Source organism: Paraburkholderia sediminicola, from assembly GCF_902859805.1.
Classification (GTDB): domain Bacteria; phylum Pseudomonadota; class Gammaproteobacteria; order Burkholderiales; family Burkholderiaceae; genus Paraburkholderia; species Paraburkholderia sediminicola.
In genome coordinates this window covers 624488-682158 of the sequence record NZ_CADIKC010000003.1, presented here as the reverse complement: position 1 = coordinate 682158, position 57671 = coordinate 624488, and the positions used below count along the sequence as shown (strand labels likewise).

The 57671-nt window shown below is 63.1% G+C and carries 47 protein-coding genes (1 of these 47 cut by a window edge); 24 read left to right on the top strand and 23 right to left on the bottom strand.

Features of this window, described 5'->3' with window-relative positions; all coding sequences use genetic code 11:
* From R8871_RS15510 to R8871_RS15495, 4 genes are all read right to left on the bottom strand, one after another.
* On the bottom strand, positions 1-216 hold the 5' portion of the coding sequence (locus tag R8871_RS15510; protein ID WP_175051224.1) for a tetratricopeptide repeat protein. Its footprint begins 1260 nt before the window's first position; the window shows 216 of its 1476 coding nt (coding positions 1-216); it begins with the start codon at positions 214-216; its stop codon lies off the left edge, out of view.
* 45 nt (positions 217-261) lie between these two features.
* Positions 262-1362 carry a chorismate synthase gene (aroC, locus tag R8871_RS15505; protein ID WP_175051223.1) on the bottom strand — a complete coding sequence of 367 codons (1101 nt, stop codon included), beginning with the start codon at positions 1360-1362 and terminating at the stop codon, positions 262-264.
* A 70-nt stretch (positions 1363-1432) separates the two neighbouring features.
* The gene (locus R8871_RS15500; protein ID WP_175051222.1) at positions 1433-3370 is read right to left on the bottom strand and encodes an MFS transporter; all 1938 of its coding nucleotides are present in this window, start codon (positions 3368-3370) and stop codon (positions 1433-1435) included.
* A 141-nt stretch (positions 3371-3511) separates the two neighbouring features.
* Complete coding sequence (locus R8871_RS15495) at positions 3512-3976, bottom strand: CBS domain-containing protein (RefSeq protein ID WP_054042287.1); 465 nt, start codon at positions 3974-3976, stop codon at positions 3512-3514.
* Between the two features lie 250 nt (positions 3977-4226).
* On the opposite strand from R8871_RS15495, the gene R8871_RS15490 reads away from it, so the two are divergent.
* The 3 genes from R8871_RS15490 to R8871_RS15480 all read left to right on the top strand — a co-directional run bounded on the left by R8871_RS15490 (position 4227) and on the right by R8871_RS15480 (position 7019).
* Positions 4227-5657 carry an O-acetylhomoserine aminocarboxypropyltransferase gene (locus R8871_RS15490; RefSeq protein WP_175051221.1) on the top strand — a complete coding sequence of 477 codons (1431 nt, stop codon included), beginning with the start codon at positions 4227-4229 and terminating at the stop codon, positions 5655-5657.
* Entirely contained in the window at positions 5654-6499 is an 846-nt protein-coding gene (locus R8871_RS15485) for an alpha/beta fold hydrolase (RefSeq protein ID WP_175051220.1), read from the top strand. The genes R8871_RS15490 and R8871_RS15485 overlap by 4 nt, the downstream gene beginning before the upstream one ends.
* 199 nt (positions 6500-6698) lie before the next feature.
* A complete protein-coding gene (locus R8871_RS15480; protein WP_093643326.1) occupies positions 6699-7019 on the top strand; it encodes an Mpo1-like protein in 321 nt (106 codons plus the stop codon).
* Between the two features lie 39 nt (positions 7020-7058).
* On the opposite strand, the gene R8871_RS15475 is transcribed toward R8871_RS15480, so the two are convergent.
* A complete protein-coding gene (locus R8871_RS15475) occupies positions 7059-8372 on the bottom strand; it encodes a YihY family inner membrane protein (RefSeq protein WP_175051219.1) in 1314 nt (437 codons plus the stop codon).
* A 120-nt stretch (positions 8373-8492) separates the two neighbouring features.
* On the opposite strand from R8871_RS15475, the gene wrbA reads away from it, so the two are divergent.
* From wrbA to R8871_RS15450, 5 genes are all read left to right on the top strand, one after another.
* Positions 8493-9095 carry an NAD(P)H:quinone oxidoreductase gene (wrbA, locus tag R8871_RS15470; RefSeq protein ID WP_115780521.1) on the top strand — a complete coding sequence of 201 codons (603 nt, stop codon included), beginning with the start codon at positions 8493-8495 and terminating at the stop codon, positions 9093-9095.
* Positions 9092-9544, top strand: a complete 453-nt coding sequence (locus tag R8871_RS15465) for a DUF2069 domain-containing protein (RefSeq protein WP_246287578.1) — start codon at positions 9092-9094, stop codon at positions 9542-9544. Before wrbA ends, R8871_RS15465 begins: the two co-directional genes overlap by 4 nt.
* 89 nt (positions 9545-9633) lie before the next feature.
* On the top strand, positions 9634-11052 hold the full coding sequence (locus tag R8871_RS15460; RefSeq protein ID WP_175051218.1) for an FAD-binding oxidoreductase: 1419 nt from the start codon (positions 9634-9636) through the stop codon (positions 11050-11052).
* A gap of 55 nt (positions 11053-11107) precedes the next feature.
* Positions 11108-11914: a metallophosphoesterase gene (locus tag R8871_RS15455; protein WP_175051217.1), complete on the top strand. Its 807-nt coding sequence runs from the start codon at positions 11108-11110 to the stop codon at positions 11912-11914.
* Between the two features lie 122 nt (positions 11915-12036).
* Positions 12037-12756, top strand: a complete 720-nt coding sequence (locus R8871_RS15450; RefSeq protein ID WP_175051216.1) for an SOS response-associated peptidase — start codon at positions 12037-12039, stop codon at positions 12754-12756.
* A 135-nt stretch (positions 12757-12891) separates the two neighbouring features.
* Here R8871_RS15450 and R8871_RS15445 read toward each other — a convergent pair whose 3' ends face one another.
* Together R8871_RS15445 and R8871_RS15440 are read right to left on the bottom strand one after the other, a co-directional pair.
* On the bottom strand, positions 12892-13050 hold the full coding sequence (locus R8871_RS15445) for a hypothetical protein (protein WP_175051215.1): 159 nt from the start codon (positions 13048-13050) through the stop codon (positions 12892-12894).
* A 228-nt stretch (positions 13051-13278) separates the two neighbouring features.
* A complete protein-coding gene (locus tag R8871_RS15440; RefSeq protein WP_175051214.1) occupies positions 13279-14217 on the bottom strand; it encodes a LysR family transcriptional regulator in 939 nt (312 codons plus the stop codon).
* A gap of 155 nt (positions 14218-14372) precedes the next feature.
* On the opposite strand from R8871_RS15440, the gene R8871_RS15435 reads away from it, so the two are divergent.
* Genes R8871_RS15435 through R8871_RS15420 form a run of 4 tightly spaced genes read left to right on the top strand, consistent with a single transcriptional unit; the run spans position 14373 to position 19302 of the window.
* Positions 14373-16016, top strand: coding sequence for an efflux transporter outer membrane subunit (locus R8871_RS15435; RefSeq protein ID WP_175051213.1), 1644 nt, complete (start codon positions 14373-14375; stop codon positions 16014-16016).
* Between the two features lie 11 nt (positions 16017-16027).
* A complete protein-coding gene (locus R8871_RS15430; RefSeq protein ID WP_175051212.1) occupies positions 16028-18238 on the top strand; it encodes an FUSC family protein in 2211 nt (736 codons plus the stop codon).
* A complete protein-coding gene (locus R8871_RS15425; protein WP_175051211.1) occupies positions 18228-18428 on the top strand; it encodes a DUF1656 domain-containing protein in 201 nt (66 codons plus the stop codon). Before R8871_RS15430 ends, R8871_RS15425 begins: the two co-directional genes overlap by 11 nt.
* A gap of 13 nt (positions 18429-18441) precedes the next feature.
* The gene (locus tag R8871_RS15420) at positions 18442-19302 is read left to right on the top strand and encodes an efflux RND transporter periplasmic adaptor subunit (RefSeq protein WP_175051210.1); all 861 of its coding nucleotides are present in this window, start codon (positions 18442-18444) and stop codon (positions 19300-19302) included.
* 428 nt (positions 19303-19730) lie between these two features.
* Here the strand turns inward: R8871_RS15420 and R8871_RS15415 are convergent, their stop codons facing one another.
* Positions 19731-21410, bottom strand: a complete 1680-nt coding sequence (locus R8871_RS15415; RefSeq protein ID WP_175051209.1) for a methyl-accepting chemotaxis protein — start codon at positions 21408-21410, stop codon at positions 19731-19733.
* A 508-nt stretch (positions 21411-21918) separates the two neighbouring features.
* Here R8871_RS15415 and R8871_RS15410 point away from each other — a divergent pair.
* A complete protein-coding gene (locus tag R8871_RS15410; RefSeq protein ID WP_175051208.1) occupies positions 21919-23184 on the top strand; it encodes an MFS transporter in 1266 nt (421 codons plus the stop codon).
* A 200-nt stretch (positions 23185-23384) separates the two neighbouring features.
* Positions 23385-25274: a propionate--CoA ligase gene (locus R8871_RS15405; protein WP_175051207.1), complete on the top strand. Its 1890-nt coding sequence runs from the start codon at positions 23385-23387 to the stop codon at positions 25272-25274.
* Positions 25275-25277: 3 nt separating this feature from the next.
* On the opposite strand, the gene R8871_RS15400 is transcribed toward R8871_RS15405, so the two are convergent.
* On the bottom strand, positions 25278-26069 hold the full coding sequence (locus R8871_RS15400; protein WP_175051323.1) for a 5'-methylthioadenosine/adenosylhomocysteine nucleosidase: 792 nt from the start codon (positions 26067-26069) through the stop codon (positions 25278-25280).
* A gap of 110 nt (positions 26070-26179) precedes the next feature.
* Positions 26180-28531, bottom strand: a complete 2352-nt coding sequence (locus R8871_RS15395) for a UvrD-helicase domain-containing protein (RefSeq protein WP_175051206.1) — start codon at positions 28529-28531, stop codon at positions 26180-26182.
* 1031 nt (positions 28532-29562) lie between these two features.
* Between R8871_RS15395 and R8871_RS15390 the strand changes: the two genes are divergently transcribed.
* Both R8871_RS15390 and galU read left to right on the top strand, forming a co-directional pair.
* Positions 29563-32442: a valine--tRNA ligase gene (locus tag R8871_RS15390; RefSeq protein ID WP_175051205.1), complete on the top strand. Its 2880-nt coding sequence runs from the start codon at positions 29563-29565 to the stop codon at positions 32440-32442.
* Between the two features lie 72 nt (positions 32443-32514).
* On the top strand, positions 32515-33396 hold the full coding sequence (galU, locus tag R8871_RS15385; RefSeq protein ID WP_054042256.1) for a UTP--glucose-1-phosphate uridylyltransferase GalU: 882 nt from the start codon (positions 32515-32517) through the stop codon (positions 33394-33396).
* 134 nt (positions 33397-33530) lie between these two features.
* On the opposite strand, the gene R8871_RS15380 is transcribed toward galU, so the two are convergent.
* The 4 genes from R8871_RS15380 to R8871_RS15365 all read right to left on the bottom strand — a co-directional run bounded on the left by R8871_RS15380 (position 33531) and on the right by R8871_RS15365 (position 36834).
* A complete protein-coding gene (locus tag R8871_RS15380) occupies positions 33531-33758 on the bottom strand; it encodes a sulfurtransferase TusA family protein (RefSeq protein ID WP_025600552.1) in 228 nt (75 codons plus the stop codon).
* A 145-nt stretch (positions 33759-33903) separates the two neighbouring features.
* Positions 33904-34944: a Gfo/Idh/MocA family oxidoreductase gene (locus R8871_RS15375; RefSeq protein WP_175051204.1), complete on the bottom strand. Its 1041-nt coding sequence runs from the start codon at positions 34942-34944 to the stop codon at positions 33904-33906.
* Positions 34944-35960 (bottom strand): inositol 2-dehydrogenase, encoded by a 1017-nt coding sequence (gene iolG, locus R8871_RS15370; protein WP_175051203.1) that lies wholly within the window; start codon positions 35958-35960, stop codon positions 34944-34946. Before iolG ends, R8871_RS15375 begins: the two co-directional genes overlap by 1 nt.
* Positions 35953-36834, bottom strand: a complete 882-nt coding sequence (locus R8871_RS15365; protein WP_175051202.1) for a MurR/RpiR family transcriptional regulator — start codon at positions 36832-36834, stop codon at positions 35953-35955. Before R8871_RS15365 ends, iolG begins: the two co-directional genes overlap by 8 nt.
* Positions 36835-37111: 277 nt before the next feature.
* Here R8871_RS15365 and R8871_RS15360 point away from each other — a divergent pair, with 277 nt between their 5' ends.
* The 8 genes from R8871_RS15360 to R8871_RS15325 all read left to right on the top strand — a co-directional run bounded on the left by R8871_RS15360 (position 37112) and on the right by R8871_RS15325 (position 46914).
* Complete coding sequence (locus tag R8871_RS15360) at positions 37112-38158, top strand: sugar ABC transporter substrate-binding protein (protein ID WP_054042251.1); 1047 nt, start codon at positions 37112-37114, stop codon at positions 38156-38158.
* 191 nt (positions 38159-38349) lie between these two features.
* Positions 38350-39525: an ABC transporter permease gene (locus R8871_RS15355; RefSeq protein ID WP_175051201.1), complete on the top strand. Its 1176-nt coding sequence runs from the start codon at positions 38350-38352 to the stop codon at positions 39523-39525.
* Between the two features lie 13 nt (positions 39526-39538).
* The gene (locus tag R8871_RS15350) at positions 39539-40363 is read left to right on the top strand and encodes an ATP-binding cassette domain-containing protein (protein WP_175051200.1); all 825 of its coding nucleotides are present in this window, start codon (positions 39539-39541) and stop codon (positions 40361-40363) included.
* A gap of 66 nt (positions 40364-40429) precedes the next feature.
* Complete coding sequence (locus tag R8871_RS15345; protein ID WP_175051199.1) at positions 40430-42508, top strand: bifunctional 5-dehydro-2-deoxygluconokinase/5-dehydro-2-deoxyphosphogluconate aldolase; 2079 nt, start codon at positions 40430-40432, stop codon at positions 42506-42508.
* Positions 42505-44478 (top strand): 3D-(3,5/4)-trihydroxycyclohexane-1,2-dione acylhydrolase (decyclizing), encoded by a 1974-nt coding sequence (iolD, locus tag R8871_RS15340; RefSeq protein ID WP_175051198.1) that lies wholly within the window; start codon positions 42505-42507, stop codon positions 44476-44478. The genes R8871_RS15345 and iolD overlap by 4 nt, the downstream gene beginning before the upstream one ends.
* A gap of 10 nt (positions 44479-44488) precedes the next feature.
* The gene (gene iolE / locus R8871_RS15335; RefSeq protein ID WP_175051197.1) at positions 44489-45415 is read left to right on the top strand and encodes a myo-inosose-2 dehydratase; all 927 of its coding nucleotides are present in this window, start codon (positions 44489-44491) and stop codon (positions 45413-45415) included.
* Positions 45412-46212 (top strand): 5-deoxy-glucuronate isomerase, encoded by an 801-nt coding sequence (iolB, locus tag R8871_RS15330; RefSeq protein WP_175051196.1) that lies wholly within the window; start codon positions 45412-45414, stop codon positions 46210-46212. Before iolE ends, iolB begins: the two co-directional genes overlap by 4 nt.
* A 420-nt stretch (positions 46213-46632) precedes the next feature.
* Positions 46633-46914 (top strand): hypothetical protein, encoded by a 282-nt coding sequence (locus R8871_RS15325; RefSeq protein WP_175051195.1) that lies wholly within the window; start codon positions 46633-46635, stop codon positions 46912-46914.
* A 312-nt stretch (positions 46915-47226) separates the two neighbouring features.
* Here R8871_RS15325 and R8871_RS15320 read toward each other — a convergent pair whose 3' ends face one another.
* From R8871_RS15320 to R8871_RS15280, 9 genes are all read right to left on the bottom strand, one after another.
* Positions 47227-49581, bottom strand: coding sequence for a hypothetical protein (locus R8871_RS15320; protein ID WP_175051322.1), 2355 nt, complete (start codon positions 49579-49581; stop codon positions 47227-47229).
* Positions 49582-50186: 605 nt separating this feature from the next.
* Positions 50187-50900 (bottom strand): ABC transporter ATP-binding protein, encoded by a 714-nt coding sequence (locus R8871_RS15315; RefSeq protein ID WP_175051194.1) that lies wholly within the window; start codon positions 50898-50900, stop codon positions 50187-50189.
* Positions 50897-51649: an ABC transporter ATP-binding protein gene (locus tag R8871_RS15310; protein WP_175051193.1), complete on the bottom strand. Its 753-nt coding sequence runs from the start codon at positions 51647-51649 to the stop codon at positions 50897-50899. Before R8871_RS15310 ends, R8871_RS15315 begins: the two co-directional genes overlap by 4 nt.
* Positions 51646-52935: a branched-chain amino acid ABC transporter permease gene (locus R8871_RS15305; RefSeq protein ID WP_175051192.1), complete on the bottom strand. Its 1290-nt coding sequence runs from the start codon at positions 52933-52935 to the stop codon at positions 51646-51648. Before R8871_RS15305 ends, R8871_RS15310 begins: the two co-directional genes overlap by 4 nt.
* The gene (locus R8871_RS15300; protein WP_175051191.1) at positions 52928-53866 is read right to left on the bottom strand and encodes a branched-chain amino acid ABC transporter permease; all 939 of its coding nucleotides are present in this window, start codon (positions 53864-53866) and stop codon (positions 52928-52930) included. Before R8871_RS15300 ends, R8871_RS15305 begins: the two co-directional genes overlap by 8 nt.
* Before the next feature lie 4 nt (positions 53867-53870).
* Positions 53871-54320, bottom strand: coding sequence for an acyl-CoA thioesterase (locus R8871_RS15295; RefSeq protein WP_175051190.1), 450 nt, complete (start codon positions 54318-54320; stop codon positions 53871-53873).
* A gap of 3 nt (positions 54321-54323) precedes the next feature.
* Positions 54324-54854, bottom strand: coding sequence for an NUDIX domain-containing protein (locus R8871_RS15290; protein ID WP_175051189.1), 531 nt, complete (start codon positions 54852-54854; stop codon positions 54324-54326).
* A gap of 175 nt (positions 54855-55029) precedes the next feature.
* Positions 55030-56061, bottom strand: coding sequence for a threonine aldolase family protein (locus tag R8871_RS15285; RefSeq protein WP_175051188.1), 1032 nt, complete (start codon positions 56059-56061; stop codon positions 55030-55032).
* A 240-nt stretch (positions 56062-56301) separates the two neighbouring features.
* Positions 56302-57579, bottom strand: coding sequence for a YbfB/YjiJ family MFS transporter (locus R8871_RS15280; RefSeq protein WP_175051187.1), 1278 nt, complete (start codon positions 57577-57579; stop codon positions 56302-56304).
* Positions 57580-57671 lie beyond the last annotated feature (92 nt).

Genomic DNA, 57671 nt, shown 5'->3' with positions numbered 1-57671 from the left:
GGTGTGAAGCAGCGTAGGTTCGCAGGAGGGATCGAGCTGGTAAGCGCGCACTAGCGCCGCGAGCGCCTCGCGCCGAAGGGACTTGTCGCGGCCAGCGCGTTCCAGCAACAAACGTCCGAATGCAAGGCAGTCCGCGAAGCCTGCGTGCGGCGCGGCGGCACGTGCGCGCAGGTCTGCGAGTTGGCTATCTGCCGGCTCGATATTCGTATCTGTCATTGAGACGAGGCCGCACGCAATACGAGGACGCTCAGAGAGCGCCCCTTACGGCGCGCTCGCCGCGATCTTCGGCGTGCTGACGGCGACGTCGCCGCATTGCGCGCGGTGGCGCAACGCATGGTCGATCAGCACCAGCGCAAGCATGGATTCGGCGATCGGCGTGGCGCGGATGCCGACGCACGGGTCATGACGCCCGAACGTTTCGACAACAACGGGCTGCCCCGCCTTGTCGATTGAGCGGCGCGGCGTGCGGATGCTCGAAGTCGGCTTGATCGCGATCGACACCGTGATGTCCTGCCCTGTCGAAATACCACCGAGCACACCACCCGCGTGATTGCCGACAAAGCCTTCCGGCGTCAATTCGTCGCCGTGCACCGAACCGCGTTGCGCGACGCTGGCAAAGCCCGCGCCGATCTCGACGCCCTTCACCGCGTTGATGCCCATCATGGCGTGCGCGATGTCCGCGTCGAGCCTGTCGAACAGCGGCTCGCCAAGCCCAACCGGCACACCGGAAGCCACGACGTTAATGCGTGCGCCGATCGAGTCGCCGTCTTTACGCAAAGCGTCCATATACGCTTCCAGCTCCGGCACGATCTCCGCATTCGGCACGAAGAACGGGTTCTCACGCACATGCGCCCAGTCGACGAACGGCACGTCGATCTCTCCGAGCGCCGCCATGTAGCCGCGGATCTCAGTACCGAATTTTTCACGCAGCCATTTCTTCGCAACCGCGCCGGCCGCTACCGTGGGTGCGGTCAGACGGGCCGACGAACGGCCGCCGCCGCGATAGTCGCGAATGCCGTATTTCTGCCAGTAGGTATAGTCGGCGTGACCAGGACGGAAGGTGTCGGCGATGTTGCCGTAGTCTTTGCTGCGCTGGTCTGTATTGCGGATCAGCAGCGCGATCGGCGCGCCGGTAGTCTGGCCTTCGAACACGCCCGACAGGATCTCGACCTTGTCTTCTTCCTGGCGCTGCGTGACATGGCGCGACGTGCCGGGTTTGCGGCGATCGAGTTCAAGCTGGATGTCGGCTTCGCCAAGCGCCATGCCCGGCGGGCAGCCGTCGATCACGCAGCCGATAGCGGGGCCGTGCGATTCGCCGAAGGTCGTGACAGTAAAAAGCGTACCGAGCGTGTTGCCGGACATGGGCGTCGTCCAAAGAAATGCGGGGAAAGCACCATTATGCCAGCCCTGCAGGGGCTGAGTCCCGGCCGCCCTACTTCCGCGCCCCGCGCAACTCGGTGACAATCTGCTGCAGCACCTCGGGCGTCGCCTCATCCGGATCGATCGGCTCACCCACCGCCAGCGTCAGCCGGCTCATCACGCCCTTCTGGATCGGTCGCGGCAAGCGCGCGTCGTTGGCGCGCGAAAACACGCTCCCCCACAGCCCGCGCAGCGCCATCGGTATCACCGGCGCCGGTGTGCGGCGGATGATCTCGGTCACACCGTGGCGAAACGGATTCATCTCGCCGGTCTTCGTCAGCTTGCCTTCCGGGAAAATGCAAACCAGCTCGCCCTCGGCGAGCGCCTCTGCACAGCGCTCATAGGCGCGCGTCAACAGCTCCGGGTCCTGATGGGCGGGCGCGATCGGAATCGCCTTCGCATGGCGGAATACCCAGCCGGCGAACGGCGATTTGAAGATCTGATGGTCCATGACGAAGCGGATCGGCCGCGGGCTCTCGGCCATGATGACGATCGCATCGACGAAGCTCACGTGGTTGCACACCAGCACGGCCGCGCCCTCTTCCGGAATCCGTTCGGCGTGCACGAGGCGAATCCGGTAGAACGTATGCACCAGCACCCAGGCGATAAAGCGCAGCAAAAACTCTGGCACGAGCGAATAAATGTACGTCGCGACGACAATGTTCAGCAGCGCGGTGACGAGGAAAATTGCCGGAATACTGAAGCCCGCCGCGGTCAGCCCCATCGCCATCAATGCCGAGACGATCATGAACAGCGAATTCAGAATATTGTTCGCGGCGATGATGCGTGCGCGGTGGGTCGGCTGGCTGCGACTCTGGATCAGCGCGTAAAGCGGCACGCTATAGAAGCCGCCGAACATGGCCAGCAGGAACAGATCGGCCAGCACACGCCAATGGGCAGGCCGCACGAGGAATTCGCCGACGCTCAGCAGATGCCCGGCGGCCGGCAACGCATGGCTCGCGAAGAACAGATCGATCGCGAACACGCTCATGCCAATCGAGCCGAGCGGCACGAGGCCGATTTCGATGCGCCGCTTCGAGAGCTTTTCGCACATCAGCGAACCGAGGCCGATGCCGATCGAGAAGGTGCCGAGCAGCACGGTCACCACGTCCGGGTCGGCGGACAGCACGTTTTTCGCAAAGCTGAAAAACGAAGACAGAAAAGTCGCGCCGACGAACCACAGCCAGGAAATCCCTAGCAGACTCAGAAACACCGTCCGGTTTTCGCGCGCGAGTTTCAGGTTGCGCCACGTCTCGCTGACCGGATTCCAGTTGATGCGCAGATCGGGCTGCGGCGCCGCTGTGACAGGCACGAAGTTCGACACCAGCCGCCCCACCAGCGCAATCCCGACACAGGCGCAGGCCAGCACCACCGCGCCATGCTCGACGAAACCCGCACCCACGCCGCCGACGATCGTACCGATCAGAATCGCGACGAAGGTGCCCATCTCGACCATGCCGTTACCGCCGACCAGTTCCGACTTCGACAGATGCTGCGGCAGATACGAATACTTGACCGGTCCGAATACGGTCGAATGGACGCCCATCAGAAACGTGCACAGATACAGCAACGGCGCGCTATGCAGCCAGAAACCCGTGCCGCCGATCAGCATCACGACGATCTCGAAGCTCTTGACGAAGCGCGTGAGCATCGCCTTGTCGTACTTGTCCGCGATCTGGCCGGAAGTGGCCGACAGCAGCACGAACGGCAGAATGAAGATCGCCGAGATCAGGAACGCCGCCGTTTTCGGATCGACGCCGGAAAAGCGCGCCGCCTGATACGTGACGAGCGACGTGAAGCCGATCTTGAACACGTTGTCGTTCATCGCGCCGAGAAACTGGGTCCAGAAAAACGGCGCGAAGCGGCGCTGGCTGAGCAGGCGGAACTGGGACTCGTGCCTCTCGTGGGAGCGGGCGGCACGGCGGGCGGCAGGTATCGGACGATCGCTCATGAGGGTCTGAGAACAGGCTAATAGAGCAGCAAAGGGGAAAGGGCCGGGCACAAAAAAAGCGCACGCTTTCGCGCGCGCCTTGATCGCATTTTCATACTCACGGCAACGGCGCGAGCGCCGCGGTGAGCCACCGCGCGTGAGTTAACGCGGCGCCGGTTGTTGATCCTGCGGTTCTTCCGGCCAGTCGCGGATATAGGCCTTGAGCATGCGGTTTTCGAAGCCCTGCTCTTCGACCACCGCCTTTGCGACGTCGTAGAACGAGATCACGCCCATCAGCGTGCGGCTTTCCAGCACCGGCAAATAGCGCACGTGATGCTCGAGCATCATGCGGCGAACCTCGTTGACATCCGTTTCGGGCGTGCAGGTGAGCGGATGGTCGTCCATCAGCTTGCGGATCGTGGACGTACCGAGGCTGCCGCCGTGCTTGCTCAAGGTCAGGATAATTTCGCGAAACGTCAGCATGCCGACGAGGTCGCCGTATTCCATCACGACCAGCGAGCCGATGTCGTGCTCGGCCATGGTATTGACTGCGTCGTGCAGCGTGGTATCCGGCGTGACCGTGAAAAGGGTGTTGCCTTTGACTTTAAGAATGTCGCTGACTCGCATGTTCTGTCTCCGTGATACCCGCTAAGCTGATATTGCCTGAATGACTTTCGATCCTAGCGGAAAGGTCCATAAAAGGAAAGCGGCCCGCCCACCAAGGCGCAACGGGCGTTTGCAAGGTCAGCCCGGCGCCGTTCAGCGCGCCCACATTGGCCGACCCGCGGGAAAACCGCGCTTGAAGCGATCCATGCCGGTGATAGGATGGCCGCCACTTTCACCTTTCGCGAGGCCGTCCGTGGCCTCGCCGTCCAGGATGTCCGCCAACCGTTTCGATACGCTTGCGCTGCACGCCGGCGCCGCGCCCGACCCCACCACCGGCGCGCGCGCCACGCCCATTTACCAGACTACCTCGTTTTCGTTCCGCGACTCTGACCACGCCGCGGCGCTCTTCAATATGGAGCGCGCCGGCCACGTCTATTCGCGCATCTCGAATCCGACCGTGGCCGTTTTCGAAGAGCGCGTTGCCGCGCTGGAAAACGGCGCGGGTGCGATCGGCACGGCCAGCGGCCAGGCCGCGCTGCATCTGGCGATCGCCACCTTGATGGGCGCCGGCTCCCATATCGTCGCCTCGAGCGCGCTGTACGGCGGCTCGCACAACCTGCTCCACTACACACTGCGGCGCTTCGGCATCGAGACGACCTTCGTCAAACCCGGTGACATCGACGCGTGGCGCGCCGCGCTGCGCCCGAACACGCGCCTGCTGTTTGGCGAGACGCTCGGCAACCCGGGCCTCGACGTGCTCGATATCGCCGCGGTAGCGCAACTCGCGCATGAGCACCGCGTGCCGCTGCTGGTCGATTCGACCTTCACGACGCCCTATCTGCTCAAGCCGTTCGAGCATGGCGCCGACTTCGTCTATCACTCGGCGACCAAATTCCTCGGCGGCCACGGCACCACGATCGGCGGCGTACTCGTGGACGGCGGCACGTTCGACTTCAACGCGTCCGGCCGTTTCCCCGAATTTACCGAGCCGTACGAAGGCTTTCACGGCATGGTGTTCGCCGAGGAAAGCACGGTCGCGCCGTTCCTCCTGCGCGCACGTCGCGAGGGCTTACGCGATTTCGGCGCGTGTCTGCATCCCCAAGCCGCCTGGCAACTGCTGCAAGGCATCGAGACGCTGCCGCTGCGCATGGAACGGCACGTCGCGAATACGCGCAAAGTGGTCGAATTCCTGAGCGCACACCCTGCCGTCGAAGCCGTCGCCTACCCGGAGCTGCCGTCGCATCCGGACCATGCGCTCGCGAAGCGTCTGTTGCCGCGCGGCGCGGGTGCGGTGTTCAGCTTCAATCTGCGCGGCGACCGCGCCGCCGGTCGCAGCTTCATTGAAGCGCTTTCGCTGTTCTCGCATCTCGCGAACGTCGGCGACGCGCGCTCGCTGGTCATCCATCCCGCATCGACTACGCACTTCCGCATGGACGCTGCCGCGCTCGCCGCAGCCGGCATCGCCGAAGGCACGATCCGCCTGTCGATCGGCCTTGAGGACCCCGACGATCTGATCGACGACCTCAAACGCGCGCTGAAAGCCGCGCAGAAAGCGGGTGGAACGACCGCGCCTGGGAGTGGAACATCCAGTCCGTCCAGCACGGCAAAAACCAGCCCCGTCAGCTCATCCGCCGCTCCGGCCAACGGCGCCTCATCCGCCTCGCCTGCCGATGCTGCCAAACCCCGCCCGGAGTCCGCATGATCCTCACCGTTCAAGGCAAGCCCGCCTACGCGTACACCGGCGGCAAACCCTTCGATTCCAGCCTGCCGACCGCGGTGTTCATCCACGGCGCCGAGCATGACCATAGCGTGTGGGCGTTGCAAACGCGTTACTTCGCGCATCACGGCTTCAGCGTACTGGCGGTCGATTTACCCGGTCACTGCCGCAGCGCCGGCCCGGCGCTGACCACCGTGACCGCAATGGCCGACTGGCTGGCCGCCCTGCTCGACGCCGCAGGTGTGCAACGCATCTTCGTGGCCGGCCACAGCATGGGCTCGCTGATCGCCCTCGACTTCGCCGGCCGCTATCCGGAACGCGCGACGCATCTGGCGCTGCTCGCCACCGCCGTGCCGATGGCTGTCTCCGACGCCTTGCTCGACGCCGCCCTGCATCGCGAGCCCGATGCAATCGGCATGGTCAATCAATGGTCGCATTCCACGCTCGCCGCCAAACCGTCGTGCCCCGGCCCGGGCTTCTGGCTGCATGGCATGAACCAGCGGTTGATGGAACGCGTCTCGGCAAGCGGCGAGCCGCAGCTGTTCCACACCGATTTCACCGCCTGCAATAGCTACGCGGACGGCCTCACACGCGCCACGGAAGTGCGTTGCCCGACGCGCCTGATCGTGGGCCGGCGCGATGCGATGACGCCGCCGCGTGCAGCCAAGGCGCTCGCTGCCGCGCTCGCCCAAGCCGGCGTACCGGTCGACACCGTCACGCTCGACGCCGGCCATGCCTTGATGACCGAACAGCCCGACGCCACGCTCGACGCGCTGTTCAGCTTCGCCTCGAAAGCCACAGGCGCGGTTGCAACCGGCGTTCGATAGTCGCTGCGAGTCGTCACGATAACCGGGCAGGCTGAGGCGCGCCATCGGCCGAATGGCCTGGTTGCGCGCACGGTCCGATAGCCGCACAATGGGTCAAGCCTGTCCTGTTTCGAGCGCGTTCCAAGCATGTCCGCGCGCGGCGAAGCAACCTGGGAGCGACGGGCACGGAATCGAGTAGCGTCGACATTCGGAGGCCGTGATGGCTCAAACCGCGCACACCGATCACTTCGCGAGTTTCGCGGAGTTCTACCCGTACTACCTGAGCGAGCATCGCAACACGGTATCGCGGCGGCTGCATTTCGTGGGTTCGCTCGGCGTGATCGGCTGCCTCGCCATGGCGCTCGCCACCGGTGACTGGCTATGGCTGCCGGCAGCCGTGATCTGCGGATATGGCTTTGCCTGGGTCGGGCATTTCTTCTTCGAGAAGAACCGGCCGGCGACCTTCCGGCATCCGTTTTATAGCCTGATGGGCGATTGGGTGATGTTCAAGGACATCTGCGTGGGGAAAATTTCGCTGTAGGTTTGCCGCCGCTTCGGGCGGCCTGCTTATGTAGCCTGCTTATGCGGCTTGATGCGGCATTGAAGAAGTACCCTGCTCACTTTCCTGCGCGCGCGCTGCCCGAGCGGCAGCACGCGCCGCCAGCAGCACGGCGAGCGTCACTTTCAGCTTGTCGTTTTCCAGCGCCGCCAGAAGTGTCTGGCCATCCACGCGCGTAGAGTTCAGTTCAAGCTGATATTCGAGTTCCGCGCGGTCGATCACGAACAGGTCGAACAAACGCTCGACCGTGATCTGCGCCGGATTTGCCAGCAGCAGGAAGTGCGGACGCGTGTCGTCGTCCTGCAAGCGCGCGATCCACTCGATCTCCTCGAGTTTTAGCAGCAGCCTGACCGTGGTATCCATGTCGCGGCGAAGCATTCGCGAGATCTCCGGCATCGTGTAGCCGCGCTTACCCGCATCGCGTGCTTCCGAAAGCCGCGCGAGCAGTTCAAGCGAATCGAACAGGTCGCTGCCCTCGAAAGTCGGCCGGTGAAACTGGCCGATGCGGATTGCCGGCAACGCCGATGCGATCATCGCGCCGGCCAGCGCAATGAACCAGCACAGGTACATCCACAGCAGGAAGAGCGGCACAGCGGCAAACGCGCCGTACACGGCAGTGTAGGTGGGAATTCGGCGCACGTAGTAGCCAAAGCCGCGCTTGGCGAGTTCGAAGGCGATCGCGGCAGTAATCCCGCCGATCACCGCGTCGCGCCACTCCACCCGGCAGTTCGGCAGAAATACGTAAAGCATCGTGAAGGCGAGCGCCGTCAACGGCAGCGCGGCGCCGGTCAGCGCCCAGTCGATCACCGACGGAATATGCTGGACGGCCGTGACCGCCATGGACCGGGTGAACAGATAGGAAGAAATCGACAGGCTCACGCCGATCAGAATCGGGCCGAGCGTAATGATTGCCCAGTAGACAAGGATGCGCTGCGCAATCGGCCGCGCCTTGCGCACCCGCCAGATCACGTTGAAGGCGGATTCCACGGTCATCATCGTCATCACGGCGGTGACGAACAGAAAAATCATGCCGATGGTCGTGAGGCCCTTGGCCTTCGACGCGAACTGATTCAGATAATCGAAAATCTGACTGTTGAGCTGTGCAGGCATCAGATGGTCGGCGAGGAAAATCTGCAGCGACATCTGAAACGAGCTGAAAATCGGAAACGCCGTGAACAGCGCAAACGCGACCGTGGCGAGCGGTACGAGCGAGAGCATGGTGGTGAACGTGAGGCTGCCGGCCACCTGCGGAATGCGGTCTTCGCTACTGCGCTTCGCCGCAAACTGCGCTAGCCGTTTAAGCGTGTCGAGATCGAAACGCACCCTGGACAACAAACCCACCTCCTTGCTTCATAAAACGGTGTTTCAGGACCGTGCCCGAGGCCTGGCCGAATGGCTATGGATGGCCTGTGCAGCGGACCCAGCCCCTATAATACCCGTTCACCGATGAGGCCTATGAAAGACATTCTCGTGCTCTATTACAGCCGTCACGGCGCCACGCGCGAGCTCGCGCTGGCGATCGCGCACGGCGTCGACAGCGTCCCCGGCATGCAGGCGCGCGTGCGCACCGTGCCGGCGGTTTCCACCGTCTGCGAAGCAACCCAGCCGGACATTCCCGCTGAAGGGCCACCCTACGTCGAACTGCGCGACCTCGAAGAATGCGCCGGTCTCGCGCTCGGTTCGCCCACCCGCTTCGGCAATATGGCGGCGTCGCTGAAATATTTTCTCGACGGCACCACGCCGCAGTGGCTGTCGGGCGCGTTGTCCGGCAAACCGGCCTGCGTGTTCACGTCCACCGGCAGCTTGCACGGCGGCCAGGAGTCCACGCTGCTATCCATGATGCTGCCGCTTCTGCATCACGGCATGCTGATCGTCGGCATTCCGTACACGGAGAGCGCGCTCTCCACTACGCAAACTGGCGGCACGCCCTACGGTGCGTCGCACTTCGCGCGCGCGGGCACGGCCGAACAAGGCATCTCCGCCGACGAAAAAACGCTTGCGATTGCCCTCGGCGCCCGCGTTGCCCGCACGGCGGCCTCCATGAGCGAGCGGCCGTGAACGGAACCGCCCTGCCCGTGCAGCAAAAACGCGCCGCCGCTTTCGGCGCGAGCGCCGCCCTGCTCGCGCTGATCGTTTTGTCAGTCGCGTGGGAATGGTGGCTCGCGCCGCTGCGTCCGGGCGGCTCGGCGCTGGTGCTCAAAGCCGTGCCGCTGCTGCTCGCCCTGCCCGGCGTGTGGCGGCACCGGCTTTACACGCTGCAATGGGCGTCGATGCTGATCCTGCTGTATTTTGCCGAGGGCATCGTGCGCGGCTGGAGCGACCGTGGCCTGAGCGCACGCCTCGGCTGGCTCGAAGCCGCGCTCGCCGTGGTTTTCTTCGTCTGCACGCTCGCGTATGTCGCCCCGTTCAAGCGCGCGGCAAAACGGGCAGCGAAACTGGCTACAAAACAGGCGGCACAAGAGAACGCACAGCAGAACACCGGGCAGGCCGAGGAAAGTACACGATGAGAACAGCGCTTTTCACGTCGTTTTTCGCGTCGCTTTTCACACTGACTCCCGCGTAATCCATCCGCCGCCGAACACCCTGACCGACCAACATGACTCAAGCCGCCTTCCTCACCGCTTGCCGCAACGCCATCGGCGCCACGCAGGTGCTGACCGACCCGCACGACACTGCCCCCTATCTCACCGACTGGCGCCGCCGCTACACTGGCGCAGCCTGCGCGGTGCTCTGCCCGGCCACGCCTGACGAAGTCGCTGCACTCGTCAAACTTGCCGTCGAGCATCGCATCGCGCTGGTGCCGCAAGGCGGCAACACCGGTCTGGCCGGCGGCGCCACGCCGGATGCAAGCGGCGCGCAGGCGGTCATCAGTCTGCGGCGCCTGAATCGCGTGCGCGACATCGATCCGCACAACAACACGATCACCGTCGAAGCCGGCGTCATCCTCGCCGAAGTACAGAGGCACGCCGCAGAAGCCGGCCGTCTGTTTCCCCTGAGCCTCGCCGCAGAGGGCAGTTGCACGATCGGCGGCAATCTCGCCACCAACGCGGGCGGCACCGGCGTACTGCGCTACGGCAACACACGCGAGCTGTGTCTGGGTCTCGAAGTGGTGACCGCACAAGGCGAACTGTGGGACGGCCTGCGAGGCCTGCGCAAGGACAACACCGGTTACGACCTGCGCGATCTGTTCATCGGCGCGGAAGGCACGCTCGGCATCATCACCGCGGCCGTGCTCAAGCTGCATCCGCAGCCGGCCGCGCGCGTCACGGCGCTCGCCGCGCTCGCGTCGCCGCATGCGGCGCTCGATTTCCTCTCGCTCACCCAACGCGTCGCCGGACCGCTGCTGACCGGCTTCGAACTGATGTCGGATTTCTGTCTGCGGCTGGTGGGCCGGCACTTTGAGCAGATGCGCTACCCGTTCGCCGAACCGCATGCGCAAGTCGTGCTACTGGAGCTGTCGGACAGCGAGAGCGAGGAACACGCGCGTGGGCTATTCGAGCGCCTGATGGAAACCGCGCTCGAAGAAGGCCTGGTCGAAGACGCGGTGGTCGCGGAAAACCTCACGCAATCGCGGGCATTCTGGAATCTGCGTGAACACATCCCGCTCGCGCAGGCTGAGGAAGGCCTGAACATCAAGCACGATATCGCGGTGCCGATTTCACGCATCGGCCACTTCATCGAGGAAACCGACGCGGCAATCGCGCAAGCCGTGCCGGGCGTGCGCATGGTCACGTTCGGTCATCTCGGCGACGGCAATCTGCATTACAACGTGCAAGCGCCCGAAGGCGTCGACGCAAAAGCGTTTCTCAAGACCTGGCAAAGCCCGATCAACCAGCTCGTCTACGACAGCGTGCACAGGCATCGTGGCAGCATCAGCGCGGAACACGGTCTCGGCCAGTTGAAGATCGACGAGGCGATGCATTACAAGCAGGACATCGAGGTGCAATTGATGCGCGCCGTCAAACACGCGCTGGACCCGCTGAACCTGATGAATCCGGGCAAGGTGCTACGCTAAGGTTTGTAGAAAGCCTTCGCCATCGGGTGCAAGGCCCATTGCAGGAGTCGCTGTCGTGAAGATTCGAGTGCTGTCCGATCTGCATCTGGAGAACGATGAGCCCGAACTGATCCCGCATGCAGAAGCGGATCTGATCGTGCTGGCCGGCGACATCCACAATCACGCGGCCGGTCCGCGCTGGGCCGCGCAGACTTTCGACGGCGCCGTGCCGGTGGTCTACGTACCCGGCAATCACGAGTACTACGACGGCGAATTCGGCGCGCTCGACACGGCGCTGTACGACGCAGCGGCCCAGGTCGACAACGTGCATGTGCTGAACAATGCCGCGCTGGTCGACCCGCAAGGCCGCTGGCGCGTGCTCGGCACCACCTTGTGGACCGACTTCGCGTTATATGGCGCGGATCCGGACACGCTCGCCGAGTCCATCGACGCGTCGCGCCGCGCGATGCTCGACTTCCGCGGCCTGATCCAGATGAACTGGCCGCACGACACGCAGGACTCGCCCCGCGACTTCACCCCTGACGATTCCCTCGCGCTGCACCGGCGGGCGCGCGCCTGGCTCGAAAGCGAGCTGGCGAAGCCGTTCGACGGCAAGACGATCGTCGTCACCCATCACGCGCCGCATCGGCTGAGTCTGGCCGAGCGCTACGCAGAGGACCGCGTCTCAGCCGGTTTCGTCAATCATTTGCCGAACCTGGTGCGCTCGCCCATTGCACTGTGGATTCACGGGCATACGCATACGCCGTTCGATTACACCGTGAATGGCACGCGCGTGGTCTGCAATCCGCGCGGCTATTTCGACCGGCGCACCCGCCAGTGGGAAAATCCTCAGTTCGCGTGGGATAAAGTCGTCGAGATATAGCGTCGGCTTGGGGCCGATCTGGGTAGCGCGGCCTGGCGCCACGCACTACGCTGTTGTTGTCGTTGGATTCGGGTCTTCGACTCGGCCAAGCCCGCCAGCCCGGTTATCTCCGGAGGTCGCTCATGTGTGGTCGAATCAGCCAGTACCGCGATCCGCATCTGTACGCACGGCAGCTCGGCCTAGCCGATCCGCTCATGCTATTCGACGAGGCCGATCGCCGCCCAGGCTACAACCTCGCGCCGGGGACTCACCCGCTCGCGATTTACCCCGACCAGACGCTGCACGCGATCCACTGGGGTTATTGCCCGGACTGGGCACGCGAGCAGCATCTTCCGCAGACAATCAACGCGCGCGCCGAAACCGCGCCGCATACGCGCTACTTCAAAGATCTGTGGAAAACCGGGCGGGTATTGGTGCCGGCGGACGGCTGGTTCGAATGGCGCATGGAAGCGGCGCCCGTAACATCGCACGGGGATAACGCGGCGCAAGCCGACGCGACGGTCCGCCAACCCTACTTCGTGCACCTGAAAAGCGACGCACCGATGTACCTCGCGGCGCTATCGAGCGTACGCGGCACGGAACCGCAAACGGAAGGCATGGGACTGGTAATCGTGACGGCCACCGCCGACAAGGGTCTGATCGACGTGCACGGCCGACGCCCATTGGTGTTCGCGCCGGAGGCGGCGCGCAGATGGCTGGATCCGGCCCTGCAGTTCGACGAACTCGAACAACTCGCTCGCAGTGCCTGCCTGCCCGCTGCGCGGTTCCGCTGGCACCGGGTGAGCCCGGAGGTGGACCGCACGCTCAATGACGAGCCGGGTCTGATTGAAGCGCTGCACTGAACGTGCGGAGCGCGGATAGAAATTGATCGGCTGCTGAAGTGCAACGGCGCGACAACGCACGCGCAGGCCACACCGAAAAACTACAACAGCAAGCTAAATTGCCGCGCGCCCAGTAACCCGGCGCGCCGGCCAGCTTCAACGATCGCGCTGCTGCCCTTGCAGATCAGGGCGTTCGACCTTGATCGGCACCAGTTGCGGCTGCTGGTCACGCAGGCGGCGCAGCAGATCGCGCGATGCGGCGATTCCGATCAGTCCCAGCATGACGGCCACGCCGATCATCAGATGCGTATCCATGAATCCCTCTTCCTTCGATTGTTGCGATTGTTGCGGTTCTTGCGATTTGCCGAACAGCGGCTAATTGAACGCGTCCGGCTGAATGCGGCAGCGCATGAACCACACGTTAGCAAATCGACCCGGGCGCAGAAGTAAGGAAATGTTGCGACGCGGCACTTATGTAACAGTCTGTCACGCCACCGCCGCCTGGAACCGTCAACAATGGTCAACCGCCCGCGTGGCCCCGCTTCAGCTGCGTGCGAACTGGCGCAACTCTTCCTGGTCGACGGCCAGCGTGACGGGCAGTTCGTCGCGCAAAAATTCAACCCAGGTCCGAATTTTCGCGTCCAGATACTGCCGGGACGGATACAGCGCATACAGATTCATTTCCTGCGACGTGTATTCGGGCAACAGCCAGACGAGATCGCCGCTGCGCAGACCGCTAATCGCCGAGTAGATCGGAATCAGTCCGACCCCCATGCCGCTGCTCACCGCGACCGCCATCGCTTCGGCGACATTCACCTGAAAAGTGGTCGGGCCGAGGTTGATGGTTTCTTCGCCGTTAGGGCCGTCGAAGATCCATTTGTCGGTCGGAAACACCGGCGTCACCATTTGCAGACAGGTGTGGCGCGCGAGATCGGCGGGCGTTTGGGGCACGCCGTGCCGCTCCAGATAAGCCGGCGACGCGCACGCGATGCTGAACGCGCTGCCCAGTCGCTGCGACACCAGCCCCGAATCCGACAGGCCGGTTGCCAGTGTCAGCGACACGTCGAAACCTTCGTCGAGCAGATCGGGCATGCGCTGCGCGAGCGTCAACTCGATGCTCACGTCCGGGTAGCGTTGCTGATAGCGGCCCACCGCCGGCACCACGTAGTGCTGGCCGAAGCTCGTCATTGCGTGGACTTTGAGCTTGCCGGACGGGCGCGCGTGCGCGTCGCCGGCCTCTGCTTCCGCCTGATCCACATACGCGAGGATCTGTTCGCAACGCTGCAGATAGCGCTCGCCCGCCTCGGTCAGCGCGATACGGCGCGTAGTGCGGTTCAACAGACGCGTGCGCAGGTGCGCTTCCAGGTCTGAAACTGCGCGCGACGCGTACGCCGTGGTCGTGTTCAGGTGTTGCGCGGCACCCGTGAAACTGCCCGCTTCGACGACGCGGACAAATACGCGCATGTTTTGAAGCGTATCCATACTTTTTCCTGTTGATCCGCCGCGATTGTTACACGATTCGCAAAGGCGATTATCTCATATCGCGTAAAAATCCCTTGCATCTTTACCGGTTATTCCCCAATCAATCGAAAAATATAATGACGCACATGCTTCTATAGCCAATTTTGGAGGAAATCGTGCAGTCTCCGGTACAGAAAGGGGTCGCCGCAGCCGCGGTTCTTACGATCCTATTAACAATCGCCGGCTGTGCCAGTACCGGAGGCATCGCGCCGCAGGACCACGGAACGGAGCCCTCCTCGCTCGACGTGGGCAACGCCATCCGCGCCGCCAACGCGGACGCCCAATGGCCTGCCGCCGACTGGTGGCGCGCCTATAACGACCCGCAGCTCAATGAGTGGATCGAAGCCGCGCAGACGGGCAACCCGAGTCTCGCCGCCGCCCAGGCGCGTGTGCGCGAAGCCGTGTCGATGGCGGGTGTCGCCCGTTCGGCGTTGTCGCCGCAAGTGAACGGCAGCCTGTCGATCCAGCGTCAGAAATGGGCCGACAACCTCTACTACGGCCCGGGCCCGCTCGCAGGCCAGCAGTCGTGGAACAACACCGGCACGCTGGGTCTCTCGTACAACCTCGATCTCTGGGGCAAGGACAAGAACGCCGCCGAGCGCGCGCTCGACGCCGCCCACGCCAGCGCGGCGGACTTCCGCGCCGCCCAGCTCGAACTGGAAGGCAACGTGGTGCGCACGTATATCGAACTTTCGATGAACTACGCGTTGCTCGACATCGCCAAATCCACGCTGCAGCAACAGCAGCAGATCGTCGACCTGGCGAACCGGCGTCTGAAAGGCGGTATCGGCACCCAGCTCGAAGTGAGCCAGGCCGAAACGCCGATGCCGGAATACGAACGCCAGATCGATGAGATCGAGGAAAAGATCGCCCTCGGCCGCAATCAATTGGCCGCACTGGCCGGCAAGGGTCCGGGCGCGGGTGATGCGATCCAGCGTCCGACGCTCTCGCTCGACAATTCACCCGCCGCTCTGCCGAGCGCGCTGCCCGCGGATCTGATCGGCCATCGGCCGGACGTGGTTGCGGCGCGCTGGACGGTTGCGGCGCAAGCGCGCGGCATCGACGTCGCCAAGGCCAGCTTCTATCCGGACATCAACCTGCTGGCGTCGATCGGCGGCTATGCGGCAATGGGCCCGCTGTTCCAGTTCCTGAAGGACCCGTCGCATAGCTGGAGCGCGGGTCCGGCGCTGTCGCTGCCGATCCTCGACGGCGGGCGTCTGCGCTCGCAACTCGGCGCGGCGTCGGCCGGGTACGACGAGGCGGTCGATCGCTATAACCAGTCGATCGTCGGCGCGCTGAAGGACATCTCCGATCAGGTGATCCGCATCCGTTCGCTCGCGACCCAGGCGCAAGACGCCGACCGTTCGGTCGCAGCGGCGCGCAAGAACTACGACCTCGCGCGCGAAGGCTATCGGCGCGGCTTGACCGACTATCTGAACGTGCTGATCGCGCAAAGCCAGTTGCTGCGCGCGCAGGAAGGCGTCGCGAAGATTCAGGCGGAGCGGCTCGCCGCGCATGCGTCGCTGGTCACCGCTTTGGGTGGTGGACTCGACGAGTCGGCCAACGGTCCGCAGGCGAACGAGACGCTGCCGGCGCATGGGAAGGGCAACGCCGCGGCAGCTGGTTCGAACACCGCGGCCAAACCCGCGGACGCGCCGGCGCAAAAAGGCACCGCCAGTCACGCGGATAACGCCGCGGCAAGCACGAACCACGCTTCCGCCAGCGTTAACGCCAGCGCCAGCGCCAGCGCGGCTGAGTGAAGTAGCCGACCATGTCAGCCTCCCCTTCTCCCGCCTCGCGCTCGTCATCGTTCGCCGCGCTCTACTCAGCCGCCGCCGACTGGGCGCGCACCGACGGTCTCACGTGGGTCTACCTGTTCAAAGCGCTGGCCGCCTGCTTCCTCGCGCTCGGCATCGCGATGAAACTCGACCTGCCGCAGCCGCGCACCGCGATGACCACCGTATTCATCGTGATGCAGCCGCAAAGCGGGATGGTGTTCGCGAAGAGTTTCTACCGGATCTGCGGCACGCTGGTCGGCCTCGTCGTGATGCTCGCGTTGATCGGTCTGTTCGCGCAGCAGCCGGAACTGTTTATCGTCACGACCGCGATCTGGGTCGGCATCTGCACTGCGGGCGCCGCGCGTAACCGCAACTTCAAGTCGTACGGTTTCGTGCTGGCTGGCTACACCGCCGCACTGATCGGCATTCCCGCTTCACAGCATCCGGATGGCGCATTTCTCAGCGCGCTCACGCGGGTGGCCGAAGTGGTGGTCGGCATCATCTGCGCGGGCGCCGTCAGTGGCCTCGTGTTTCCGCAGTTCGCCGGCTTGCAGATGCGCAGCACCGTGCGCGCGCGTTTCTCGGCATTCGTCGAGTATGTGTCGGCCTCGTTAGCCGGTCGCAACGATCGCGCGCAGATCGAAGCGACCAATGCGAGCTTTGTCGCCGATATCGTCGGTTTCGAAGCCGCGCGCAGTGTCGCCGTGTTTGAAGGTCCCGATTCGCGGATGCGCGGCGGCCGTCTCGCGCGTCTGAACAGCGAGTTCATGACCGCCTCAACGCGCTTTCACGCGCTGCACCAGTTGATGAACCGGCTGCGCGATTCGCAGACGAGCGGCGCGATGGTCGCGGTCGAAGCCCTCGAGCCGTACTTCAAGGAAATCGCCCCGTTGCTCGCGAAATCCGGCGAACCGGTATTGAGCGCCACGGATGCCGCCCACGCGGCCGCGCAACTCGACGCGTACAAAGCGGAACTGCCGAGGCGGGTGCGCGAGACGCGCGCCGCACTGGAAACACAGCCGGACGCACCGCTGCTCGACTTCGACACCGGCGCCGAACTGCTGTATCGCTTCATCGACGACCTGCACGCATACGCGGCCACCTACGCATCGCTTGCCGTCGACACGCACGAGCGCGAGCGCTGGATCGAGCGTTACGAACCGAAGACGAATGGCATTGCAGCGGGCGTCGCCGGCTTGCGCGCGGCCATCGTCATGATCGTGCTCGGCGTGTTCTGGATCGCGACCGCGTGGCCAAGCGGCTCGACCTTGACGCTGAACGCCGCCGCGGTCTGCGCGCTGGCGTCAGCATCGCCGAATCCGAAGCGCACCGCGTTCCAGATGGCCGCCGGCACGCTGGTCGCTTCAGTGATGGGGATGATCGCGGTGTACGGCGTGTATCCGCATATCGACGGTTTTCCGCTGCTGTGCGCCGCGCTCACGCCGTTCCTGCTGCTCGGCGTATTCATGACGACACGGCCCGCACTGGCCGGCTACGGCGTCGGCTACTGCATCTTCTTCTGCTTCCTCGCCGGCCCAGACAACCTGATTCATTACGACCCGAGCGGCACCATTAACGATGCGATTGCGCTGGTGCTGTCGATGCTGGTGTGCGCGGTTGCCTTTGCCGTGCTGCTGCCGCCCTCGACACCCTGGTTGCGCAACCGCCTGCTGGTGGATTTGCGCCGCCAGGTGGCGCTGGCGAGCCGCGTTGGCATGCGCCGGGTGCGTTCTCGCTTCGAAAGCGGCGCACGCGATCTGATGTCCCAGATCAACTCGCTCGCGCAGAACGAACCCGAGGTGAAACGCGACACCTTGCGCTGGCTCTTCTCGGTGCTCGAAGTAGGCAACGCGATGATCGACTTGCGCGACGAAGTGGCGGCGCTGCCGCGCGACGCACGCTACGCGAAGTCGATGCCGTGGCGCGTCGCATTGCGTGCGATGCGTGATGCGGTGACCGCGCTGTTCGAGCGGCCGCGTGAGGACCGCTTCGACCGCGCGCTCGCCGCCACCACCGATGCGATTGCCGCCGTTCAACTGATGCTCGCCACCTTCACGCCGCCGCGTGAGGATCGGCATCGGCTGCAACGCATTCTGAGTCAACTGCATTTCATTCGTACCGCGCTGCTCGATCCGCAATCGCCGCTTGAACCGCTGATGAGCGGACGTGCCGACGCGTCAGAAGGAGTTCGTCATGCCACGTGATATCGCCGTTTTCGACGCCTACGTGCCGGCCATTGTGCTGCTGTTTGTCGCGGGCGCCGTGCTTACCTGGATGCTGGACCGCGTAATCGCCTATACGGGCCTGTATCGCGTGGTGTGGCATCCGTCCTTGTTCCGGGCCAGCTTGCTCGTATGTGTGTGCGGCGTGCTGGGTCTCGCCGTTTATCGTTGATCAGAGTCGAAACATGACCATCCGAAATGTTGTGGGCTTCGTCGCGACAGCCGTTATTTTTATCGTCGCGATTTTGATTGGGCGCGTGTTGTGGGTTCATTACATGGATGAGCCGTGGACACGTGATGGGCGCGTGCGCGCTGAAATTGTGAATGTGGCGCCTGATGTTTCTGGCGCTGTTGTGGATTTGCCTGTTAAGGATAATCAGCTGGTCAAGAAGGGGGATCTGTTGATGCAGGTCGATCCTTCGCATTATCAGATTGCTGTCGAGCAGGCTGAGGCTGCTGTTGCTGCGCGCAAGGCGGAGCTGCAGATGAAGCGGGATGATGCGCAGCGGCGGGCGGATATGGATGCTTTGGTTGTCTCGAAAGAGAGCCGTGAGAATGCGACTCATACTGCTTCGGCTGCTGAGGCTTCTTATCAGCAGGCTTTGGCCGCGCTTGATGCTGCCAAGTTGAATCTGGAGCGCACTCGGGTTGTTGCGCCGGTTGATGGGTATGTCACTAACCTGAATGTATTTCGCGGGGATTATGCTACTGCTGGGTCAGCTAAGCTCGCGATTGTTGATAGTCATTCTTTTTGGGTTTATGGGTACTTTGAAGAAACCAAGTTGCCGCATGTGCGTATCGGCGATAAGGTTGAAGTTCGGTTGATGAGTGGAGGCACGCTGCAGGGGCATGTGGAGAGTATTTCTCGCGGGATTTACGATCGGGATAATCCCGAAAGCCGTGAGCTGCTTGCTGATGTTAATCCGACCTTTAATTGGGTGAGGTTGGCGCAGCGCGTACCCGTGCGGGTGAAGATTGATTCTGTGCCTGATGGGGTTGTGTTGGCTGCTGGGATTACTTGTACTGTTGTTGTTCAGCCAAGCTGAAGGTTTTTGCCTTCGCGGTGCTTTTTTCTTGTTCTGGGGTTGGTGCCTTTCCTTGCTCTAGCTTTCGTGCCTTTCCTTGCATTGTTAGTGGTCTATTAGTGTTGCCCCTGTGCGGGGCGGCACTTACTTTCTTTGCCGCCGCAAAGAAAGATAAGCAAAGAAAGCGGCTTAAACCGCTAATGCTAAGTGGGCGCCGTGGTTTTTTACGGGTAGTGGTGCGACTGGAATCTGTGTTCTCGCACATTCCGCGTTAGTGACAAAGGGCTCATCCGCTCCCACTCCGCACTGCGTGCGTCGCGGATGGGGCTGCATGGGAAACCATGGGCTTCGGTTTTGCGCAGCGGGAGCCGTCGGCTTCGCCTCGGCGGCGTTGTGCGCGCCGAGGCGGTGGTTCGGTCTCGTTTCTTTGGTCGCGGTGCTTTAGCGTTTTATAGCCTGAACTTTCCGACCATCTGCTTCAGGCCGCGCGCCTGGTCATCCAGTGATCTGGCGGCTGCTGTTGCCTGCTCCACCAGTGCGGCGTTCTGCTGTGTGCCGGAATCCATTTGCGTGACGGCGAGATTGATCTCCTCGATTCCCGCGCTCTGCTCTGATGACGCCGCCGAAATCTCGCCCATGATGTCGGTTACGCGCTTCACTGCCTTCACCACTTCGTCCATCGTTTGTCCGGCATCCTGTGCCAACGTCGAGCCGTTGCTCACCCGCTCCACCGATGTGCTGATCAAACCCTTGATCTCCTTCGCGGCAGCCGCGCTGCGTTGGGCAAGGTTGCGCACTTCTGCGGCGACTACCGAAAATCCTCGGCCTTCTTCGCCGGCTCGGGCGGCTTCCACCGCCGCGTTCAACGCGAGAATGTTGGTCTGGAACGCAATCCCCTCAATCACGCCAATGATGTCGCCAATGCTCCGCGCGCTGTCGTTGATCTCGTTCATCGTCGCCACCACGCGGCTCACTACGTCACCACCCTTCTCGGCTATCTCCGAGGCGTTGTTGGCCAACGTGCTTGCCTGCTTCGCGTTGTCGGCGTTCTGACGAACCGTCGAGGTCAGTTGCTCCATGCTGCTCGCGGTTCGCTCGAGCGCCATTGCCTGTTGCTCGGTGCGTTGCGACAAGTCGAGGTTGCCCATCGAGATTTCGCCCGATGCGGTTGCGATTGCGTCCGCGCTGGATGCGATGTCGGACACCGTGGTCGCGAGGCCGCTTTGCATGTCGTGCAGCGCGTACAGCATGCTCGACTTGTCCTTGCGGCCCAGCGCGATCTGGTTCGATAGGTCGCCAGCGGCAATCCGGCTCGCGATTTCCTTTGCGTACGCCGGCTCGCCGCCGAGTTGGCCAGCGAGGCGTCGCACGACCCACTCGCTAATGCCGAACGCCAACGCGATCAGCGCGATCGTCATTGCCGCGAGCATCACGAACGACGAATGGAAGATAAAACCCGATGCCTCGATAGTCGCCTTCGCAGCCGTGCCGCGCTGGGCAACGAGCTCGTCGACGAGTTTTTCGAGCTTGCCGGTCTCGACCAGCAACGAGACGTCCTGGGTGCCGACCTGCCAGTTCATCTGCGAAAGATCGAGCGGCTGCGCTTTTACGAGCGTCACGAAGTCACGCAAGTGGCCGCTCCATACCGCGACGGCTGCGGCGAATTTCTTTTGCTGGTCGACAGCCTTTGCGTCGGATGTGTCGACGTACTGTTGCAGTGTGCCGAGCTCTCTGGCGAGGCCGCTCAGGCCTTTGTCAATGTCGGCGCCGAGCTCGTCGCGCTCCTTGGCGGTGGTCGCGGTCAGCAGCATCTTTTGCGCGCGGCTTGCGCGCAGCATGTGGCCACGCGCCTCTTCGGCCGCGCGGCTCGCCACGTGGCCCTGGTCGTAGATCGATTGTGCGGAAGCATTCAGGCGGCTGATCTGGGTCAGCGAAAACACGCCGATCGCAAGCGTGCCGATCAACAGTACGGCAAACGCCAGCCGCAATGTCGCCTTCACCGACAAGCCCTTGAGCCGCACGGCCCGCGAACGGCTGCCCTGGCCACGCGATGGCGACGGTTTGCCCGCCGCTTCTCCTTCCGGTACGAACCCCGCGCCCGTCTGGCCACCCAGCGAAACTGCTTTCATATTCCTCGTCCCCACGTTTCGAACTGCCGGAAAGGTCGGTTCCGGCATTAATACTTATCTCTCCGGGTCTACGGCATAAACGTCTGCGATCTTTAACGCCGCTCGTCTCATGCCGACTGTCGCGCCCGGTCCTCGACGCGTCGCTTTGTAAGCTTCGCGCCCGCGATCGTTTTATACATGGCCAAAAATCCCCGAATCGCATTTATCAGACGACGTGCCAGCCACACGTCGCCATGCGCAGAATGCTTGACACACGCACCGCCGCAGTGCATTGCCTCGGGGGTTTCGGCACATCCATGACGCATGGGGAGCGCAATATCACGCAATACCTGTCCGATTCTCGACAAAACTTGTCCTTACAATTCGCGTGAGCCACATTAAACTTCGACAAATAGTTGACATGACCCGGCGCCGCGTCGAAATGCCGCGGCAACCCGGCAGGTCGCGCACAGACATGCGAACGCCTGAAATCATGACCGCAGACCCTTTCTCCTCTCTCATCTAGCGTATGGAAACGAGCCTCGATAAAAGCGCCCTCGCCGGCGCATCAGCCTCCCCCGCGGGTTCAGCCAACCCCGCCGGCGCGCAACCGGCCGCCAAGGTCCAGCGCACGGTCTACTCCGTGCTGGGTGCGATCAGCTTTTCGCACCTGCTCAACGACATGATCCAGTCGTTGATCCTGGCGATCTACCCGATGCTGAAAGACAACTTTTCGCTGTCGTTCGGGCAGATCGGTCTGATTACGCTGACTTACCAGATCACCGCGTCGCTGCTGCAACCGCTGGTCGGCAGCTATACCGACAAGCATCCGAAGCCGTATTCGCTGCCGGTCGGCATGGGCTTCACGCTCGCCGGCCTGCTGCTGATGTCGGTCGCGCCAAGTTTCGGCGTGCTGCTGGTCGCGGCGGCGCTGGTCGGCTGCGGCTCGTCGGTGTTCCATCCGGAATCGTCGCGGGTGGCGCGCATGGCCTCGGGCGGCCGTCATGGTCTGGCGCAGTCGCTGTTTCAGGTGGGCGGCAACGCGGGTTCGTCGCTCGGGCCGTTGCTCGCCGCGTTGATCGTGATTCCGCACGGCCAGCGCAGCATCGCGTGGTTCTCGGTGGCGGCGCTGGTCGCGATCGTCGTGCTCACGCAGATCGGCCGCTGGTACAAGCAGCATCCGGCCGTAAAAAAGGCGCGCAGCCAGACCGGTCACGCAACCCTGTCGCGCAACCAGGTCATGTTCGCAATGGGCGTACTGATGCTGCTGGTGTTCTCGAAGTACTTCTACCTCGCCAGCATCAACAGCTACTTCACGTTCTATCTGATCGACAAGTTCCACCTGCCGGTGCAGGCCGCTCAGGTCCATCTGTTCGTGTTCCTCGCGGCGGTTGCGGCAGGCACGGTGATCGGTGGTCCGATCGGCGACCGGATCGGCCGCAAGTACGTGATCTGGGTGTCGATCCTCGGCGTCGCGCCGTTCACGCTGCTGCTGCCGTACGCCAACCTGTTCTGGACCGGCGTGCTGACGGTGATCATCGGTATCGTGCTGGCTTCGGCGTTCTCGGCGATCCTCGTCTATGCGCAGGAACTGATCCCCGGCAAGGTGGGGATGATCGCGGGCCTCTTCTTCGGTTTCGCGTTCGGCATGGGCGGGATCGGCGCTGCCGTGCTCGGGCAGTTGGCCGACGCCACCAGCATCACCTATGTGTATAAGGTCTGCTCGTTCCTGCCGCTGATCGGCCTGTTGACGGTGTTTCTGCCGGATGTCGAAGGCAAGCGCGCGAAAGCGTGATGGGATCTCTTCTGGTTGCATGAAGAAAAAGGCGCTACGGCGCCTTTTTTCGTTGGGCCGCCCCCTCATGGTGAACCCGCGTTGTCCGCAAGGTGACGCCTGCTCTATGCTTGTGCGGATGTACGCACTGCACTCTCGCCGCGCCTCGCAGCCGTACGACCCGACATCCGTTCACTCACGCAGCAGAAGGATCGCCGCCGATGACCACCTACCGCGACTTCCACCGCCGTTCGATCGAGCAAGCCGAGGAATTCTGGCGTGATGAGGCGCAGCGGATTCATTGGCAAACCCCGTTCGATACCGTGCTCGACCGCTCGAATCCGCCGTTCGCGCGCTGGTTCGTCGGCGGGCGCACGAACCTGTGCCATAACGCGGTGGACCGGCATATGGCCGAGCGCCCGCAGCAGAATGCTCTCGTGTACGTGTCGACGGAAACCGGCATCGAGCGGCGCTACACCTACGCCGAGCTGTACGCGGAAATCAACCGCATGGCAGCAGTGATGCGCTCGCTGGGTGTGAAGCGCGGCGATGTCGTGCTGCTTTATCTGCCGATGATCCCCGAAGCGCTGTTCGCGATGCTCGCGTGCGCGCGACTCGGCGCGATTCACTCGGTGGTGTTCGGCGGCTTCGCGGCCCCCAATCTGGCGGCCCGCATCGACGATGCGAAACCTGTGCTTATCGTCACCGCCGACGCCGGCGCGCGCGGCGGCAAAGTGATCGACTACACGCCGCTGATGGACGAAGCACTGGCGCGCGCGACCCACAAGACACCGCACGTGCTGTTGATCGACCGGCAACTCGCACCGGAGCGCCTGAACGCGAGCTACCTCGTCGCCTACGAGCCGCTGCGCGAGAAATTTTTCGACGCTCACGTGCCGTGCGAATGGCTCGAATCGAACGAACCCTCGTACGTGCTGTACACGTCGGGCACCACCGGCAAGCCGAAGGGCGTGCAACGCGATGTCGGCGGCTATGCGGTGGCGCTGGCGGCATCGATGGAACACATCTTTCAGGGCAAAGCCGGCGACACGATGTTCACTGCGTCGGACGTGGGCTGGGTGGTCGGCCACAGCTACATCGTCTATGCGCCGCTGATTGCGGGGCTCACTACCGTGATGTATGAAGGCACGCCGATCCGTCCGGACGGCGGCATCTGGTGGCGCCTCGTCGAACAGCACAGGATCAATCTGATGTTCACCGCGCCGACTGCGTTGCGCGTGCTGAAAAAGCAGGACCCGGCGCTGCTGAAAAAATCCGATCTATCGAGCCTCCGCGCGTTGTTCCTCGCCGGCGAGCCGCTCGACGAACCCACCGCCGCATGGATCGCCGACGCGCTCGGCAAGCCCGTGATCGACAACTACTGGCAGACCGAAACCGGCTGGCCGATGCTGGCGATTCCGCGCGGCATCGAAGCCCTGCCCACCAAGCTCGGCTCGCCGGGCGTACCGTCGGCGGGCTTCAATCTGACCTTGCGTAACGAACTGACCGGCGAGCCCTGCCCGCCCGGCGAAAAAGGCGTACTCACGCTGGGCTATCCGCTGCCGCCGGGCTGCATGTCGACGGTATGGGGCGACGACAGCCGCTTTGTCAGCACGTACTGGTCGAGCATTCCGAACCAGCAGGCCTACTCGACCTTCGACTGGGGCATTCAGGACGAAGACGGATACGTGACGATCCTCGGCCGCACCGACGACGTGATCAATGTGGCCGGTCATCGGCTCGGCACGCGCGAGATCGAGGAAGCGTTGTCGAGCCACGCGGCGGTCGCGGAAGTTGCGGTGGTCGGCGTAACGGATGCGCTGAAGGGTCAGACAGCAATGGCCTTCGTGGTGCTGCGCGACGCGCAAGCCTATGCGGGCGACAAATCGCGAGCCAAGCTGGAAGCCGAACTCACCGCAACGGTCGACCGCCAGCTCGGCGCGATTGCGCGGCCGGCACGGGTGGTGGTGGTATCGATGCTGCCGAAGACGCGCTCGGGCAAACTGCTCCGCCGCGCGATTGCGGCGCTGGCCGAAGGACGTGAGCCGGGCGATCTGCCGACGATCGAAGATCCGGCGGCGCTGCAGCAGGTGCGCGAGGCGCTGGGTTAAGGATTACGCCGCGCTACGTGCCGCTAAAAACCGCGTCAAAATCGCGTTCGAATAGGTCCCCGCGATCTCCGTGAGAAACGACACGAACGATTGCGGCGCGTGATCGTCGGCGGTGTCGGAGATGGTGCGCACCACCGCGCATGGCACGCCGTACTCGTAACAGACTTGCGCGATCGCCGCGCCTTCCATCTCGACCGCGAGCGCATCCGGCAGTGCATCGCGCAAGGCCTTGACGCCCGTCGCACTTGCTACGAACTGGTCGCCGCTGATAATCAATCCACGATGCACGCGCGGCTCGCGAGTTCCGAAGCGCGCTGCCGCAGCAGCGCCCTCTTCCGCGACAAAACGCTCGCACGCGGCGGCGAGTTGATCGGCAAGCGCCGCATCGGCTGCGAAACGCGACACGCCGAGCAACGGCACCTCGAAGCGCGGAAACAATGGCGACGCATCGAGATCGTGCTGCATCAGCACGTTGGCGACGACGATATCGCCGACCCGCACCTCAGTCCCCACGCCACCCGCCACGCCGGTGAACACGACCGCTTCGACATCGAATGCATGAATCAACGCGCTGACCGTGGCCGCCGCCGCGACCTTGCCGACGCGCGCCAGCGTCACGACACAAGGCGCGCCGTGCACGGTGCCAAGATGGTAGTCACGCTGACCATGCGTGATGGTGCGCACGCCGGATTCGGCGCGCATTGCTTCGATCAGATCGCCGAGTTCCTGCGGCAATGCCGCCAGAATGCCAAGCGGACGATGCGAGACTGTCGCACCGCTGCGGTTTGGATCCATGCCAGCCGTGCTGGCAGCGGCCGCGCCTGAACCTGCTGCGCCGACGGCAGCCGAGCCTGACATGGTCGCGCCCGCGCCGTCCGCCCCTGCCCCGTGTATCCCGCTCGTGCTCATTCGACCGCCTGCAATTTAGCGACCGCGAGTGCCAACCACTTCTCGCCATGCCGCTTGAATTTGACCTGGGCCTTGGCATCCGTGCCACCGCCTTCCAGCGCCGTAATCGTGCCTTCCCCGAACTTGGTGTGGAACACCTGCTGACCAATACGGAAACCCGTTTCAGCCGCACGCTGTTCGTTTGCGAAGGCCGGCAACGGCGCCGGCGTCGACGACGCAGGGCCCGTGTAACCCGGCCGCGCGAACCAGTCGCGACCATAACCGGCGTTGTCCGAACGCCCGCCCCAACGCGCACCCGCCTCGACCTTCGGCGTGAGCCATTTGAGGGTTTCCTGCGGCAGTTCGTCGAAGAAACGCGAGCGGATGTTGTAGCGCGTCTGGCCGTGCAGCATCCGGCTCTGCGCAAACGACAGATACAAACGCTCCTTGGCCCGCGTGATCGCCACATACATCAGGCGGCGCTCTTCTTCCAGACCATCCGATTCCATCGCGCTGTTTTCATGCGGGAACAGCCCTTCTTCGAGCCCGGTGATGAACACCGCCGTGAACTCGAGCCCCTTGGCCGCGTGCACTGTCATCAACTGCACGGCTTCCTGACCGGCTTGCGCCTGGTTGTCGCCCGCTTCCAGCGATGCGTGCGACAGGAAACCGGCGAGCGGCGTCATCGTGTCCGGGTTTTGCGCCGGATCGGCAATGCCCGGCGCGTCCAGCACGACGGTATTCGGATCATCCGTGGCGACAGCCAGTTCGGGCGCCGTGGTCGCGCCCGGGCGCAGCGGAATCGAGCGCGCCGGCGTATCCATGCCGTAGCCTTCTTCGCTGACGAAAGCAGCGGCCGCGTTGACCAGTTCCTGCAAGTTCTCCAGCCGGTCCTGACCTTCGCGTTCGTTCTGATAGAACTCCGTGAGACCGCTCGTGCGGACCACGTATTCGACCGTTTCCGGCAGGCTCATCTGCTGCGTTTCCGCGCGCATCCTGCCGATCAGGTTCGCGAAACTCGCAAGACTCGACCCCGCCTTACCCGCGACATACGGAATCGCCGCGGCCATCGAACAGTTGTACAGACGCGCCGCGTCGGCAAGCTGCTCGATCGAGCGTGCGCCGATGCCGCGCGTGGGGAAATTGACGACGCGGGCGAACGCGGTGTCGTCGTTCGGATTGTCGATCAGGCGCAGATAGGCGAGCGCGTGCTTGACTTCCTGACGCTCGAAAAAGCGCAGACCGCCGTACACGCGATACGCGATGCCCGCATTGACCAGCGTGTGTTCGATCGTGCGCGACTGCGCGTTGCTGCGATACAGGATCGCGACTTCGCTGCGCGAGGTGCCGGTGCTGATCAGCGCCTTGATTTCCTCGACGATCCAGCCGGCTTCCTGCGTATCGGTAGCGGACTCATAGACGCGCACCGGTTCGCCGTGCCCCGCATCGGTCCGCAGATTCTTGCCCAGACGCCGCGAGTTATTGGCGATCAGTTGATTGGCCGCGTCGAGAATATGGCCGTGCGAGCGATAGTTCTGCTCGAGCTTGATCATGTGCCGGACGTTGAACTCGTGTTCGAAGTCGCGCATGTTGCCGACGTTCGCGCCGCGAAACGCGTAGATCGACTGATCGTCGTCGCCGACCGCGAAGATCGAGTTGGTCTGCCCGGCCAGCATCTTCAGCCACGCATATTGCAGCTTGTTGGTGTCCTGAAACTCGTCGACGAGAATGTGCCTGAAACGCGCCTGATAGTGAGCGCGCAGCGGCGGATTGTGCGCGAGCAGTTCAAAGCAACGCAGCAGCAGTTCCGGAAAGTCGACGACGCCTTCGCGCTGGCATTGCTGGTCGTAGGCTTCGTAGAGCTCGACGAATTTGCGGTTGAAGTTATCGGTCGCGTCGACGTCTTTCGGGCGCAGGCCTTGTTCTTTGGAATTGTTGATGAAGTACTGGAGATTTTTCGCCGGGTACTTTTCATCGTCGATGTTGAGGCCCTTCATCAGACGCTTGATCGCGGAGAGCTGGTCCGCGGTATCGAGGATCTGGAAAGTGGCGGGCAGGCCGGCGTCGCGATGGTGCGCGCGGAGCATGCGGTTACAGAGGCCGTGGAAGGTGCCGATCCACATGCCACGCGTGTCGATGGGCAGGAGCGCCTGCAGGCGCGCCATCATTTCGCGGGCTGCCTTGTTGGTGAAGGTCACCGCGAGGATGGTGGCGGGCGACGCCAGACCGTGCTGGATGAGCCACGCGATGCGCGTGATGAGGACGCGGGTTTTGCCGCTGCCCGCGCCGGCAAGGATGAGTGCGGGCTCGTTGGGGAGCGTGACGGCGGCGTGTTGTTCGGGGTTTAGATTGGCTAGCAGATCGGGCATTTTTTGGGAGGACGGCGAGGGCGTTCGACATTATATGCCCCTCCGGGGTTAGGGTTTTTTTGGGGGTTTTTGCCTTCGCGGCGCTTGTTGTCTGTGTTCTTAGGGCTTTGGCCTTTCCTTGCATTGTTAGTGGTCTATTAGTGTTGCCCCTGTGCGGGGCGGCACCTACTTTTCTTTGCTTGCCGCAAAGAAAAGTAGGCAAAAGAAAGCGGCTCAAACCGCTAATGCTAAGCGGGGCCCGTGGTCTGCTATGGGTAGTGGTGCATCTGGAATCTGGGTTCGTGCCCCGGCATACGCCAGTGACAAGGGCGTCATACTTCCGGCGACGCTGCGCGCGCCGAAGAGTACTTCTTAAGACCATCCGCTGCGTTTTTGCGCTCGCGTCTCGCCACTGGACCGTGGCTCGTCATTGCGCCGCCACCGTGATTGTATTTGGAGCGGCAACTGCAACCGCCTACGGCAGCCGCAGCCGCAGCCGCAGCCGCGACTGTGACGTGACCGGGACGGTGATTGCAGTACACCGACATATCATTTGAGGCGGGCTTCCCCGGAGAGTGCTGAGGCGCCTCGCCGAGGCGAAGCCGACGGCCCCCCGCTGCGCAAAAACGAAGCCCGTGGTTTCCCATGCAAACCCGTCCGCGACGCACGTAGTGCGGAGTGGGAGCGGATGAGTCCTTTGTCACTAACGTGGAATGTGCGAGAACACGGATTCCAGTCGGACCACTACCTGCAGCAGACCACGGTGCCCGCTTAGCATTAGCGGTTTGAGCCGCTTTCTTTGCTTATCTTTCTTTGCGGCGGCAAAGAAAGTAAGTGCCGCCCCGCACAGGGGCAACGCTAATAGACCACTAACAAAGCAAGGAAAGGCACAAAAGCCAGAACAAGGAAAGGCACCAACCCCAGAACAAGGAGAAACCCCAAATACCACCGCAAAAACCAAAAAACCCACCCAACAACCGCCCGTTAGGGCCCCCACCTGCAGCGCCGCTTATAATCGAGCATTCTTTGCATCCACCAGCAGACGGACAGAAATGAGCGAGACCCCGAGCGACCCGACCTCCACGCTTGCCAAAAGCTTCGAGCCCCACACCATCGAGGCCCACTGGGGCCCCGAATGGGAAAAGCGCGCCTACGCGAAGGCCACCTTCGACGAAAACAAGAAAGACTTCTCGATCCAGTTGCCGCCGCCGAACGTCACCGGCACCCTCCACATGGGCCACGCGTTCAACCAGACGATCATGGACGGCCTCACGCGCTATCACCGCATGCTCGGCGAAAACACGCTCTGGGTGCCGGGCACGGACCACGCGGGTATCGCCACGCAAATCGTCGTCGAACGCCAACTGGATGCGAAAGGCGTCTCCCGTCATGACCTCGGCCGCGAAAAGTTCACCGAACGCGTCTGGGAATGGAAGCAGGAATCCGGCTCGACCATCACGAATCAGGTGCGCCGCCTCGGCGCGTCGATCGACTGGTCGCGCGAGTACTTCACGATGGACGACAAGATGTCGACCGCCGTGCGCGATGTGTTCGTACGCCTGTATGAACAGGGCCTGATCTACCGCGGCAAGCGCCTCGTGAACTGGGATCCGGTGCTGCTCACCGCCGTCTCCGACCTCGAAGTGGTCAGCGAAGAAGAAAACGGCCATCTCTGGCACATCCAGTACCCGCTCACGGACGGCTCAGGCCATCTGACGGTCGCCACCACGCGCCCGGAAACCATGCTCGGCGACACCGCCGTGATGGTCCATCCGGAAGACGAGCGCTATGCGCATCTGATCGGCAAAACGGTCACCCTGCCGCTCTCCGGCCGTGAAGTGCCGATCATCGCCGACGACTACGTCGACCGCGAATTCGGCACCGGCGTGGTCAAGGTCACGCCCGCGCACGATTTCAACGACTATCAGGTCGGCCTGCGCCACAAGCTGCCGATGATCGAGATCCTCACGCTCGACGCGAAAATCAACGAAAACGCGCCGGAAAAATATCGCGGCCAGGACCGTTTCGCGGCCCGCAAAGAGGTCGTGGCCGACCTCGAAGCGCTCGGCGCGCTCGAATCGGTCAAACCGCACAAGCTGATGGTGCCGCGCGGCGACCGCACGGGCGTCGTGATCGAACCGATGCTGACGGACCAATGGTTCGTCGCCATGAGCAAGCCGGCGCCGGAAGGCACCTTCAATCCGGGCAAGTCGATCGCCGAAACGGCGCTCGACGTGGTTCGCAGCGGCGAAATCAAATTTGTGCCGGAAAACTGGTCCACCACGTATTACCAGTGGCTCGAAAACATCCAGGACTGGTGTATCTCGCGCCAACTCTGGTGGGGCCATCAGATCCCGGCGTGGTACGGCGAAAACGGCGAAATCTTCGTCGCCAAGACCGAAGAAGGCGCGCGCGAGAAAGCTGCGGAAGCCGGTTACACGGGCCCGCTCAAGCGCGATGAAGACGTGCTCGACACGTGGTTCTCGTCGGCGCTGGTGCCGTTCTCGTCACTCGGCTGGCCTGCCGAGACGCCGGAGCTGAAGCACTTCATGCCCTCGTCGGTGCTGGTCACCGGTTTCGACATCATCTTCTTCTGGGTCGCGCGCATGGTCATGATGACCACGCACTTCACGGGCAAGGTGCCGTTCGACACGGTCTACGTGCACGGTCTCGTGCGCGACGCCGAAGGCCAGAAGATGTCGAAGAGCAAGGGCAATACGCTCGACCCGATCGATATCGTCGACGGCATCGACCTCGACGCGCTGGTCGCCAAGCGCACCACCGGCCTGATGAATCCGAAACAGGCTGCGTCGATCGAAAAGAAAACCCGCAAGGAATTCCCAGACGGCATTCCGGCGTTCGGCACGGATGCGCTGCGCTTCACGATGGCGTCGATGGCCACGCTCGGCCGCAACGTCATTTTCGACCTCGCGCGCTGCGAAGGCTATCGCAACTTCTGCAACAAGCTGTGGAACGCCACGCGTTTCGTGCTGATGAACTGCGAAGGCCACGATTGCGGTTTCGGCAAGCCGGAGCAATGCGGCGAATGCGGTCCGGACGGCCACCTGAATTTCTCGGCGGCCGATCGCTGGATCGTCTCGCGCCTGCAGCGCGTGGAAGCGGAAATCGCCAAGGGTTTCGCCGACTATCGTTTTGACAATGTGGCCAACGCCCTATACAAGTTCGTATGGGACGAATACTGTGACTGGTATCTCGAACTCGCCAAGGTTCAGATCCAGACGGGTCAGCCGAACCAGCAGCGCGCAACGCGCCGCACGCTGCTGCGCGTGCTCGAGACGGTGTTGCGCCTCGCGCATCCGGTGATTCCGTTTATCACCGAAGCGCTGTGGCAAAAAGTTGCGCCGTTGGCTGGGCGTTATCCCGAAGGCAAGGCCGAGGGCGAAGCGTCCATCATGGTGCAGCCCTACCCCGTTGCGGAGCCGTCGAAGATCGATGAAGACGCGGAGCAATGGGCGGCCGACCTGAAAGCAGTGATCGATGCGTGCCGGAATCTGCGTGGCGAGATGAACCTGTCGCCGGCGGTCAAGGTGCCGTTGCTCGCTACCGGCAACGCGGAGCGCCTCGCAACCTTCGCTCCGTACGCTCAGGCATTGGCCCGTTTGTCGGAGGTGCAGATCATTGCCGACGAGGCAACGCTGGACGCGCAGGCAGATGGCGCGCCAATTGCTATCGTAGGGAATGACAAGCTTGTGCTGAAGGTGGAAATCGACGTCGCGGTGGAACGCGAGCGTCTGTCGAAAGAGATTGCGCGGCTTGGCGCGGAAGTCATCAAGTGCAATGCCAAATTGCAGAATGAAAGCTTTGTGGCGAAGGCGCCACCGGCAGTCGTTGAGCAGGAGCAGAAAAGGCTGGCAGAATTCGAAACCACTATCGGCAAGCTGAAAGCCCAACTGGCGCGTTTGCCGGCCTGATCGACGCGCCTTGTCCGCCCCGTTGCGGGCTGACAGGGCGCAAAGCTAAACCAGAGGATTCAGGGTAATCACATGCTAAAAGTTACAAAAGCGGTTTTTCCGGTAGCAGGTCTTGGCACCCGGTTCCTCCCTGCCACGAAGGCAAGCCCGAAGGAGATGCTGCCGATCGTCGACAAGCCGCTGATTCAATACGCGGTGGAAGAGGCAATGGCGGCCGGCATCACCGAAATGATCTTCGTGACGGGCCGCAGCAAGCGTGCGATCGAGGACCATTTCGATAAGTCATACGAAATCGAGGCCGAACTCCAGGCCCGTGGCAAAGACAAGTTGCTGGAATTGGTGCGCAGCATCAAACCGAGCCATGTGGACTGTTTCTACGTGCGTCAGCCGGAAGCGCTGGGTCTTGGCCACGCAGTGATGTGCGCCGAAAAGCTGGTGGGCGACAACCCGTTCGCCGTCATCCTCGCGGACGACTTGCTGTACGGTAAGCCACCCGTCATGACGCAGATGATCGAGGTGTTCGACCACTATCACAGCTCGGTGATCGGCGTGGAAGAGATCCCGCACTCGGAGACGAAATCGTACGGTATCGTCGACGGCAAGGAGTGGGAAGACTCGATCATCAAGATGTCGGGGATCGTCGAAAAGCCGGAACCGGACGTCGCGCCCTCGAATCTCGGCGTGGTGGGCCGTTATGTGCTGAAGCCGCGTATTTTCGAACATCTGCGCGCGCTGAAGCCCGGCGCAGGCGGCGAATTGCAGCTGACCGACGCGATTCAGTCATTGCTCGCCGATGAACAGGTGCTGGCGTACAAGTATCACGGCACGCGTTTCGACTGCGGCAGCAAGCTGGGTTATCTGAAGGCGACGGTCGAGTTCGCGCTGCGTCACCCGGAAGTCGCAGCCGATTTCGAAGAATATCTGCGTACCCGTTCGCCGGTGTTGGAAGGCTGAGCAACGGGACAGCCGCGCAGAGCCCATTTGCGCTGTTAGCCTCTCGCAATAAGCATCCGAGTCAGACGTAAAAAAGGCGCTGTGCCCCGCAATCGCGGGCACAGCGCCTTTTGTTTGGTATTTCTGTTTGCGTTTCAGCGGCGCTTCATCAAAAACGTGAAAACCTTGTCGTGCGCTGAGCTTTCGACGATTTCGTTGCCGGTTTGCTTCGCAAATGCGGCGAAATCGCGCTGCGAACCGGGATCGGTGGCGAGCACCTTGAGAATCTGGCCGCTTTCCATGTCGGCGAGCGCCTTCTTGGCGCGCAAGATGGGCAGCGGGCACATCAGCCCGCGCGCATCGACTTCCTTGTGAACCTGAATTTGCATCGACGATGACCTTCGGGATGAGGCGTCGTAAGCGACGCCGGACAGAGGGTCAAATTCTACAGCAGGTGTCGTTTAGCCGCCGGAAGTGACGCTGTCATGTCGAATATCGCAATCCGGCGGCGCTTTGGCGCCTTGAGCGCTATAACGTGACCGCCTCCCCGCTCTGCAGCGACTGCCGCAACGCCATGCCGATTCGCGTCGCTTCGAGCGCGTCGGCCAGCGTGGCGCCTGCTTGCGCATTCGACGCGGCGCCGCCCTGCACCGCCGCCACGAAGGCGCGCGCCTCATGCAAAAACGCATCCTCGAAGCGATCGAAAAAGTTCGGCGTGCATTCGTTGCGGATGCCCGTGGCGTCGTAGATGTCGACGCGATTTGCACGCGGATTGTGGCCAATCGCCAGCGCGCCGGCCGTGCCAATCACCTCACTATGCGTGTCGTTACCGTGGGCTTGCGTGCGCGACGCATAGAACATAGCGAGCTTGCCGTCCTCGAATTCGCAGATCGCCACGCCGTTATCGACGTCGCCGAATTCCCGCAAGCCCTCGTGTAAAGCGACCGCGCCCGCCGCGAACACGCGCTTGGCGCGCGGCTTACCGAGCAGCCACCGCGCGACGTCGATGTCGTGCACTGTGCAGTCCAGAAAAATGCCACCCGATGTTTCAGAGAAACGCACGAAGAAACCATCAACGTCGTTTTTGTCGGTGGTTTGCGAGCGCACCAGAAACGGTCGGCCGATCTTGCCTGCTTCGATCTTGTCGAACGCATCCTTATAGCTCGGATCGAAACGCCGCATGAACCCGATGGTGGCCTGCAAATGCGGATAGCGCGCGGCCTCAGCCAATACGCGCTCACACTCCGCTAGATCCAGCGACAGCGGCTTCTCGCAGAACACGTGTTTGCCTGCACGCAACGCATCGATAATCTGCTGCGCATGCAAGGACGAGGGCGTGACGAGCCACACCGCATCCACGTCGCGATCGGCGAGCAGGTCCGCATAATCGGCGTAGAGGCGCGGTTCGGGCAACGTCTCGCGCGCCCACGCCCGCTCCTCTTCCAGCGGACTGCAAGCGGCCACGAGCGATGCCCCCGGCACGCGATACGCCAGATTTTCCGCGTGCCGTTTGCCCAACCGCCCCAACCCGACCACACCCAAACGAAGCCGCCCAGTCGTCGCCTGCATCACAATGCCTCCCCGAGTTTCACCGCGCGACCCTCGCGCCACGAGCGCGTTGCAGCATCTGCCAGTTCGAGCGCTTTCAGGCCGTCGGCGACGGTGGTTCGCACCGGCTTGCCGTGCGTCACCGCATCGAAGAAATGCGCGATTTCCAGGGCGTACGCCGCACGATAGCGCTCGAGGAAAAACGCCTCGGGCACGTCGCTCGATACTTCGGTTTTCGAATACGCAGTGACCTCGGTGGGCCGCACATTCCCCGCCTGCAGCATGCCGCTGCTGCCGAGCACTTCGAAACGCTGATCGTAACCATAGGCCGCACGCCGCGCGGTATTGATCTGGCACAGGCGGCCCTTTTTCGTGCGAATCGTCACCGCGGTCGAATCGATATCGCCTGCTTCGGCAATCGCCGGATCGGACAGGCAACTACCGGTGGCATGCAGCGTGTCGGCTTCGTCGTCGAGAATCCAGCGGAAGATGTCGAAGTCGTGAATCAGCATGTCCTTGAAAATACCGCCCGAGTGCTTGATGTACTCGACCGGCGGCGCACCCGGATCGCGGCTCGTCACCACCAGCATTTCCGGCGTGCCGATTTCGCCCGCATCGATGCGCGCTTTCAACGCGGAAAAGGTCGGATCGAAGCGGCGCTGAAAACCAATCATGCAAACCACGCCCGCGCGCTCCACCGCTTCGGCGCAGGCACGCGCACGTTCCAAAGTCAGATCGACAGGCTTCTCGCAGAACACATGCTTCTTCTGCGCGGCTGATTTCATGATCAGATCCGCGTGCGTGTCCGTGCTCGAACAGATCACCGTCGCGCCGATCGACGCATCGCCCATCGCGCCGTCGATATCCGCCACCTGCGCGCCATGTTCGGCGGCGAGCGCTGCAGCCGCCTCGCGATTCACATCGACCACATACTTGAGCCTCACGCCCGGTTGCCGCGCAAGATTCGCCGCATGAATCTTGCCGATACGTCCCGCACCGAATACTGCTACGTCGATCGTCTTTACCGCCTCAGTCATCGTATCCTCCAGTCTCTTTGGATTCTTCCACGTTCAGTTCGAGCTTGTACGCGAGCGCGATAAACAACGCCTGGCACAAACAGATCGTGCTGGTCAGCGAGCGGAACGCAAACGCGCTGCCCTCTTTCACATACAGTTGGGTGGTTGCATAACGCGACAACGGAGATAGTTGGCTATCCGTAATAACCAATGTCTTCGCCTGATGGTGATGCGCCACGCGCAGGCAGTACTGCGTTTCCTTGCCATACGGTGCGAAGCTGATCGCGATCACCACGTCGCCCTTCTTCACGCTGCGAATCTGTTCGCGGTACATGCCGCCGAAACCGGACACCAGATGCACGCGCTTCGGCGTGTGCTGCAACGCGTAGACGATGTAGCTCGCCACCGGAAACGAACGACGCACGCCGATCACGTAAATGTTGTCGGCCTGCTGCAGCATCTTCACGGCGGCGTCGAACTGCTGGTCGTCGAGGCCGGCTTCAAGCTCTTCGAGACCGCCGCGCGAGGCCGCAATGAATTCGCGTGCAACAGAGCCGCCGGACAACGCGCCAGGCTTCTCGTCGATCAGCTTGCGAATTCGCTGCTGATAACTCGGCGAGGACGTGCCCTGCCCCGTGTACGCCTGACGAAACACCGCCTGCAGATCGGAGAAGCCGGAAAAGCCGAAGCGCTGTGCAAAACGCACCACCGCGGACGGATGCACGCCGCAACTCGCGGCGATATCGCTGGTGCGATCCACCATCACGCTCGAGCGATGCTGCTCGATATACGTCGCCACATTCTTCAATTGCCGCGGCAGCGCCTCGTAGTTTTCCGCGATGCGCTGCATCAATTCTTCGACGCTCGGCAAGTCTTCGGTGCTCTCTTCCGCCATGGCTCTCTCTTCGTTGCTTTATTGCAGTGCAGAAGACGCTTCCAGCGCGCGCCACACAGCATCCTGACGCTGCCGATTATAGGCAGGCGCCCTGTCAAATGGAATGTATTTTCCATTTTTATTTGTCATGAAATTTTCATTGCAACGCTTCGGAAGATGGCCTAATCTTGGTCGTGAGCGATGGTGCATCGGCTGACGTCTGCCGCAACGCACGCAATCGGAAAGCCGCCCGCCAGACGCTCCCTTCAATAACGACAGACCGAGAAAGGTGGAGACAATGAGACTTTGCAAGGGCAAGGCTACGCTCAGGATTCTGGTGGCGGCATTGACGTTGGCGACGGGATTCGGTGCGGCGTCGGCCGCCCGCGCGGCTGACGCTCACTTCGTGTTGATCAGCCACGCGCCGGATTCGGATTCGTGGTGGAACACCATCAAGAACGCCATCAAACAGGCCGACGAAGATTTCAACGTCGAGACCGACTACCGCAATCCGCCGAACGGCGACATCGCCGATATGGCACGTCTGGTCGAACAGGCTGCCGCGCGCAACTACGACGGCGTGATCGTTTCCATCGCCGACTTCGACGTGCTCAAGAGTTCGCTCGCCAAGGTCACCGAGAAACACATCCCGCTCGTCACGATCAATTCCGGCACTGAGGAGCAAAGCGCGCAGCTCGGCGCGATCATGCACGTCGGTCAGCCTGAATATGCCGCGGGCAAGGCGGCGGGCCAAAAGGCGAAAGCAGCGGGCATCAAGTCGTTCCTGTGCGTGAACCACTACGCGACCAACCCGGCTTCGTTCGAACGCTGCCGCGGCTTTGCCGAGGCAATCGGCGTCGACTTCAAGTCCTCCACGCTCGACGCGGGCCAGGACCCGACCGGTGTGCAATCGAAAGTGAGCGCGTATCTGCGCAATCATCCGAACACCCAGGCGGTGCTCACGCTCGGTCCGCTCTCGGCCGCGCCGACGATGAAGGCGCTGCAGCAAATGGGCCTCGCCGGCAAGGTCTGGTTCGCGACATTCGACTTCGACAATGACATCGCCAAGGGCATCCAGGACGGCACGATCCAGTTCGCCATCGACCAGCAACCCTACCTGCAGGGCTATATCCCGGTTGCCGTGCTGGCCATCGTGAAGAAGGAACACACCACAGATCCGGCGAAGATCCGCCAGATCCTGCAGGCCAATCCGAAGTTCCAGCAACGTCTCACCACGTACGGCCTGCAACCCGCCTATGGACCGCGCAATATCGGTTCCGGCCCGGGTTTCATCACCAAGGCCAATATCGACAAGGTGGTCAAGTACGCAGGGCAGTACCGCTAACGCATTTCGCTGGACGTACGGACACGGGAGAACCGTTCCGGCAGGTATGAGTAAAGTGGACGCGGCCGGCCGCAACCGGCCAGGCCGCCCCACGCCTGCATTCACCACGTTTTACGTGCATTACGCGCCATGCGGTCCGATTGCAGTCCTTCGATGACTGCGAAAAGCCGGGCGCATCAAGGAGAGCTTCAATGGGCGTAGCCAACCCCTTCCACCCTCATCCCCGCAAGCAGCCCCCTTCGAACACCGCGACGACGTCAACGTCCGGCGGTGCGCCCTCGGCGGCCGATGAGCGCGTACGCCAGGAATCGTGGTTCCGGCATCTGCTGAACCGTCCGGAATTCGCCGCCCTCGCCGGCACCGTGATGGTGTTCCTCGTGTTTGGGATTGCGGCCGGCAACTCCGGCATGTTCAACCTCGACGGCGTGATGAACTGGTCGCAAGTGGCCGCGTATCTCGGCCTGATTGCGGTCGGCGCGTGCCTGCTGATGATCGCTGGTGAATTCGATCTGTCGATCGGTTCGATGATCGGCTTCTCGGGCATGATGGTCGCGCTGCCCACGATGTATTTCCACTGGCCGATTGCCTTGTCGATCGTGTTTGCATTCGCCGGATCGATGCTGCTCGGCGCGCTCAATGGCTATCTGGTGATGCGCACGCGACTGCCGTCATTCATCGTGACACTGGCGTTCCTGTTCATCCTGCGCGGGCTCACGCTGGCCCTGTCGGTCATGTTCGCCGACCGCACGATCATCTCCGGCGTGGGCGACGTCGCCGCTCACGACTGGCTCGCCCATACCCTCTTCCAGGGTGTCGCGTTCAAAGGCCTGTTCGTCTGGCTCGGCCACATCGGCGTCGTGAAAATGCTCGATAACGGCAATCCGCTCGTGCCGGGTATTCCGAAAGTGCTGCTCTGGTGGTTTGCGCTGGCCGCAGTCTGTGCATTCACCCTCGCCAAGACCCGCTTCGGCAACTGGATTTTCGCGGTTGGCGGCGACGCCAACGCGGCGAAGAACGTCGGCGTGCCGGTGCGGCGCGTAAAGATTTCGCTGTTCGTGCTGACCGCGTTCTGCGCGTGTCTGTTCGCCGTGCTGCAAGTGTGCGACATCGGCTCGGCCGCTGCCGACCGCGGGTTACAAGCCGAATTCGAAGCCATCATCGCAGCGGTGATCGGTGGCACGCTGCTAACCGGCGGCTACGGCTCGGTGATCGGCGCCTGCTTCGGCGCACTGATCTTCGGCGTCGTGCAGATCGGCATCACCTATACGAATGTGGATTCCGACTGGTTCCGCGTGTTCCTCGGCGTGATGCTGCTGATCGCCGTGCTGTTCAATCACTACGTGCGCCGCCGCGTCGCGCAATCGTAACGAGGAGACGACCATGTCCGATACGAATACCGTGAACACCGCGGCCAAGCCGCAGGACGACGTGATCCTCGCACTCGAAGACGTCAGCAAGTACTTCGGCCAGGTGATCGCGCTAAGCGGCGTGACCTTGCGTCTGAAGCGCGGCGAAGTGCATTGCCTGCTCGGCGACAACGGCGCGGGTAAATCGACATTGATCAAGACGCTCGCCGGCGTGCATCGCCCCTCCTCCGGTCAATATCTGGTGGACGGCAAGCCGGTGCTGTTCGAATCGCCGAAAGATGCGCTCGATCTCGGCATCGCCACCGTCTATCAGGATCTGGCGCTGGTGCCTCTGCTCTCGGTTGCGCGCAATTTCTTCATGGGCCGCGAGCCTCAGAAGAAACTGTTCGGTTTCATCAACGTGATGGACCTTGAAACCAGCGCCATCACCGCACGCGACAAGCTCGCCGAAATGGGCATCAACGTGCGCGATCCGCATCAACCGATCGGAACGATGTCTGGTGGCGAGAAGCAATGTCTCGCGATTGCGCGGGCGATTCACTTCGGCGCACGCGTGCTGATTCTCGACGAGCCGACTGCCGCGCTCGGCGTCAAGCAGAGCTTCAACGTGCTGAAGTTGATCCACACGGCGCGCGCGAAAGGGATCTCGGTGATTTTCATCACGCACAACGTGCACCACGCGTATCCGATCGGCGATTCGTTCACGTTGCTCAATCGCGGCAAATCGCTCGGCACGTTCACGAAGGACACCATCAGCAAGGACGAAGTACTCGACATGATGGCCGGCGGCGCCGAAATGCAGAAGATGATCGGCGAACTCGACGGCGCGACGATCTGATTCATTCGCGTGGGCTTGCGGCGCTTGTTGCGCCTCACGCCCGCGCTCAGCTATTCAGGAATATTCATGAATCATTCCAGCACATCCAGCGGGACCGGGATTGTGAACGGTGGCGGGCTCACTTCCGCTTCAGCGGCAACGTCAACGGCAACGGTCAGCCGTTTCGCACCGGCCCGCAGTCGCGACATTGTCTGTCTTGGCCGTCTTGCCGTCGATCTGTACGCGCAGCAGGTCGGCGCGCGACTCGAAGACGTGTCGAGCTTCGCGAAGTATCTTGGTGGTTCATCGGCGAATATCGCCTTCGGTTGCGCGCGGCTCGGGCTTGCATCGTCGATGCTGGCGCGTGTCGGCAACGATCATATGGGGCGTTTTCTCACCGAGACCCTGACGAAGGAAGGCTGCGACGTCAGTCATGTCCGCGTCGATCAGGAACGTCTGACCGCACTTGTTCTGCTCGGCCTGAAAGACCGCGATACTTTTCCACTGATCTTCTACCGCGAGAACTGCGCGGATATGGCGGTAGATGAAGCGGATTTCGACGAGGCGTACATTGCGTCGTCGAAAGCGCTGCTGATTACCGGCACGCACTTCTCGACCGAGCAGGTGAATCGCACGAGCCGCCGCGCGCTCGATTACGCACGGCGCAATAACGTGCGGACCGTGCTCGATATCGACTATCGCCCGGTGTTGTGGGGTCTCACAGGCAAGGCGGATGGCGAAACACGCTTCGTCGCGAGCGAAGGTGTGACCGCGCATCTGCAACGTATTCTGCCTTTGTTCGATCTGGTGATCGGCACCGAAGAAGAGTTTCGTATTGCCGGCGGCAAGACCGAACTCGTCGACGCACTCGCGATGGTGCGCGCCGTAACGCCGGCCACGCTGGTTCTGAAGCGCGGACCGATGGGCTGCCAGATCATCGACGGCAAAGTACCCGCAAAGCTCGACGATTTGCCGATTCATGGCGGAGTCGAGGTGGAAGTGCTCAACGTACTCGGCGCGGGCGACGCATTCGCCTCGGGCTTTCTCTCCGGATGGCTGCGCGATCAACCGCTCGAAGCGTGCGCGCGTTCGGCGAATGCGAGCGGCGCGCTGGTCGTTTCGCGTCACGGCTGTGCGCCCGCCATGCCGACGCCCGCCGAACTCGACTACTTCCTGCGCGAAGCCAAGGCCGATCCGCAACGCATGCGCCGCCCCGACCGCGATGCAACGCTCGCACGCCTGCATCGTGTGTCCCCTGCCCGCAAACAATGGGACGAAGTACTCGGCTTCGCGTTCGATCATCGAAACCAGTTCTTCGAACTCGCCCAGCAGACCGGCGCCGACGAGGCACGTATCGTGCAACTGAAGGGCCTGTTCGTCGAGGCCGTCGCGCAGACGGAAACCGCGTTGGGGCTGCAAGGCCGCATCGGCATCCTGAGCGACGACCGCTACGGTCAGGACGCATTGAATGCCGCCACCGGACGCGACTGGTGGATCGGCCGGCCGGTTGAACTGCCCGGCTCCGTGCCGCTCGTGTTCGACCACGGCCGCTCGATCGGCACGACGCTGATTGCCTGGCCGCAGGAACACATCGCCAAGTGCCTTGTGCAATTCCATCCCGACGAACCGGTCGAACAACGCCTCGAACAGGAAGCACAACTGCGCGCGCTGTACGATGCGACGCAAGCGAGCGGCCACGAATTGCTACTGGAAGTGATTCCGCCGAAGCACGCGCATCTGCCGCAAGCACCGGACATCGTCTATCGCGCGTTGAAGCGGCTGTACAACATCGGCATCTATCCGGAATGGTGGAAGCTCGAACCGATGGACGCCGCGCAATGGCAAGCCGTCGACGCCCTGATCGCCGAGCGCGATCCGTACTGCCGGGGCGTGGTGTTGCTCGGTTTGTCTGCGGGCGTCGATCAATTAGACGAGGGATTTCGCGCGGCGGCGCAATCAGCGACATGCCGCGGCTTTACCGTCGGCCGCACGATCTTTCACGAGCCGAGCCATGCGTGGCTCGCCGGTGAAATTGGCGACGATGAACTGATCGCGCGAGTGCGCCGCACATTCGAAACGCTGATTGCGTCGTGGCGCGCAACACGCGGAACGACAAGCACGCAGCCCACCACGGCGGACCATGCACATCAGGAGCAGGCGGCATGAACCAGCGCGTATTGCATCACGATGCGGCGTCCGCCAACGACGCCACTCAGGCCCACGCGCCGTCGGGAGGCACCGTCCGCCTGACGACCGCCCAGGCGCTGGTTCGCTACCTCGCAGCGCAACGGGTCACGACCGAAGACGGCAGCGGCACCGAGCCGCTCTTTGGCGGCGTATTCGCGATCTTCGGGCACGGCAATGTGGCCGGAATAGGCGAAGCCTTGTATCAGCACCGCGAAGCATTGCCCACGCTGCGGGCTCACAACGAACAGGCGATGGCGCACAGCGCGATTGCCTATGCGAAGGCGCATTTCCGTCGCCGCATGATGGCCGTCACGACGTCGATCGGCCCCGGTGCGACCAATCTGATCACCGCGGCCGCGCTCGCCCATGTGAACCGTCTGCCCGTGCTGCTGTTACCCGGCGACGTGTTCGTTTCGCGCGCGCCGGATCCGGTGTTGCAGCAGGTTGAAGATTTCCATGATGGTGGCGTCTCCGCTAACGATGCATTCAAACCCGTCTCGCGCTACTTCGATCGCATCGTGCATCCGGCGCAATTGCTCAATGCGTTGCCGCGCGCCTTGCGCGTGCTCACCGATGCGGCGCTGTGCGGTCCCGTCACGCTCGCACTGCCGCAGGACGTGCAAGCGCAAGCATGGGATTTCCCCGCCGATTTCTTTACGCCGCGCGTCATCACGTTCCACTCCCCCGCGCCGCGCGCTGAAGATATCGATGCGGCAGTTGCCCATCTGCGCCGCGCCAGGCGTCCGTTGATTGTCGCTGGCGGCGGCGTGCTCTACGGCCACGCGACCGACGCACTGCACCGCTTCGCCGCCGCGCACGGCATTCCCGTAGCCGAAACGCAGGCCGGCAAGGGTTCGCTCGCGTGGAACGATCCGCTGAACGCCGGCGCGTTGGGCGTGACCGGTTCGCCCGCCGCCAATGCACTCGCTCACGATGCCGACTGTGTGCTCGCAATCGGCACACGCTTGCAGGACTTCACGACCGGCTCGAACACGTTGTTCACCCAGGCCGACGTGATCGGCATCAACGCGAATCCGTTCGACGGCCTCAAGCATCGCGCGCTGGTGGTCGAGGCCGACGCGCGTCTTGCGCTGGACGCGCTCGCCGAATCCCTGCAAGGCTGGCACGCGGACCGCACATGGACCGCTCGCGCCCACAAACTCTCGGCGAGCTGGCGCGACACGGTGAGCACGCTCACGCATGCGCCGCAACGCGATACCGTGCTCCCGTATGAAGGCGACGTGATCGGCGCGGTGCAGCGTTCGAGCGCGCGTTCCGCGACGGACGATATCGTCGTGTGCGCAGCGGGAACCTTGCCGGCCGAGCTGCATAAGCTCTGGCGCGCGAGCAAACCAGGCGCGTATCACGTCGAATATGGCTACTCGTGCATGGGCTACGAGATCGCCGGCGGCCTCGGCGTGAAGCTCGCGCGGCCCGCACGCGAAGTGATCGTGATGCTCGGCGACGGCAGCTATCTGATGATGAACAGCGAGATCGCGACTTCGGTGATGATCGGCGCGAAGCTGATCGTGGTGGTGCTCGACAATCGCGGCTACGGTTGCATCAACCGCTTGCAGCAGGCTTGCGGTGGCGCGCCGTTCAACAACCTGCTCGACGACTGCATGCAGGGTCCGCTCGGCGCGCCGAAGATCGACTTCGCCGCCCACGCACGCGCGCTCGGCGCAGAGGCCGAACACGTCGCGAATATCGCAGAACTTGAAGACGCGCTGCAGCGTGCGCGCGCCGCCGATCGCACCTACGTGATCAGTATCGACACCGATCCCGCCCGCACCACGAACGACGGCGGCTGGTGGTGGGAAGTCGCCGTGCCCGAGGTATCGGCGCGCGACACCGTGCGTGCTGCGCGCTCGCAATACGACGCGCAACTCGCCGCCCGCGCGGCGCCGGCCGACCCCAGCGACCGCCCCGGCCACATCGATAACGAATGAGGACGCCCGCATGACTGCTTTCGACGTACGTATCGGCATCAACCCCTTATCGTGGATGAACGACGACCTGCCTTCGCTCGGTGGCGAGACGCCGCTCGAAGTTGCATTGACCGAAGGGCGCCAGATCGGCTACCAGGGTTTCGAACTCGGCAACAAATTTCCGCGCGAACCGCAGGCGCTGAAGACGCTGCTTGCCCAATACGACCTGGCCTTGGTCTCCGGCTGGTACTCCGGACGACTCGCGCGGCGCAGCGTGGAAGAGGAAATCGCCTCCGTCGGCCCGCATCTCGAGCTGCTCGCGCAGAACGGCGCGACGGCGATGGTCTATGGCGAAGTCGCCGATTCGATCCAGGGCGCACCGCAACCGCTGTACCAACGCCCGCGTTTTTTCAGCGAGGCGCAATGGGCCGCGTACGCGGCGCGCGTCGATGAATTTGCGCGCTACACACTAAGCCGCGGCGTGCGCCTCGCGTACCATCACCACATGGGCGCGTATGTCGAAACGCCGGCTGACGTCGATCAGCTGATGTCGCGCACGAGCGACGCCGTCGGCCTGTTATTCGACGCAGGACACATCACATTTGCCGGTGGCGATCCGCTCGCGGTGCTCGACAAACATATCGATCGCGTGTGTCACGTCCACTGCAAGGACGTTCGACCCGCGGTGATGAAACTGGCGCGCAATCGCAACTGGAGTTTTCTCGACGCCGTAATCGCCGGTGCGTTCACGGTACCGGGCGATGGCGCGGTGAACTTCCCGGCGATCATCGATCGATTGAAGCGGCATGGCTATCGTGGCTGGCTGGTGGTTGAAGCGGAACAGGACCCGGTGGTGGCGCCATCGTACGAGTATGCGCAAAAAGGATTCCGGACCTTGCGAGCGCTGGTCGATGCGCCGCTCGACGCCGGTGGCGGGACTGAGCAGGAGGCAGCATGAGTTTATTGGTCAAGGCGCAGCGCGAGGGCCAGACAATCGCGCGGGTGACGCCTGAGTCGGCGTGCTGGCGGTATGTGGGATTTGCTGCTTACCGGCTGGGCGCGGACGAAGTCGTGCATGTGTTTGAGCCGTCTCGCGAGGTGTGTGTTGTCGTGCTGACGGGCGCGGTGGATATTGAAACTGCTGATGCGAAATGGAGTTCGCTGGGTTCACGCGATAGCGTGTTCGAGGACTCCGCGCCGTATGCGGTGTATTTGCCGCCTGGCGTACGGGCGACGGTCCGCGCGTGTCGCGATGCTGAGGTTGGTGTGGCGAGTGCGCCCGGCAAGGGCATGTATCCGGCGAGGTTGATCGAGCCTTCTACGATGAAGCGTTCCACGCGCGGGAAGGGGCTGAATACGCGCTACGTATGCGATATTCTTCCGCAGACTGACCTTGCGGAGTCTTTGCTTGTGGTTGAGGTTCGCACGCCTGGGGGGCATGCTTCAAGCTATCCGCCGCATAAGCACGATACGGATAATGTGCCTCACGAGAGTTCGCTCGAAGAGACTTACTATCATCGGCTCGATCCGCCGCAAGGGTTTGCTTTTCAGCGTGTGTATACGGATATGCGGGATATCGATGAGTCGATGGCCGTCGAGAATCACGACGTTGTGATGGTGCCGCGTGGGTATCATCCGGTTGTTGTTCCCTATGGGTATGAGTCTTATTATTTGAATGTTATGGCGGGGGGGCAGCGGACGTGGCATTTTCGCAATGATCCTGCGCATGAGTGGATTATTGATAAGGATAGTTAAGGGTTTTGTCTTGCGGGGCGCTTTTTTGGCCGTGTTCTTGGGGCTTTGGGGTTTCCTTGTTCTGGCTTTCGTGCCTTTCCTTGTTTTGTTAGTGGTCTATTAGCGTTCCCCCTGTGCGGGGGGGCACCTACTTTTCTTTGCTTGCCGCAAAGAAAAGTAGGCAAAAGAAAGCGGCTCAAACCGCTCATGCTAAGTGGGCGCCGCTGTCTGCTACGGGTAGTGGTGCGACTGGAATCCGTGCTCTCGCACATTCCGCGCTAGTGACAAAGGTGTCATCAGCTCCCACTCCGCACTGCGTGCGTCGCGGATGGGTCTGCCTGGGAAACCAGGGGCTTCGTTTTTGCACAGCGGGGGCCGTCGGCTTCGCCTCGGCGACGTGCTCCTCCATTCACCCGGGAACCCACTTCGACTGATTTGTCGGTGCCCCGCAATCTCGGTCTCGGTCTCGGTCTCGGTCTCGGTCTCGGTCTCGGTCTCGGTCTCGGTCTCGGTCTCGGTCTCGGTCTCGGTCTCGGTCTCGGTCTCGGTCTCGGTCTCGGTCTCGGCTGCGGTGGCGGTGGCGGTGGCGGTGGCGGTGGCGGTGGCGGTGGCGGTGGCGGTGGCGGTGGCGGTGGCGGTGGCGGTGGCGGTGGCGGTGGCGGTGGCGGTGGCGGTGGCGGAGCAAAGACGAGCCACGGCCCGTTGCTGAGGCGTGAGCGTTAAAACGTAGCGATTGGTTTTATGAACGGCTCTTCGGCGCGCGCAGCGCCGCCGGAAGTATGACGCCCTTGTCACAAGCACATGCAGGTGCACGAACACAGATTCCAGTCGCACCACTACCCGTAAAAAACCACGGTCCCCGCTTAGCATTAGCGGTTTGAGCTGCTTTCTTTTGCCTACTTTTCTTTGCAGCCGGCAAAGAAAAGTAGGTGCCCCCCCGCACAGGGGGAACGCTAATAAACCACTAACAAATCAAGGAAAGGCCAACGCCCCAGGAACACGGCCAAATGCCGCCGCAAAAGGCAAAAACCTTAACTATTTCCTAACAGCCAGATCCACATCCAACCCCCCATCTCCCCCCATCCTCACAGTCCCCTTGGAAACATCCCCCCTATATCCATAAAGATCAAACCTCATAACCCCAGGATTAGAACTATCCCGAATAAAAGTCCTGGTATTCGTGACCAACGAATTAAACATCTTCACATCACCCGACTCGATCCAGACAAAACTCTTCGCCGCCCCAACAGGCGGCCTCGCAGCAGCGATAGAAGCATCACGCTTGAACTTCAACACCAACCCCTCGTCGGTCACCGTCGCGCTCGCCAGCCGCCCCTGCAAAACGGGCGGCGGAAACACGGTGTACTGATCGAACACAAGCTCGTTCCCCTTCAACGCGACACCCTTGCGCGTAAACGGCGTCAACGACGCCAACGGGATGTCCAGTGCCCTCAATAACCCCGCCTGCGGCACACCCAGCACCTTCACCGAGGTCGGCTCATAGACAAGATGCCGCTCATCCTTAGCCACGATCGTGCCGCTCATCGTCGTCGGCAGCCACACACCAGGAAAGTGATTCCACAATTTGATGCCGCCCGATACTTCCAACTTGCCATCCACCGGCTTCAGCTGCAAATCGTTCAGCGAACGCGGCTCGTAGTCGAGCAGATAGTCGTTGAACAACGCCGCCATCGCAGGCCACGGCTCGACCACTTCGCCACCGATGATGCGAATGTCGTACTGGTCAGGATCGTCGAGATCGACCGGTTGACCCGGCTTCTTCGGCACCATCTGCGCATCCAGCGAACGCACATGAAAGCCGATTCGGCCCGATACGTAGAAGTCCACATTCTCGACGTGAATCAATGGCGCGGGTCCGGACGAGTGCCGCTCGTCGTTGATCGCGGAGCCGGGTGTCGCCATGCTCTGACCGGCAAATGCCGCCCGTGTACCAACCGGGATCGCGCGTGCAACGGATGCCGTCCGCAACGTCTGCGGCACGTGTTGCCAGACCTGGCGCGCCTGCGCGAGCGACGCCTGCTGCGCGCGAATGAAGCTGTCGTTAAAGCGCGCACCCGCGCTGCCCACCTGCGTCGGCGCATCTTTCGACGCGCTGGCTAGCGTCGGATATGACGGCAAGTGCACGTCCAGTGCACCCGCTTCGTCGAAGGTGAAGTAGCCGGCCGCCATCTGGTCGCGGTAGTGGTACAGGTCGAGCACGAACGGTGCGTTCGTATCAAGCGGCGTTAGCGCCATGTCGATGTTCATCGGCATCGAACGCATGAACTTCACGTCGCCGCCCTGCACCAGCATGCCGCGCGGTGGCATCGTCGCGGGCCACTCGATCTTTTGCACCGTGCGGTCGTCGAGCGTGAAACGCACACCTGCTGCACTGGTGCTGATCTGCGTGATGGTCATGCGCAACGCGGGCGGTGGCGTGAGTTTGGCCACCTGCATCACGACGTCGTCGCCATCGAGACGCGCGATCGGCGTGTCCACCTTCAGCAGGTCGGCCATCTTCACGTGCGCGGCCTGCATCAGCTTGTCGGCGCCGACGCCGGCCACTTCGACGTGGTCGGCATGGAACACGAGGTCGTCGGCGTTGCGCATCGATAGCGACCCGACCAGCACGATCGGCACCCACGTATCGCGATGCATCTCGCCCGTGATGCGCAAGGTGCCGCCGTCTTGCGGCACCACTCGCATATTGCGCAGCGGCGAGCCCTGATACTGGAACAGGTAGCGATTGAAAATCGCGGTCAGCTTGGCGCTGTCGAGCGTGACGTCGCCGCGGTGGACGTTGATCGTCACGCTGGTCGGATCGTCGAACACGATCGGCTGGCCGGCGCGCGCCGGAGTCAGCGTTGCCGCCATGTCGTGAATCATGAAGCCGATGTCGCCAGTCACGCGAAAGTCGACGTCGCGCGCGAACATCAACGAACCGTCGATGCCGGAATCACGCAGCGTCAACGAACGGCTGCGCCTCTCTGTCATGCCACTCGCGGCTGGCACGCGTGCGGCGATGCGCTGTTCGGCAGCGAGCTGCCTGGCCTTGGCAAGTTCGAGCGAGGGGGGCAATGCGGAGGCAGGTTGATCGGCGCTCGCAACGGCGGTGCCGCTCGATGCGGTAGCGACGCCGTTCGTGGCGTCAGCAGTGGGTGCCAGAGCACCCGGTTGAGATTTTGCCGTCAGCGGGCTGTCGTTATTGCTCACCGCGTTCGCTGCCGCGCTCGTTTGTGTCGACGGCGCGGACGCGGCGTCGCCGGTTGTGGAGCTAGCGTCGGCACACGCGGACATCAGCAGTGCAGCCGTCACCAGCGCGGCACCTGCGCCGGCTCGCGTGCGCCACGTTTCTCCGAGCGGCGTGCGCGCCACGCGACGCAACGACATTCTTTGCAGCCGTCGCAGCGCGGGCTCCGCCTGCGCGCCGTCAGCCGACGTTTCGCCCAATGCGCCTGTCCGTTTCATGATGTCTCCTCCTGAGGCCGCGGCGCGTCTTTTGCGCGTCCGGCACGACATGGTCGGTCGCACATACGCCGGCTTTAAACACCGTGCCGCCGTTGCGCGCCTTTGACCTGATTGTCTTGATTTGTCAGCGCGCTGCCGACAAGATTTCTGGAGGACGCTCACCAAACGATCAAGCGTTTGAATCGCTACAACAAGTCACGGGAAAGCCCCACGCATCAGGCTTGAGCGCGCTGTACGCAAACGGGATTCAAACGGCATCCAAAGCGCGATTTGGGCGTGGAACGAGGGCCGCGTACATCGCGCAGTGCGTGACGCGCATGTCAGGACAACAAAATGGCCGCCAATTCGAATGCGGCGCTGCAATAAAACTGCAGCGCGATGGCTGCCAGGGATGCTCAGGTTCGGCTTTGCGAAACCAGGCTTGGGCGCCCTATCGGAGCTGTCCTTGAGTGAGCTGCTCGTTTGCGCAACGTGCAAAGTGACGCCGGTGAACTAACGGCTACGTGCGACTCCGCCACACATCGCGGCTAGCCCACGCCGAGCCATTCCTGCATCACGTCCGGCCGCTTCACAAACGACGCGAGCGCATCATCGAAGACAATTTCGCCGTGCCCCATCACCGCGACCCTGCTGGCGATGTCTTGCGCGATGACGAGCCGCTGTTCGATCAGCAGCATCGCCACGCCACGATCACGCAGCGTCCGCAAGCACCGCGCGACCTGCCCCATCACGAGGCTGGCCAGCCCTTCGCCGGGTTCATCGATGACCAGCAGGTCGGGGTCGCCGAGCAGTGCCCGGGCGAGCGTCAGCATCTGCTGTTCGCCGCCCGATAACACGCCGGCACGCGTGCGCCTTCGTTCGCGCAGGACGGGGAACAGTTCATAGGCGTCGTCGAAGGTAAAGCGCGGTGCACGGCCGCGCGTGTGCGGCGCCACCCCGAGTTGCAAGTTCTCGTGGACGCTCAGCGTCGGAAACACGTCGCGATGCTCAGGCACGTAACCGAGTCCCAGGCGGGCGATCTCGAAGGTGCGCAACCCGCCGAGCGCCTGGCCGGCAAAACGCAACTCGCCCTCGCTGCGCACGAGGCCCATGATCGCGCGCGCGAGCGTCGAGCGTCCTGAGCCGTTGCGGCCGACCAGCGCGACGACTTCACCGGCGTCGATCTGCAAGTTGACGCCGTGCAGGGCCTGGCTCGCGCCGTACCAGGCGTTCAGTTGTTGAATGTCGAGCAAGGTGGTCATGCGCGGACGCTGTCGCCAAGATAGGCGGCGCGTACGGCCGCATCCGCGCGAATCGCCGCCGGCGTGCCGGTCGCGATGATCCGGCCTTGCACCAGCACCGAAACACGGTCGGCAAGTGCAAACACGGCGTCCATGTCGTGCTCGACCATCAGTAACGTACGGCCGGCGGTGGTCGCGCGAATCAGTTCGATGGCGCGCGCCGCTTCGGCTCGATTCATGCCGGCAGTCGGCTCATCGAGCAGCAAGGTATGCGCGCCGCCCGCGAGCGCAAGGCCGAGGTCGAGCGCGCGTTGCTCGGCATAGCTGAGGGTGCCGGCCTGGATATGTCTGCGTGCGTCCAGCCCCACGGCTGCGAGCACCTGCTCGGCGCGCTCATCGACCGTGTTTGAGCCGCTGAAACGCTGCCACCAGCGCGTGCGATCGCGCTCGGCCAGCATGGCCGCGCAGCGCAGGTTGTCGAATACGCTCAGGCGTGCGAACACGCTGGTTGTCTGGAAGCTGCGCGCGAGGCCGCGGCGCGTGATGGCGGCCGGCGCGAGGCGCGTGATCTCCGCACCGAACAGATCGATGCGCCCGGCGTTCGGGCGCGCGCCGCCGGCAATCAGATTGAACAAGGTCGACTTGCCCGCGCCGTTCGGACCGATCAATGCATGGCGCTCGCCAGGCTCGATCGCAAGATCGACGCCGCGCAGAATCCGCGTGGCGCCGATGCGTTTTTCGACACCGTAGACCGCGAGCGCCGGGATCATGGCGCGTCTCCGGTGATCGGCGTGGCGCCGGCGCGCACGGCAAGACGTGCTTGTGCACGAAGCGCATAGTGCGCGGAGAGTGCGCCTGGCGCGGCCAGCATAACCACCACGACGCCGAGCCAGAGATGCGGCGAGGCCGGCTCCAGCGGCAGGCCGATAACACTGAACGCCGCGCCATCGCCCGCGCCGAATTGCACGGCATAAGCCCACTGCACCGCAAGCACGACGGCCAGCGTCCAGAGCATCGCCGAGGCCGCGCCCCATAGGTACGCCTTGCCGCACACACGCCAGCCGTAAGCAGCGACGCGTGCCGCGTGCCGTTGCATGAAGCCCGCCAGTCCATCCGGCGACGCCACCACGATCACGATGAAGAACAGGCCCAGATAGAACAGCCAGGCCCGCGTCACGCTCGCCGCCGCAACGCTGAAAAACGTCAGGACAATCGCGCCCGCGATCGGCCCGAAAAACGCGCCTGTGCCGCCGATCACGGTCGCGATCAGCACAGCGCCCGAGCGCATCATGCCGACGCTTTCCGTCGACACGAGTTCGACATTGATCAGCCCCAAGGTGCCTGCGATACCCGCAAAAAATGCCGACATCACCACGACGCCATAGCGGATGCGGCGCGGATAGCAGCCGATCGCGGCCGCGCGCGCCGGGTTGTCGCGCACGGCGTTGGCGAGCCGCATAAACGGCGTGCGCGACAACCCGAACATCGCCACGCTCGCCAGCACGCACCACAGCGCGATCAGCGCATACGCCTCGCGCGCCGGGCCGAAACTCCAGCTTGCGAGCATCGGTCCGGCCGTGCGATCGATCGGCACGCCGGCCTCGCCGCCGAACCAGTCGGGCAGCGTCCACGCGGCTGCGGCGACGAGTTCGCCGATGCCGAGCGTAATCATCGCGAAGGCCGTCCCGGCGCGCCGCGTCGACACGAAACCGAACAGCACGCCGCACAGCGCGCCGCCGATGCCGCCGATCAACGGCAACAGCACCAACGGCACACCGATGCGATTGAACACTTGCGCCGCAATGAGTGCGCCGAGGCCGGAATAAGCGGCATGTCCGAAAGACAGCAAACCCGTTTCGCCGAGCAACAGGTTGTACGAGAGCGCGAATACGATCATCGTCGCGGTTTGCGCGAGATAGGCGAGCAACCAGCTTTGCGGCCAGACAAAGGGCGGCACGGCGAGGAACAGCACGAGCGCGAGCCACGGCGCGAACCCGCGCAACATCGGGCGCGGCTTGACTGCCGGCACAGCAGACTTTTCAGGCGGCTCACGCATGATCGTCGCGCCGTCCGAACAGTCCGCGCGGGCGCAGCGCCAGCATCGCGACAAGCAGCAGATAGGGAATCAACGGGGCGAGTTGCGCGAGCGTCAGCGTGTCCCACGCGTCAGGCAGCATGCCGCCGAATACGGCTGTGAGATCGCCCAGCGAAACGTCGCTCGCCACCGCGAAGGTCTGCACGCAACCGACAATCAGCGACGCCGCCAGCGCCCCGCTCAACGAACCGAGTCCGCCGATCACGACCACCACGAAGACGATCGAGCCGAGCGATTCCGCCATCGACGGCTCGATCACGAAGAGCGGCGCACCGATCACGCCAGCCAACGCGGCCAGCGCCGTGCCCGCCGCGAACACGCCGGTGAACACGCGCGGCACGTTATGGCCGAGCGCCTCGACAGCGCTCGCATGCGTGAGCGCAGCGCGAACGATCAGCCCCGCCTTCGATACGCGCAGCACCAAGTAAAGCACCGCCAGCATCGCCAGCGACACTGCCATCATGAAGGCCCGATAGCGTGCAAAGGCCGCGCCGTAGAGGGTGAACAACGGCCCCTCGAGCACGGCCGGAACGGTCGCGCCAAGCGGACTCAAGCCCCAGCCGAGCTTGACCAGTTCACCGAGCAGATACGCGGCGCCGAAAGTCAGCAGCAACTCGGGGAGATGGCCATGCACACGCACGCGCCGCAACAGCCAGCGCTCCAACGCCGCGCCGATCAAGCCGACGATCAGCGGCGCGATCACGAGCGCACTCCAGAAACCCGCATGTGCCGCCACCGAAAAACCGACGTACGCGCCGAGCATGTAGAAGCTCGCGTGCGCGAAATTCAGCACGCCGAGCATGCTGAAAATCAGCGTCAAACCCGCCGACAGCATGAACAGCAGCAGGCCGTAACTGATACCGTTGAGCAGATTGATGACGAACGACTGCACGCGCCTATTCCGCCTGCACAGCGACGGTCAGCGGTTCGAGCACCGCGCGCAGATCGGCGGGCAAGGTCACCGGCCGCCGCGTGACGCGATCCACATAGACGTGCACGAAATGCCCTTGAGCGGCGGGTTGATCTTCCCCCGCCTTGAAGAGGCCCACTTCGTAGCGCACGCTTGAGGTGCCGAGCCACACAACCCGCAAGCCCGCTTCGACGCGCTCGGGAAACACCAGCGGCGCAAAGTAATTGCAATGCGTCTCGACCACAAGGCCGATCGTCGCGCCATGCTCGAAATCGAGCACGCCGGCGCGGATCAGATACTCGTTCACCACCGTGTCGAAGTAGCTGTAATAGACGACATTGTTGACGTGGCCATAGACGTCGTTATCCATCCAGCGCGTGGTGATCGGCAGAAAATGCGGGTAGGCGTTGCGCGTGGCCGGTGCGGGTTTGTTCATCGCTCACTGCCCCGGTTTTTCGACAAACTCGAACGGCAAGCCGCGCCGCCGCATCCATTCGCCGAGCGCCTGACCGGTGCCCGCGCGCCACGGACGCAATTTGGCCGGCTCGACCAGCCGGTATTCGAGCAGTTCCGGCGACAGCGCGACGGTGCCATACGCCTTCACGTGATACGCGATGATCAATTCGTTTTTGCGGATGAATTCGTACACGCCGATCAATTCGACCGTCTCCGCGCGCAGCGACGTTTCTTCCAGCACTTCGCGGGCAATGCCCTCTTCCGGGGTCTCGCCGTTTTCCAGAAAACCGGTGATCAGCGCGAACATGCCTTCCGGCCATGCGGCGTTGCGCGCGAGCAGAATCTTGCCCTCGTACTCGACGATCGCGGCCACCACCGGCAGCGGATTGTTCCAGTGAACGTAGCCGCATTCCGTATCGGGGCAGATCTGGCGGATCCGGCCGCCTTCATGTTCGGCATCGGCGCGCTCGATCAAAGGCGTAGCGCAGCGCGGACAAAATCGGTGTTCGGTCATGGCGAGTGGGTCGTCTCTTATGGTTTGTGTGCAGCGTTGTTCAGTGTTGAATGTCGTGCCGCGGCTGGTTCAGCAAGTCGTGCTGCGGTGCTGTTTGTACGCCCGGCTCATGGTTCCAGCTTCCGGTTCAAGCTCACGGAGCCAGCCTGGTCGCACGCACGCAGCCGACGCCGTTTCAGGCCAGGCACAAATCGCGCACTTCGGCGGCGAAACGCTCGACAGTTTCAGGCTGTGTGTCCCAGGCGCACATCAGCCGGCAACCGCCCGCGCCGATGAATTCGTAGAACTTCCAGCCGCGCGCGCGCATTGCCTTGGCGGCCGGCGCCGGCAATTGCGCAAAGACCGCGTTCGATTCTCGCGGAAACATGATGCTCACGCCGGGAATTTCCTGCAAGCGCGATTCCAGCAAGGCCGCCATCGCGTTCGCATGACGCCCGTTGCGCAGCCAGACGTCGTTATCGAGCAGTCCGAGCCACGGCGCGGAGATGAAGCGCATTTTCGAGGCGAGTTGGCCGGCTTGCTTCAGACGGTAGGCGAAATCGTCGGCGAGCGAGCGGTCGAAGAACACCACCGCCTCACCGACCGGCAAACCGTTCTTGGTGCCGCCGAAGCACAGCACGTCGACGCCCGCGCGCCACGTGATCTCGGACGGATGCACGTCGAGCGCCGCGACCGCATTCGCAAAGCGTGCGCCGTCCATGTGCACTTTCAGATGACGCCGCTTGGCGATCGCCGCGATCGCGCGCACTTCCTCGACGGTGTAGACGGTGCCCACTTCCGTCGATTGGGTCAGCGTGACGACCTTCGGCTTCGGGTAATGAATATCGGCGCGGCGCGTGACAACCGCTTCGATCGCATCCGGCGTGAGCTTGCCGCCGACGCCCGGGGCGGTCAGCAGCTTCGAGCCGCCGGAGAAGAATTCCGGGCCGCCGCATTCATCGGTTTCGATGTGCGCGAGTTCATGGCAGATCACCGAGTGATACGACTGGCACAGCGACGCCAGCGCCAACGAATTGGCGGCCGTGCCGTTGAACACGAAAAACACTTCGCAGTCGGTCTGGAAAAGATCCCGCAGGCGGTCACAAACCTGATTGGTCCAGGAGTCGTCGCCGTAAGCGGGTTCGTGCCCGCTATTGTTGGCGGCGATCAGCGCGTTGAGCGCTTCGGGACAGATGCCGGCGTAGTTGTCGGACGCGAAATGTTGCATGGCTGGCGACGCGCCCGGCGACGGGTGCGCTGAGATGACGGGAAAGCCGTCATTTTAGTGCGCCGGGGAGTTATTTGTTTTTTGGTCCGGAATTTGCCTCGTGGGCGGTTCAACGGGCCCATGCGTTCTTCGCAAGGCGGGGGACGAACTTGCCTTGCCTTGCCTTGCGCTTGCGCTTGCGCTCGCGCTTGCACCCGCGGGATCTGTTGACGCCGAGGAATGCGCTACCCGGAACTACCGTCAGTTGCAGCCGCAATCGGGCATGCGCCCACGGCCTCGCGGCATGTGCGCCACGATGATCAGGCCAGCCGCGCCCAACAGTAGCGTCCCCGCCGCCAGCCACAAAGCCGGCGAAAACGACCCCGTGTGCTCGGCGATCGGCGCGGCCACCAGCGGGCCGACGATCTGGCCGACGCCGTACGCCGCCGTCGCATAGCCCATCAGGCCGGCCGCTTCGTCGCCAAGCAGACGCCGCGCCTCACGCATCGCGAACAGGGTGATGGCCGTAAATGGCAGGCCGATCAGGATGCTGCCGAGCGAAAACCCGCCCGCCGTGGGCCAGACGATGCCGAGCGCAATACCGGCGGCTTGCAGCACGTAGCAACCGGCGAGCAGAGTGCGATTGTCCCAATCCACCGGCAGGCGTGCCGCGAGCAACGCGCCGACAATCAGGGCCGCGCCGAACATCGGCCAGAACAGATCGGGCCAGGACGAACCCGGCAGCGCGTGGCGGGCGATCACCGGCAGGAACGTCGCGGTGATGATGTAGCCGAAGCCGGGCACGCCGTAGAGCAGGATCAGCCAGAAGGCGTCGGCGCGGTGCCAGGCGTGGTTTGTCGAGGCGCGGTGACCTGCGGGCGCGGATTGGCGAGCGGCGGTGGTTGCGCGGCCTGCGGTGCGTGTCGCGCCTGCTGAGTCGGTCCGGAACACGGGCCAAACCACGATCGAAAGCACCGCCCCGATGAGTCCGAAGCCGATCCAACCGACCGTCGCGCCATAGCCGCCCGCAGCGCTGACCAGCAGACCCGTTCCGACAATACCCATGCCCGGGCCCGTATAGATCACCCCGCCCCACCCGTGCGCGCCGAGTTCGGCGAGCCGCCGCAAGCCCCACTGCGAGGCGAACACAAAGGTCCAGGCGCTGACCGCGCCAGCGATGAACCGCACGACGGCCCACACCCAGAATTGGCTTGTTACGCCCATCGCAAGCGTCAGCAGGACCGTTGCGACAAGCCCCGCGCGCACCATGCGCGCCGGCTCGACCCACAGCGCTGCGCAAGTGATCGCGCCGACGAAATAGCCCGCATAGTTGGCCGATGCGAGCCAGCCGCCGTGCTGGATATCGATCTGCGGCTGACCGGGCGCGCTGCCGTGAAGCATCAGCGGCAGGAGCGGCGTGAACGCAAAACGGCCGATGCCGAGCACCACGGCCAACGTGATCATGCAGGCAAGCGCCGCGCGGCGGGCGGCGTGACGTTCAGCAACGGTGTCTTGCGCGCCGGAAGCGAGATCAATCATGAGCATCACCGATAGTGGAAGCGGGCCGGCAATTGCCAGCCTGTTTAATCCATATTAGCTTGACCTTTCAATCACGAAAAATGAATAATTAG

What these genes read in the sequence shown, in the direction of transcription:
- R8871_RS15415 (WP_175051209.1), bottom strand. Translation starts at nt 21,410, where the DNA reads ATGAAAGCAGTTTCGCTGGGTGGCCAGACGGGCGCGGGGTTCGTACCG.
- R8871_RS15320 (WP_175051322.1), bottom strand. Translation starts at nt 49,581, where the DNA reads ATGTCGTTGCGTCGCGTGGCGCGCACGCCGCTCGGAGAAACGTGGCGC.
- R8871_RS15290 (WP_175051189.1), bottom strand. Translation starts at nt 54,854, where the DNA reads ATGACCGAACACCGATTTTGTCCGCGCTGCGCTACGCCTTTGATCGAG.
- R8871_RS15500 (WP_175051222.1), bottom strand. Translation starts at nt 3,370, where the DNA reads ATGAGCGATCGTCCGATACCTGCCGCCCGCCGTGCCGCCCGCTCCCAC.
- wrbA (WP_115780521.1), top strand. Translation starts at nt 8,493, where the DNA reads ATGAAAGACATTCTCGTGCTCTATTACAGCCGTCACGGCGCCACGCGC.
- R8871_RS15460 (WP_175051218.1), top strand. Translation starts at nt 9,634, where the DNA reads ATGACTCAAGCCGCCTTCCTCACCGCTTGCCGCAACGCCATCGGCGCC.
- R8871_RS15375 (WP_175051204.1), bottom strand. Translation starts at nt 34,944, where the DNA reads ATGCAGGCGACGACTGGGCGGCTTCGTTTGGGTGTGGTCGGGTTGGGG.
- R8871_RS15355 (WP_175051201.1), top strand. Translation starts at nt 38,350, where the DNA reads ATGGGCGTAGCCAACCCCTTCCACCCTCATCCCCGCAAGCAGCCCCCT.
- iolG (WP_175051203.1), bottom strand. Translation starts at nt 35,960, where the DNA reads ATGACTGAGGCGGTAAAGACGATCGACGTAGCAGTATTCGGTGCGGGA.
- iolB (WP_175051196.1), top strand. Translation starts at nt 45,412, where the DNA reads ATGAGTTTATTGGTCAAGGCGCAGCGCGAGGGCCAGACAATCGCGCGG.
- R8871_RS15410 (WP_175051208.1), top strand. Translation starts at nt 21,919, where the DNA reads ATGGAAACGAGCCTCGATAAAAGCGCCCTCGCCGGCGCATCAGCCTCC.
- galU (WP_054042256.1), top strand. Translation starts at nt 32,515, where the DNA reads ATGCTAAAAGTTACAAAAGCGGTTTTTCCGGTAGCAGGTCTTGGCACC.
- R8871_RS15280 (WP_175051187.1), bottom strand. Translation starts at nt 57,579, where the DNA reads ATGATTGATCTCGCTTCCGGCGCGCAAGACACCGTTGCTGAACGTCAC.
- R8871_RS15285 (WP_175051188.1), bottom strand. Translation starts at nt 56,061, where the DNA reads ATGCAACATTTCGCGTCCGACAACTACGCCGGCATCTGTCCCGAAGCG.
- R8871_RS15480 (WP_093643326.1), top strand. Translation starts at nt 6,699, where the DNA reads ATGGCTCAAACCGCGCACACCGATCACTTCGCGAGTTTCGCGGAGTTC.
- R8871_RS15425 (WP_175051211.1), top strand. Translation starts at nt 18,228, where the DNA reads ATGCCACGTGATATCGCCGTTTTCGACGCCTACGTGCCGGCCATTGTG.
- R8871_RS15310 (WP_175051193.1), bottom strand. Translation starts at nt 51,649, where the DNA reads ATGATCCCGGCGCTCGCGGTCTACGGTGTCGAAAAACGCATCGGCGCC.
- R8871_RS15450 (WP_175051216.1), top strand. Translation starts at nt 12,037, where the DNA reads ATGTGTGGTCGAATCAGCCAGTACCGCGATCCGCATCTGTACGCACGG.
- R8871_RS15445 (WP_175051215.1), bottom strand. Translation starts at nt 13,050, where the DNA reads ATGGATACGCATCTGATGATCGGCGTGGCCGTCATGCTGGGACTGATC.
- R8871_RS15360 (WP_054042251.1), top strand. Translation starts at nt 37,112, where the DNA reads ATGAGACTTTGCAAGGGCAAGGCTACGCTCAGGATTCTGGTGGCGGCA.
- R8871_RS15350 (WP_175051200.1), top strand. Translation starts at nt 39,539, where the DNA reads ATGTCCGATACGAATACCGTGAACACCGCGGCCAAGCCGCAGGACGAC.
- R8871_RS15495 (WP_054042287.1), bottom strand. Translation starts at nt 3,976, where the DNA reads ATGCGAGTCAGCGACATTCTTAAAGTCAAAGGCAACACCCTTTTCACG.
- R8871_RS15430 (WP_175051212.1), top strand. Translation starts at nt 16,028, where the DNA reads ATGTCAGCCTCCCCTTCTCCCGCCTCGCGCTCGTCATCGTTCGCCGCG.
- iolE (WP_175051197.1), top strand. Translation starts at nt 44,489, where the DNA reads ATGACTGCTTTCGACGTACGTATCGGCATCAACCCCTTATCGTGGATG.
- R8871_RS15405 (WP_175051207.1), top strand. Translation starts at nt 23,385, where the DNA reads ATGACCACCTACCGCGACTTCCACCGCCGTTCGATCGAGCAAGCCGAG.
- R8871_RS15485 (WP_175051220.1), top strand. Translation starts at nt 5,654, where the DNA reads ATGATCCTCACCGTTCAAGGCAAGCCCGCCTACGCGTACACCGGCGGC.
- aroC (WP_175051223.1), bottom strand. Translation starts at nt 1,362, where the DNA reads ATGTCCGGCAACACGCTCGGTACGCTTTTTACTGTCACGACCTTCGGC.
- R8871_RS15490 (WP_175051221.1), top strand. Translation starts at nt 4,227, where the DNA reads ATGTCCGCCAACCGTTTCGATACGCTTGCGCTGCACGCCGGCGCCGCG.
- iolD (WP_175051198.1), top strand. Translation starts at nt 42,505, where the DNA reads ATGAACCAGCGCGTATTGCATCACGATGCGGCGTCCGCCAACGACGCC.
- R8871_RS15305 (WP_175051192.1), bottom strand. Translation starts at nt 52,935, where the DNA reads ATGCGTGAGCCGCCTGAAAAGTCTGCTGTGCCGGCAGTCAAGCCGCGC.
- R8871_RS15440 (WP_175051214.1), bottom strand. Translation starts at nt 14,217, where the DNA reads ATGGATACGCTTCAAAACATGCGCGTATTTGTCCGCGTCGTCGAAGCG.
- R8871_RS15345 (WP_175051199.1), top strand. Translation starts at nt 40,430, where the DNA reads ATGAATCATTCCAGCACATCCAGCGGGACCGGGATTGTGAACGGTGGC.
- R8871_RS15400 (WP_175051323.1), bottom strand. Translation starts at nt 26,069, where the DNA reads ATGGATCCAAACCGCAGCGGTGCGACAGTCTCGCATCGTCCGCTTGGC.
- R8871_RS15365 (WP_175051202.1), bottom strand. Translation starts at nt 36,834, where the DNA reads ATGGCGGAAGAGAGCACCGAAGACTTGCCGAGCGTCGAAGAATTGATG.
- R8871_RS15315 (WP_175051194.1), bottom strand. Translation starts at nt 50,900, where the DNA reads ATGACCACCTTGCTCGACATTCAACAACTGAACGCCTGGTACGGCGCG.
- R8871_RS15395 (WP_175051206.1), bottom strand. Translation starts at nt 28,531, where the DNA reads ATGCCCGATCTGCTAGCCAATCTAAACCCCGAACAACACGCCGCCGTC.
- R8871_RS15295 (WP_175051190.1), bottom strand. Translation starts at nt 54,320, where the DNA reads ATGAACAAACCCGCACCGGCCACGCGCAACGCCTACCCGCATTTTCTG.
- R8871_RS15420 (WP_175051210.1), top strand. Translation starts at nt 18,442, where the DNA reads ATGACCATCCGAAATGTTGTGGGCTTCGTCGCGACAGCCGTTATTTTT.
- R8871_RS15390 (WP_175051205.1), top strand. Translation starts at nt 29,563, where the DNA reads ATGAGCGAGACCCCGAGCGACCCGACCTCCACGCTTGCCAAAAGCTTC.